The organism is Leisingera caerulea DSM 24564 (genome assembly GCF_000473325.1).
GTDB lineage: Bacteria > Pseudomonadota > Alphaproteobacteria > Rhodobacterales > Rhodobacteraceae > Leisingera > Leisingera caerulea.
The window spans coordinates 112247-168842 of the sequence record NZ_AXBI01000001.1 but is presented as its reverse complement, the minus strand read 5'-3'; the positions used below and the strand labels follow the sequence as shown (position 1 = coordinate 168842).

Here is a 56596-nt window from a genome sequence, read left to right as displayed (position 1 = left end):
GGCCGCTCTCCCAGGGCGAACGAGGTCCGATAAGATCGGCCTCAGCAAAAACCAGCCGTGAAGGAGAACGACCATGTTGCATTATGTTGGTCTGGACGTGTCCGTCAAATCCGTGTCGATCTGTGTTGTCGATGAAGATGGCGAGGTGCTGGCGCGCGGCGAAACCAGTTCGGATCCGGACGAGATTGCATCGTTTATTTTCGAACATTCCGCCAAGCCCGAGCGGGTGGTGCATGAGAGTGGCATCCTGGCCATCTGGCTCACCCGCGAGCTGGAGAAACGCGGCCTTCCGATCATCTGCATTGATGCCCGCCTGGCGCACAAGGCGCTGTCTGGGCGGATCAACAAGTCCGATACCGGTGATGCCGAAGGGCTGGCGCATCTGGCCCGCACCGGCTGGTTCAGCCGGGTTCACATCAGAAGCGAGGCGTCGGAGCGGGTTCGCGTGCTCATTGGCGCACGGGAGCGCCTGATCAGGATGCGCAAGGACCTTGAAGCGCATGTTCGAGGCGTGCTGAAGGTTTTCGGGGTCTGCATGGGTTCAGTAGGCCGTGCAAACCTGCGGCAGGGCTTCCGCGACCAACTCGCCGGGGCAGGCCAGACCGACCCGGCGCTCGGCGTGATGGCTGACATGTTCATTCCGATCCACAGAACCCTGTGCGCGGCCGCGGAAGCGATGGATGAAGATCTCAGGCTCATCGCACGCGAAAGCGGCCTTGCCCGCCGCCTCATGACCGTCCCGGGGGTTGGGCCTGTCGTCGCGCTGTCCTTTATCGCTACCCTCGACAATGCGGAGCGTTTCCGGAGATCGAGGGACGTCGGCGCCTTTCTCGGCCTCACGCCGCGGCGGCACCAATCCGGAGACATGGACTGGTCCGGCCGGATATCAAAATGCGGAGATCGTGATCTGCGAAGACTGCTCTACTCCGCGGCCACCACCTTAATCACCCAGGTCAGAAAGCCATCACAGCTGCGCGCTTGGGCCAAGAGGCTGCAAGATCGGAAGGGCTTCAAGAAAGCCGCAGTGGCGGCATCCCGAAAGCTCGCTGTCGTCATGATGTGCATCTGGCGCGACCAGACAGTCTTTGAACCGGGAAAGGAACTTATCACCTGACAACCAACTGAGATCCCGCCCACAAGAGACAGGGCGGGTTCAGCGTCCTTCGGGACGGCGGCGGATCAAGCCAGTCAAAAGCGGCTGAAGGAGCGTGACGCTCACTTCGCGAATGACATTCTGGCTGGTCAGCTCCCGGACGCCATCAGGAAGCGGAAACACCGACTTCGTAGAGAACCAGGACCCCGAACGGCAATAGAACCCGCACTTGACGATCCCGCAAACAGAGAACCGCTATTGGCTGGACAAAACAAAATAATTTCTGATTTGAGGTCTATATGCAACTTATAATGGGCGGCATTAACGGGGACTATCTGACGAACATCACACTGAACGCGGCTGCTGAGACACAAGAGGTTCTGGCAGCGGTCGCATACGCGACAGATATGAACCTTCTGTTCGACTGGTGTTGGAACAACGGCATTCCACTCAAGTATTTTGGTCGCCTCGACGAAGGCGTCCCGGTCAAACCTTCCATCCTGTCCGCGTTCCTCGCCCGCAAGTCGGCCCGTTTCCAATGCCGCCTCGTTCAGCATCACCATGCGAAGGTAATCTGGTGGCGCGAGTACGGCCTCTACATCGGCTCCGCGAACCTCACTGCGAGCGCTTGGTATAAGAACGTCGAGGCCGGCTGCTTCTTTCCCGAAGCCGAGATCACGGATCAAATGGCCGAAGATATCCTGGAACTTTTCGACGTGCTCGATCGGAACTCGACGCCGCTGACAGACGAGTTGCTCGAAGTCATGCAGAAGCGCGCAACGCAGATTGCGCGTTCGGAGCCACCGTCCGAAGAGTTCTGGGACAGCCCGAGTTTCAACCAGTGGTCTGGGCTCGTGCAGACCGGGAAGAAAAAAGCCGCTGACCGCCGCCGGGAGGCATTCCTTGAGGAATGGCACTCTACGCTGCAACAGCTCCGCGATATCGGAAACTTGGTGAGCAAGCCTGAGAACAGGCCCTCTTGGATTGACGGCGATGCCCCTGCAGGCGCTCAGGGCGACCAGTTCCTCCACGCGCACTACTATCAGCGTACCTTCGACGGACGCAGAGCTCTCTACACCGACCATTTCGAGCAAAACCAGAGGAACCCTGATGCTGCGCTCGCTGACGCCATCAAGTGGTGGCGCAACTTGCCCAAGGCCCCGTCCGAAGAAGACGTTATGTTGAATTCCACCGCGCCCATGCTGCGGGAGGCGCTCACTGCCGAGGCCATCGAGGATATGGAATATGAGGCCTTCCGCGAACTCTGCATGGGTATACATTCCATCAAAGACTATGCGCGACGCGTCGCCAATAAGGCTGTCGGTCTTCGTGAGGACGGGACGAGGTACACGATAGCAGAAAAGGTCGACGCGCTCTCGAAGCGGATTTGGAGCGACAAGTCCGCTGGTGGCAACGACGTGAAGCAGCTCTTAAAGTTCATCCTCTATAGTGGCCCGGAGGCACAGTTGCCGGAGCGCCTCTGGACCGCCTTTCATGATCCGAAATGGAAAATCGAAGGCCTTGGGGTAAGCGCATTGGGCGAACTCGTCGGGTGGGCACTGCCTGATCGCTTCCCCCCCCGGAACGGGCGGACTTCGAAATCTCTAAAGTCTCTGGGATATGACGTAACAGTCCACGTTGGGTGACGTATCCTGCCATTAGCAACGAGTTCTCGATTTGCGCTGACGCTGCGAAACCCCTCAGGAACCTCAGGAACCTCAGGAACCTCAGGAAAGAGGGTGGCAAGCGGCTGTTCATTGCGAGTGCAAAAACATCGAGAAACTCTGGGAGAATTTCAAGCCAGTCTGTGAACTTGGTGAGTGCAACGGCAAAGTCCCTCGGCTCTCTTTGACAAGTCTTGTGAACTACCCTGAGCCGCCCCATCAAATTTGGTCCACGGTCATGCATAGAAGACGGGTGACAAATAATTGCGAGCAGGCGAGACACGCCACCATACCGAATTCCCGAAACGCCAGCGCAATGACCGAAACTCAGCGTTTTTCGACGTCCCGCCAGGTCAACGGGATCGCAGCGGCGACAAATTTAACTTTCAAGGGGGCCCCAGTGCTCTGACTGACGCCCCCCATTTGATTGCTGGCGCGACTTGGCACTGTCCTTTAGGACGCCGAGTTGGCCATGGATTGGGAGCTGACCACCCGCTCGTTCAGAACAGTTACCGCAGCGCCCGCGACCAAGGCCCAGAAGGGCGCGCTGATGCTCAGGAACGACACGTTCGACATCGCGACGATCAGGGCGACGAAGGCACCGATCTGGTGGCCTGCATTCCGGTCGAAGGCGGACTGGAATGCGCTCAGCAGGACGGTGATCATCGCCAGACCCGCTACCGCGCCGATCAGGGGTCCAGGCAGCGCCATGATCAGCGGCACCGCAACCCCGGCGAAGATCCCGAAAGCGGCGAAGAGCACGCCGTTAAGCACCGTAGCCGCATAGCGCCCTTCGGGTTTCTCGCCCGCCTGATCGGAGGAGCAGATCGCCGTCATGGGCCCCGCGATATTGGCGTTATGCCCGCCGATGAAACCGGCCAGCATGCCGCCGATGCCCGAGATCACGGTCATAGCGTTGATCGGCGGACGGTAGCCCTCGGCGTAGAGAACCCCTATCGCCTGGGCGTTCTCGGCCCCAATCACGAGCACGGCCAGCGGCACGGCGATGGCCAAGAACGCGTCGACCGTGAAGACGGGTGCGGTGAATTCCGGCTCGACAAAGCTGATTGCCGCCTCGCCCCCCTGGAAGCCTCCGGTCAGGGTCACGGCCATGAGGCCGACGACCAGCGCCGTCAACACCGGCGGGACGGCCCGCAGGAACCGCAACGACAGGAAAAAGGCGATGGTCGCCGCACCGACCACGATGGGCAGTTTCTCGATTGAGGTGACAGCGCCGATTCCGAAGCGGATGAGCGCCCCCGCGATCATCGCCATCACGATGGGCATCGGAAGCCATCGCATCACTTTGCCGATAAGACCGGTGACCCCCAGCACGAAGACCATTGCGCCCGCCAATAAGAAGGCACCGACCGCCTGTTCGAACGGAAAGGTGCCCAACGCGCCGGCTACGAGTGCAGCGCCAGGAATGGAGTAGGCCCCCGTCACCGGCAGCTTGTAGTAAAGCGCCATGATTAGGCTGATCAGCCCGCCAAGGCCGTAGATCGCCAGAAGCCAGGCCACGGTTTGACCCTCGGTCAGTCCGCCATTATTGGCGGCGCCGATCACGATCAGAGCAGGCCCCGAGCAACCGAAGATGGCCGCGACCAGTCCCGCGCTCGCTGTTTTGATGCCAAGCGCCATGCGCAGGCCCGACAGGCCCGCGCCGAAGCCCGGGCCCTTCTCGATCCAGTTTGTCTTTTCCGTCCGTTCCATTTCGGTTCCTCCCTTGATGTTGGTTGCGTGGCCGTCTCAGCGGCCGGTGAACGCTGGCTTGCGCTTTGCGTGAAAGGCCTCGACGCCCTCGCGGAAATCCTCCGATTGACGCAGGCGGCTGTAGTTCAGCCCTTCCATCTCGATCGCGGTGCTGAGAAGAGCGTCATCGGTGTCATTCAACAGCTTCTTCGCGGTGCGTTGCGCCATGGGTGAAAATTCACGGAGTTCGTTCACAAGTTCGGACACCGCCTGTTCGAGATCACCATCGGGCACGCATTCGGTGGCGATGCCCCAGTCCAGCGCCTGCTGGCCCTTGATTCGCTTTGAGCGCATGACGATGTCTTTCGTGCGCGTCACGCCGACGATTTTCTGCAACCGTGCGGAGCCACCCGATCCGGGTATCTGTCCCAGCTTCTGTTCGGGCAGCGCATAGAGGCAGGTCTCGGACACGATGCGGAAATCGCAGGCCAGCGACAGCTCGAAGCCGACCCCGAAGGTGTAGCCGCGATTTGCGGCGATCACCGGCTTGGAGCAGCGCGCGGGTGCCGCCACGTTCCAGGCGAGGTGCGAGACATGCTCGGGGCTGGCCTCGAGGAAGCCCTTGATATTGCCGCCCGAGGAGAAATGCTCGCCCTCGGCGCATACGACGATGATGCGCACGCGGTCATCTTCATCAAGTGCCTCGAAGACGAGGCGGAGCTGATCGCGGGCACCCATCGAGATCACGTTGTAGGGCGGCCGCGCGAGGATGATGTCGGCGCGCTCGTTCTCGGCATCGAGCCGAACGTGGAAGCCGTCGAGTTCGGAGAGGCGCGGATCGGTGAAGGTCATGGTTTCGGTCATCGGAGTATCTTTCATCTGGGTTTCTTTCTCTGGACTTACGCAGTGGTGGTCTCGGCCGGTTCGACCTCGTATTCGCCCGCGACAAGCAGGCGTCGGAGGAGTTTTCCGACCGGGGATTTCGGGATTTCGCGCACGAAGACGTAGCGGCGCGGGCGGCGGAAATTGGACAGCTCCGAGCCGCGGCAATGGGCGTCGAGGTCGGCCTCGGTGACATCGCCGCCGCGCTTGACGAAGGCGGTCACGACCTTGCCCCAGCGAGCGTCGGGCAGGCCGACCACGGCGACCTCGGCCACGGCGGGATGCAGCGACAGGCAGCTTTCGACCTCGACAGGCGAGACGTTCTCGCCGCCGGTGATGATCATGTCATCGGCCCGGCCGGTGACGAACAGATCGCCGTCTTCGTCGAAGTGCCCGCAATCGCCGGTGAAGTACCAGCCGTCGTGAATGGCCTTTCTGTCCGCTTCAGGGCGGTTCCAGTAGCCCTCGAAGGCTTCATCACCCTGCATGGAGGCGACGATTTCGCCTTCTTCGCCGGGTGCGCAGGTCTGGCTGACATCCCTGCTGCCCAGCGGCACCACTCGCAGGCGCTGGTTGATCGCGGCGCGGCCCGCCGATCCGGGTTTGGCCGCCGCGTCCTGGCAGATGGAGAACGTGTAGATCTCGGAAGAGCCGTAATGGTTCACGAAATGCTCGGGCTGGAAGGCCTCCGCCAGTTTCTGCAACAGACCGTCGGTCATGGACGCCCCGGCAAAGCCCAGCTTTCGCACGCTGGCGACCCGGTCCGGCGTGAATCCTGTGTGGTGGACGATGTCGTGATAGAGCGTCGGCACGAGATAGAGGTTGCTTACGGCATGCTGCTCGATCGCGGCAAGCGCGCCGGGCACGTCGAACCGCGGCAGGCAGACGAAGGCACCGCCGATCACGCTGGCCGACAGGAGCGACCGGATCCCCATGGTGTGATAGAGCGGCATGACGCCCAGCGTGCGTTCGCCATGGCCGTACATGTTCTGCGCCACATGGGCGATGGCCGCGGCCCGTTCTGCCCGGTGGCGGCGCGGCACGCCCTTGGGCTTCGAGGTCGTGCCGGATGTGTAAAGCATGACCGACAGATCGTCGGCGCCGGCCTGCGGCACCGCATCGGCGGCACGGCCTGCCAGCATCGCGGCAAGGCCCTGATCGCCGCCGAGCGGCAGCACGTTGAGGCCCGGCGCAAGTGCCGATCCGGCCACCGCCTCGGACGCGGCATCGTCATGCACCAGAACGCGGGCCGCACTGTCGCGCAGCGCATAGTCCAGCTCGTCGGCGGTGACGCGCCAGTTCACGGGCGTGATGACGATCCCGGCGATCTGGCACGCCCAATGCAGCGAGGCATTTTCCCACCGGTTCTGCATCGCCGTGACCAGCGTGTCGCCCTTGCCAAGCCCGATCTGGCCGAGTGCATCGACAAGCGCGCTGATTCGGCCGTACCAGTCGGCATAGGTGATCGTCCGGTCTCCTTCGGCGATTGCCATCGCGCCGGGGTCGCGTTCCACGGACGCGATAAAGCTGGTTCCGAGGTCAAGCATCGATTGGTCCTCCCTTGATGCGGTTACGGGCGGCCAACGCCGCCTGCACGATGGGCGCATAGCCGGTGCAGCGGCACAGGTGGCCCGAGAGCGCTTCGCGGATCGTGTCTTCCTCCGCGTCCGGTTGGCGCGAAAACAGCGCGTCGAGCGTCATCAGGATGCCCGCCGTGCAGAAGCCGCATTGCAGCGCGAAATGTTCGCGGAAGGCCTCTTGCAGCGGAGTCAGCGCATCGCTCTTCCCCAGCCCCTCGACCGTACGGATCGCGCAGCCCTCGGCCTGCTGGGCCAGCATCAGGCACGCGCGGGCGGGCTCGCCGTCCACCTGCACCGTGCAGGCCCCGCAGACACCGTGCTCGCATCCCACATGGGTGCCCGTCGCGCCGATCTCGTGGCGCAGGGCATCCGTCAGAAGCGTACGCGGGGACACCCGGACAGATACGGGCCGGCCGTTCAGGGTGAAGCGCACCGGGTGCGTGTCGTCTTTGGTCAGTCGCGGCATGACAGGGCCTCCTTCAGCGTTGCGCGCCCGAGCTGGCGCACCAGGTCGCGGCGGTAGCGGGCGGTGGCGTGCAGGTCGCTGCGGGCCTGCAGATGCCAGGCGAATTCGTTCAGCTGATCGTCGAACCCCTTCGCATCTGCCGGCAGATCGAGCGTGCGCGGCGTGTCGGCGACGCCGCCCACAGCAAGCGTGGCGGAGCCATCCGGCCGGGCGATCGCGGCACAGGCGACGATGGCGAAATCGCCATGTCGGCGCGCCACCTCGCGAAAGGCATATCCGGTGCCCGCCTTGCGGACCGGGAAAGCCACCGAGGCGATCATCTCGCCAGGGGCGAGGTCGGTGGACATCATGCCCTTGAAGAAATCACACGCCGCGACCTCCCGCGTCTTGCGGCGGCGGCGCAGGGTCACGGTGCCGCCGAGCGCGATCAGGCACAGCGGCAGTTCCGCGCTGGGATCGGCATGGGCGATGGAGCCGCAGACCGTGCCGCGATTGCGCAGCTGCGTATGCGCAACCCAGGGCAGTGCCGCGTGCAGCAGGGGCAGGCGATCCGCCAGATCCGGCCAACGCTCCAACGCGGTTTGGCGCACGGCGGCCCCGATGATGACCCGGTCGCCCTTAGCCTCGATCCGCGACAGCTCCGGGATGCGGGTGATGTCGACAAGCGTTGCGGGCCGCGCGAGGCGCATGTTCAGCATGGGGACCAGGGACTGGCCGCCGGCTATGACGCGGGCCTCGGTGCCGCCCTGGTGCAGCGCCTCCAGCGCCTCACCCAACTCGGTGGCAGCGACAAAATCGAACGTGGCGGGCTTCATGACCGGCCTCCCTTTATGATGCGATTGAGAAGACCTCTCAGGCGGACTATGGGGCCGCTCGACGAGCCGCCGCCGCAATGGCGGGCCAGGGCGCGGAAGAACTCGCCGATCACGACCTTAGCCGCGCCGTCCAGAAGCCGCCCGCCGACCGAGGCGACCTTGCCGCCGATCTGGGCCTCGTAGCGGTAGGCAATCTCGGTGCCGTCGTCGGTGTCGGTCAGGGTGATGCGGCCATGTCCGCCACCGGTACCAAGCGCGCCGACGGCCTGGCCTGACAGGGTCACAGCGTTGGGCGGATTGAGGTCCGACAATTCGATATCGGCCTTGTAGCGGCCCCGGACTGGTCCGACGCCCAGCGTCACATCCGCCTTGAAGCGTGTCTCGCCAACCTTCTGTACGCCGTGCGAGCCGGGGATGATCGCGTCGAGCGTCGCGGGGTCGAGCAGCATCCGCCAGACATCCTCGCGGCTGGCCTGCACCACGGCGCGGCCTTCGCCGGTAAGCTTGCGCCCACCTGCCGTGTCCTCGGTTTTCGTCTCGGACACGGGCTCTTTCGGTGCGGGCTCGTCGCCGAAAATCAGGGGGGCGAGCTTGGCCGCAGTCACCGGCAGTACGATCTCGGGTGCATCGCCCTCGGGTGCGAGCGCATCGGCCACGGCGTTGACGATGCACACGGGCGTGGACATGCAATTGCCTTCTCCCACGCCCTTGGCCCCGAGCGGTGTGAAGGGCGACGGGGTCTCGTGATGCAGGATCACCGGTTCGGGGACCTCCATCACTGTGGGCAAGAGGTAATCGGCCAGCGTGCCTGATTGGAATGAGCCGTCCGCACCGTAGGAATATTCCTCGAGGATCGCCGCGCCGACCGCCTGGGCAAAGCCTCCCCGCACCTGGCCGTCGACCATGGCGGGATGCAGGATTCGCCCGCAATCATGCATGGTCACGTAGCGGTCGATCCGCGGCTCAGCGGTCTCGGGGTCGATCTCGATCCCGCAGAAATCGAAGATGAATCCGTGACAGAGGGAGGAATTCACCCCGTCCTCCGCCGTCGGCGCCTCCAGCTCGGGCGGGGTCCAGTAGACGGTCTCGCGCATGGTCTGGTCCACGTCATCGGGCAGCGTGCCCGGCGACCAATGCGCTGTGGCGGCCACCCGTGCGAAGGACAGGCTGTTGTCGGAATTGCCTGCAGAACGGATACGGCCCGCCTCGAAGAGCACATCGCTTGCGGATATGTTCAGCTGCGTGGCCGCGACCTTTGCCAGCTTGTCGCGCAAACGCGCCGCCGCGATTTCGGTCGCACCGGCGACGGCGGGGGCAAAGCGCGAGGCGTAATTGCCCGAGGCGATGGACCAGGCATCGCGCATCGTGTCCACATCGGCCAGAACGCGCACCGCTTCCAGCGGCAGGCCGAACTTGTCGGCCACGACCTGCGCCAGCACTGTCCTGTGGCCCTGACCCTGCGGAACCGAGGCGACCTTAACCGTGACCGAGCCCAGAGGGTCGATTGAGATGGTTGCCGTGGCCTGCGCGCCGTTTTTCGGCCCAGCCTTAGCGCGCTCTTCGGGCGTCAGAACGGTGGTAATGTAGCCCATGTTGGACACGGAAGGTTCCACCACGCAGGCAAAGCCGATGCCGTAGCGGCGGCCCTCGGCGCGGGCCTTGTCGCGGCGGGCGTAAAGCTCGGCGAGGCCGCCTTCCGCGACCGCGCGGTCCAGCGCCGTGGCGTAGTCGCCCGAGTCATAAAGTGCGCCGCTGGCGGTACGGTAGGGAAAGGCCTTGGCGGGGATGAGATTGCGGCGAATGACCTCGAGCCGGTCCAGTCCGAGATGCCGGGCGATGGTATCCATCAAACGCTCCAGCGCGAAATAGATCTGCGGGCCGCCGAAGCCGCGATTGAGGCCCGTCGGGGTTTTATTGGTCAGCACAACGCGGTTGCGGATCGCCATGTTCGGGATGTCGTAGGCACCGGTCATGTTGCCGTGCATCCGGTAGAGCGTGGCAGGCTCCGGCGCGCGCAGATGAGCGCCGCAATCCTCGATCTGGTCCCATTCGAGCGCGGTGATCCGTCCGTCCGCCGTCACCGCCGCCTCGATCCGCGTCTGACGATTGGTGGCCGAGACGCTGGCCGACAGATGCTCCAGGCGGTCCTCGATCCACTTGACCGGCGCGCCGGCGATGCGCGCGGCGATGCCCGCGAGGATCATGTAGGGAAAGACGCCCTGCTTGATCCCGAAGGAGCCGCCTGACTCAGGCGGCGTGCGCAGCCGCAGCCGGTTGCCCGGCACGTTCAGCGACCGGGCCACTACCGCGTGGATCGAAAAGGGGCCTTGGAAATTCGCGGTAACGTCATAGGCATCCTCGCCGGGCTCGTAGCTGGCGATGACGCCATAGGTCTCGATGGGCGTGCAGGCGCTGCGCGGATAGGTGACGTCGATGCCGATCCGGTGCGGGGCCGCGTCGAACGCCGCCTCGGGCTCGCCGTAGCGGAAGCTGCGTTCGTTGATGAGGTTGCTGCCGAGGCTGGGATGCAGCACTGGCGCGTCCGCAGCCAGCGCCGCCACGGGCTCCACGACGGCTTCAAGCAGAGCGTAGTCGACCACAACGAGATCGGCGGCATCCTCGGCCAGGTAGCGGTCGGTCGCGACGATCATGGCCACCGGCTCGCCCACATAACGGACGCGGTCCACTGCCATGGGCCAGCATTCGACATCAGCCTTTACGCCGACGGTCATGGACCGGGTACGCGCCGCGACATCTTCTCCGGTGATCACCGCAACTACGCCCGTCGCCCGCGCGGCCTCGGCAGTATCGACAGACCGGATCGCCGCATGGCCGTGGGGCGAGCGGACAAAGGCCAGCGCCAGGGTGCCTGCGGCAACCGGCAAGTCGTCGATATAGCGCCCGCGCCCCGACAGCAGCGCCGGGTCCTCGACCCGCAGGGCGGACTGGCCCAGCAGCTTCTCTGTAACGGTATCTTTCATGTCTCCTCCCGGCTTGGCATGGGCAAGCCCTTAGGAGAGGACGTTAGGCGCGGGTCTGCCGGCCTCGCGATCCCGCCAGGTCTCGGACCTTACCGAGGAGTCTCAAAAAGCGGGGTCAGGCGGTATCGCGCAGGGCCGAGACATCGCGGAATACGCTGGGCGAGGAGCCGGCATGGTCGTGGAAGAACCGCGAAAAATGCGCGGGGACAGAGAAACCCAGGTCGTCGGAGATGGCCGAGAAACTACGCGATTCATTGGCCACGGCCTGCACCGCACGCTCCACCCGCTGGGTGTTCAGGTAGACCCGGGGCGAGATCCCGGTATCGGCCTCGAAGAGCCGGAAGAAATGCGCACGCGACAGGCCGCATTCGCGGGCGAGCCAATCCATCGAGGCGATGCCTGCGGGATCCTCGCGCAGCAGGGCCAAGGCCCGTGCGATCCGCCGGTCGGGCGCGCGGGTCGCTTTGGCCCTTACCCGGAGGGAGGGCTGTACATCGCGCCAGGGTGCCAGCCGCTCGATAATGGAGACCATCAGCCTCCCGATCAGCCGCTCATGCGTCGCGGCGTCGCCGGGTGCCCGCACCATCGCCTCTGCCGTCTCACCGACCTGTCTCCGGATCTGCGGCGTGATGGCACCGCCAGGATGCGGGAAAAAGTCCGGCCCGGCGCTCGCTTCCCAATTGCCGCGAAACGCGCCAAGCCAAGTTGGTTCTATGTACATTGCGAGAATGATGGTTGGCGGTTGATCCGCGCGGTGCACGTAGCTGTGGTGCTCCCAGGCATTGATTAGAACCGCGTTTTCATCGGTCAACGCCACGCGGCGCCCGCCCACGTCGAACTCGGTATCGGCGCCTTCGACCTTCAGAAGGACGTGGCATTGCGCATGGGCGTGCTTAACCAGAGGCCGGTCCATATCAAGCAGAGCGACCCTCCCGAACGTCCCGATAGCAATCCTCAGCGCAGACGACATCCGGAATCCTTACCACTTTTCATAATCGGGTCAATCTCACTCGGCTGCAGGCATCGTGACGGATCCGCGTTTCAGGACATCGTCGGCGGCACTTGATAAGTCTGTGACGTCAAGCGTTTCCCGCGGATGCCGAATACCGAGCTTGATCATCGCGAACCGCTCTCCGATCGGCCCGAAACAAATGTTTCGTTGGTGTGGGAAACGCTCCGTATAAGCGCAGATGTGCTTCGCCATGCTGAAGCCCCTTCGGCAACAAAGAAGCTATTTCCGTTCAATCACACGGTATGCGGTGTCTCCGCCCCACCGGGTATCAGCTTGACGGGTTGAAGTTCCAAGGCAGGAGATCGCCGATCTTGCCCGGCAGGATGGTCGGCCGCGATGGCCTCCAACGTCCCCGTCAGGTAGGCGGAGGGCTCGACGCCGTTGATCTTTGCGGTCGCGATCCGCGAGGCGATGCGGGCCCAGATTCGCCCCCCATCGTCGTGCCCCGCAAACGAAGCGTTCTTTCGGGTGAGCTCGATCGGGCGGATGAGGTTTTCCACGGCGTTGGAGGCGATCTCGACGCGGCCGTCGGTGAGGAAAGTCTGCAAGCCGGCCCACTGGCGGTGGATATAGGTCAGCTTCTCACCCAGGTGCGATTTTGCAGAGACCCGCAGTCGCTGTGCCTGTAGCCAGTCACCGAACTCGGCTACGAGGGGTGCGGGTCTGGCAGGTGGAAAGGCGCTGGCCGGAGTCCATGCCTCGGATCAACTCGGACACGAGGTGCTCCAGGCGCCGGTTGGCGTCCTTCAGCGCGCTGTTCGCCTGCAGCAGCGCCAGAACGGCGGCGGGCTGGCTCGTACGGATCGCGGACAGTTCGATGGACGGAGCGCTCGACATGACCCGATGATACTGCGTCGATGAAGAGTTTTGCCGGAACTGTTCGGCCAGAGTTTTTCTTGAATGCGCCAGAAAGCCTAAATTGGACCAAGAGAGCGGATGCAAGGTGAAACCGGCGGCTTGTATCCAGCAGGCCCACTCTTGGTCCAATTTAGGATTGATGGCCTTGTTGACGGGAAAGACCAAGAACCCATTTTCATTAACGTGGATGTGCTGCAAAATGCTACGAAAGCCCATTCGGCCCACGAGCTGCCAAATGAGCAGGGAAGTGTAATGGTGACTTGGTCCGCAACTTGCGCCTTCGCTTCTCACCCGTTTTCGCGATCGCAGCGAAAGTCCGGTCTGACGGACAGCGCGGAAGCATCGGTGGAGGTGTTTGGATGGCAGCTTTGGGCCGAAAGCGCCAAGTTCGCCAAACAGGCTCTCTGGTTCCGACTGACCAGCAGGCTGCTCAATTGCCGGCAACTGACGTTACCGGCAACTTGCTCGACGCCTTCATCTCCTTCAGCGACAGGTTGGAGCGGATGCTGGTCACCCCGGGCAGCCGTCGTAGCGTGCTGTCGACGAAGGCGCTGTAGTCGTCGAGATCCTTCGCCACCACGATCAGCAGGAAATCGTCCGCTCCAGTGGTGTTGTGGCAGGCAAGGATGTTCGGCGTCGTTTGCACGATACGCTGAAACTCGGCGGTGGCCACTTGGTCGTGCTCGGAGCAGCGCAGCTGGACGAAGGCCATGACGCCGAGGCCCAGCTTCCGGCGATTCAGATTGGCTTGGTAGCCTTCGATGATGCCGCTTTCCTCGAGACGTTTCAGCCTCCGCCAGCAGGGGGTTTCGCTCATCCCAATGCGTTCGGCGAGCTTGGCATTGGTCATTCGGCCGTCGTCTTGCAGCAGTGTCAGAAGCTCGGCGTTGACGCCGTCAATCTCGGGCATGGGGCGGATTCTTCCTCGTTCCCGGTCACGCATAGGGGATACTACCCCAAATATCGCCCCAGTGAAGGAGAATGGCAAAGGTATTTCACGTGCCGGGCGGTAATCTGTCCTCTAAATCACCCCAATCTGAAAGTCCCTGCCATGAAAGCCGTCCTTTTCGAAAACTTCCAGGAACCCCCCAAGCTCACGACCGTAGACGATCCAACGCCAGAGCCGCATGGCGTGGTGCTCAAGGTGGCCGCGACCGGAGTCTGCCGCAGCGACTGGCACGGCTGGATGGGGCATGACAGCAACATCGACCTGCCGCATGTGCCAGGGCACGAGCTGGCCGGAGTGGTCGAGGCCGTCGGCAAGGAAGTCAAGAACTGGAAGGTCGGCGACAAGGTCACCGTGCCCTTCATCTGCGGCTGTGGCAGCTGTTCGGAATGTCACTCTGGTAACCAGCAGGTCTGTCTGGACCAGGAACAGCCGGGCTTTACCCACTGGGGCTCCTTTGCGGAATACGTGCCGATCCACCAGGCGGACCTGAACCTCGTCGCGCTGCCTGAGACGATGGACTTCGCGACCGCCGCCAGCCTTGGCTGCCGCTTTGCCACCTCGTTCCGGGCGGTCATCGACCAGGGCAAGGTCAGCGCAGGCCAGTGGGTCGCGGTGCATGGCTGCGGTGGCGTGGGCCTTTCGGCGGTGATGATCGCGGCAGCAGCGGGGGCAAACGTGATCGGCGTGGACCTCGACCCGGCCAAGCTGACAATGGCAAAGGAGCTTGGCGCCGTGGCGGTCATCGACGGCAAGGACGCCGACGTGTCCGCCGCCATCCGGGAGACCACAAAGGGCGGCGCGCATGTCTCGCTCGACGCGCTGGGGCACCCCGTGACCATGACGAACTCGATCATGTGCCTGCGGCCGCGCGGCAAGCACGTGCAGGTGGGGCTGATGCTGGGTGAGCACGCAGCCCCCGCGGTCCCGATGCCGAAGATCGTGGGGCAGGAAATCGAACTTCTCGGTTCGCACGGGATGCAGGCGCATCGCTACGGCGCGATGCTGGACATGGTGGCGAGCGGGCGGCTCGATCCGGCGCGGCTGGTGGGGCAGCAGATCAGCCTTGCGGAGGCCCCGCAGGCCCTGATGGAGATGGACAGGTTCCAGTCGGTCGGCGCCACCGTCATCACCCGGTTCTGAGCCATGGAGACCATCGCATTCATCGGCGGCGGCAACATGGCCTCCGCCATCCTCGGCGGGCTGATCGCCCAAGGCATGGGCTCACTGCCGCCTTGCGGTGGTGCAGCGACGAGAGACCGGCGCCAGCTTGTCCTAGGCCAACCGTGATCGGCTCAAGCCCAGCCCAATCACGACATTCATGCAGAGCGCAGCGAAGGCGCTGCTGCGTGCGCGAAATATCTGGTCAACCTTCCCGAGGGCGGACCTTCAGATCCGCTCGGCCGACCAGGACTATGCTGCGCCCCGCTTCAAGGTAAGCGAAGCGCAGATAGCTCCATTTGCAAAGTCGGCGCAACCGGCCATGCCAGAAGCGCCCAACCGACCCAAAGCTGCTCTCTGTTTGCGGGATCGTCAAGTGCGGGTTCTATTGCCGTTCGGGGTCCTGGTTCTCTACGAAGTCGGTGTTTCCGCTTCCTGATGGCGTCCGGGAGCTGACCAGCCAGAATGTCATTCGCGAAGTGAGCGTCACGCTCCTTCAGCCGCTTTTGACTGGCTTGATCCGCCGCCGTCCCGAAGGACGCTGAACCCGCCCTGTCTCTTGTGGGCGGGATCTCAGTTGGTTGTCAGGTGATAAGTTCCTTTCCCGGTTCAAAGACTGTCTGGTCGCGCCAGATGCACATCATGACGACAGCGAGCTTTCGGGATGCCGCCACTGCGGCTTTCTTGAAGCCCTTCCGATCTTGCAGCCTCTTGGCCCAAGCGCGCAGCTGTGATGGCTTTCTGACCTGGGTGATTAAGGTGGTGGCCGCGGAGTAGAGCAGTCTTCGCAGATCACGATCTCCGCATTTTGATATCCGGCCGGACCAGTCCATGTCTCCGGATTGGTGCCGCCGCGGCGTGAGGCCGAGAAAGGCGCCGACGTCCCTCGATCTCCGGAAACGCTCCGCATTGTCGAGGGTAGCGATAAAGGACAGCGCGACGACAGGCCCAACCCCCGGGACGGTCATGAGGCGGCGGGCAAGGCCGCTTTCGCGTGCGATGAGCCTGAGATCTTCATCCATCGCTTCCGCGGCCGCGCACAGGGTTCTGTGGATCGGAATGAACATGTCAGCCATCACGCCGAGCGCCGGGTCGGTCTGGCCTGCCCCGGCGAGTTGGTCGCGGAAGCCCTGCCGCAGGTTTGCACGGCCTACTGAACCCATGCAGACCCCGAAAACCTTCAGCACGCCTCGAACATGCGCTTCAAGGTCCTTGCGCATCCTGATCAGGCGCTCCCGTGCGCCAATGAGCACGCGAACCCGCTCCGACGCCTCGCTTCTGATGTGAACCCGGCTGAACCAGCCGGTGCGGGCCAGATGCGCCAGCCCTTCGGCATCACCGGTATCGGACTTGTTGATCCGCCCAGACAGCGCCTTGTGCGCCAGGCGGGCATCAATGCAGATGATCGGAAGGCCGCGTTTCTCCAGCTCGCGGGTGAGCCAGATGGCCAGGATGCCACTCTCATGCACCACCCGCTCGGGCTTGGCGGAATGTTCGAAAATAAACGATGCAATCTCGTCCGGATCCGAACTGGTTTCGCCGCGCGCCAGCACCTCGCCATCTTCATCGACAACACAGATCGACACGGATTTGACGGACACGTCCAGACCAACATAATGCAACATGGTCGTTCTCCTTCACGGCTGGTTTTTGCTGAGGCCGATCTTATCGGACCTCGTTCGCCCTGGGAGAGCGGCCGCCGCAAACACACCATGTCGTTCTCTTGGCCTAGCTGTCATTGCCCACTGTGGGCTCGATCCGCCCCGCCGCTGCGTCGCGAACGCAGGTCCGCTCAGGATTGGCGAACGGCAAGAGCCGCCCGCCAAGGTGGTTCAAATGTCGATCTGCTCGGCGATGCTCAGCGCATCTTCAAGTTCGACGCCAAGATATCTGACTGTGCTGTCAACCTTGGTATGTCCGAGCAGAAGCTGAACCGCTCTGAGATTTCCGGTTTTGCGATATATCTCCGCTGCTTTGGTCCGGCGCAGCGAATGGGTGCCGTATCCATTGGGCTCCAGCCCGATCGCCGCCACCCAATCCCGCACAAGCCGGCCATATTGGCGCGTTGAGATATGCGGGCGGTCGTGAAACCGGCTGGGAAACATGAAGCGGCAGCCGATCAATTCCGGCGACTTGATCCATGCGGCAATGGTACCCCGCGTGTTTTCAGAGAGTTCGAACTGAACGGGCCGCTTGGTTTTGCTCTGGATCACGGACACTTTTTCGCGAACGCGATCATCCCTCACCAGGTCGGTTACAGCCAGTTTCACCAGATCGCATCCGCGAAGCTTGCTATTAATTGACACGTTGAACAGCGCAAGATCGCGCAGGTTGCCCGCCAGTTCGAGCCGCGCTCGGATCGCCCAGACCTGTTTCGGCAACAGTGGTCGTTTCTGACCGATGATCCGGCCCTTGTTCCAGGCTCTTCGTTTCGGGGTGACAGCGGGAAGTTGGACTCTTTGCATAGTGCTCCCTCCAATCCTCCCGCCAAGCCCAGAAATCAGCACCGCGCTGACACCTGGATTTTACAGGCAGATTGAATGGCCGTTGTCAGGTCGCCTGTTCTTTGGGACACGCTGCGGATGCATTGGGCTGGTCTGAGCCCACTCTGACGGATGCTGCAGGTCGGGCAAATGGCCACTTCCAGCTTCTTTGACAAGAGTTCCAAGGTCTCGGTAGCGCCAAATGACTGGCATTCGTATGTCTATCTACGCGCTTGACCTTCAATTGAATTGTGTAACTCTAGTTCATTATTGGCAGGAGGTTATGGTGTCTTTATCTGAGCAAAAATTCAGCTTCTTAGTGGAAGAATATCGCGCGTGTCATGCACGTATTAATCGGATTGAAAGCGATAGGACCAAGACGCAACAGTTTGCGATTGCTGCGTTGTCAGCGCTGTATGTTTGGGTGTTCTTCAGAGCTGAGATCGAGAGTCCGTCAACCATGGGCTTGTCCGTAGTGCCTCTGATAATATTGGCTATTTTCTATCAACAGAGCCGGAGCTTAATGTGGCTACGTCGCTGCAGGGGTTATTTAAAAGTGATAGAAGCCGAGATTTACTCGGGTGAAAACGGAGAAGCAATCCAGGCGCTTGGATTGGAGAGATTTGGCGATACTAGGCGCATTGAAGAAGTGAAAAAAGTAAAAGCCCTCAAGGTGTTCAGGTCTATTCTTCAAAACCCGCGAATTCCGTTTTTTACCACTGTAGGAGACATTACGCTTTGGGGAATCCTGTTTCTGATTAGCTTGGTGGTGGTTTTCATCAGTTAGTCAAGATCCAAGGTATCGAAACCTCTCAGAGCGGACATTGAGTTGTCCACCGTGAAAGTCGGCTTCGTCCGCGACTTGATCGTTGGCCTACCGTTTCCGCTGCGGGTGGCATGAATGTGAACTTCGTTCCGGTTCCCGGACACCGGGGTAAAGTACCCCTGTCCAGGAGAGGAGCATGGAATGGGACAATCGAGACGAACGTTCACAGATGAATTCAAAGCCGCAGCTGTTGGTCGGCTTTATAAGCCTGGTGCCACACAAACCGGCGTGGCCAGGGAGTTGGGTGTGACGAGTTCCCAGTTGAAGACCTGGCGCTTGGAGATCGAAGCGGCAGGATCGATGGCGGCACTGCGCAGGCAACAGGCAGATGCGGCGGAACTGGATCGTCTGCGGAAGGAAAACAAACGCTTGAAGCTGGAAAATGAGATCCTCGAGAAAGCTTCCGCTTTTTTTGCCTCAAGGGCAGCGAAGACATGAACGCGAAACGTGCTTTCGTCGCTGCCCACAAGACTGTTTACCCGATCGCTCAGCTCTGTCGCCTTGTTGGCATTGCGCGCAGCTGGCTTTACAGCTTTGTTCAGTCGCAACCGGCCCGAGATCAGCGGCAAAAGCGGCGTGCCGACCGGGACGCCGAGTTGCTGCCAAAGATCAAAGTGGCGTTTTCTCAAAGCAAAAAACGGTATGGGTCAAAGCGGGTCCACCAGGATCTGAAAGCCGATGGCGAGGAAGTCTCGGAGCGGCGCGTGGCCAGAATAATGCGGGAAAACAATGTCTCACCGTGCCTGCACAAGCGCCGGAAGCCGCGCACGACTGACAGCAATCACTCTTTGAAATCGTCGCCAAATTTGTTGGAGCAAAAGTTCGGTTGTACCGTTCCAAACCGAGTTTGGCTCGCTGACATTACTTACGTCGATACGGACGAAGGATGGCTCTACGTTGCCGCCCTCAAGGACATGGCCACGCGCGAGATTGTCGGTTGGGCAATGGACGATCATCTGCGATCCGAACTGTGCTGTGATGCCCTGAACATGGCCCTGGGGCGCCGTGGACCGGTTCCAGGGCTCATTCATCATTCGGACCGCGGCGTGCAATACGCAGGCGGAGAATACCGCAAATCGCTCGGGGCGGCAGGCATCAAGCAATCCATGAGCCGAACCGGCGAATGCCTGGACAACGCTCCAATGGAAAGTTTCTTCGCATCACTGAAAAAGGAACTGGTTCATCGGGAGCGCTTCAAAACGCGCGCCCAGGCAAAGGCGGCGATCTTCGAATACATTGAGGTCTTCTACAATCGCCAGCGACGTCATTCCGCCATCGGCTACCAAACCCCCGCGCAAGCATACGAAACCATGACTTGGAAAAGCGCGGCATAGGGTCAATAATTAAACTGTCCGGAAATCGGGACGAACTCCAATGACTGCTATTCCCGCCGCGCGGCAGCGTAGAGATTTATGCTGTTGCGGCAATTTTCACACTGCATGCGCGCGCAGCACGAAATCACGATGACCGCCTTGGGCTCTCCTGGAACTTTCGCCGCTCGAAACACGAACGCCCGTTGCCGGAGATCGCGGCCATTCGCATTACCCTCGGCGAACTGGAAACGAGCGGGACAAAACCGCCACTCACTCCTATGGGCTGAACGACTGCAATGTTTCTGAACTGCCATTTTGGCCGCTAGCACTCATAACGCGCAATTGTGCTATCCTGGCTCCAAGGATTTGTGACTGATGACAAAAAAATTGGTTAGCGACTGTGGAGGGGCAGCGATGGATATTCAACGTCAGGATTCGACCGAAGAAACACTGGACCCGCGCGACTGGGAGGAGCTGCAAGGGCTAGCACATCAGGTCATTGACGATGCTATTGCGCATATTCGGGAGGTGCGGGACCGTCCGGTCTGGAAAGATATGCCCACTCACGTAAGGGAAGCGTTTGCGGCACCGCTGCCAAACCAACCGCACCCGATTTCCGAAGTTTATCGGGACCTTCAGGAGTTGCTGATGCCCTATCCGATGGGCAACATTCATCCGCGGTTTTGGATGTGGTACATGGGGGCGGGCAGTTTCAGCGGCGCGTTGGCTGAGTTCATTGCGGCCATTGATGGTTCCAATCTTGGCGGCGGTAACAACGCCGCAGCCTTGATGGACCGCCAGGTCGTGGACTGGCTGAAACAGATGATGGGCTTTCCTCAAAACGCAGGGGGGACTTTGGTCAGCGGTGGCTCCATGGCCAATATCATCGGGCTGACTGCCGCGCGCAACGCATTGGCGAGCGTCGACGTTCGGGCCGAAGGGGTGGCTGCTATCCCGCAACAGCTGCGTTTTTATGGCTCCGATCAAGTACACAGCTGCCATCAAAAGGCGGTTGAGCTCTTGGGACTGGGCAACAAGGCCTTACGGCGGGTGCCCACAGGGTCGGATTACCGGATGGATGTAAGTGTTCTGAAGCAGATGATCGCCGAGGACCGGGAGGCGGGCCACCGTCCTGCCTGCGTTATTGCGACCGCTGGCACGGTGAATACCGGTGCCATTGATGACCTGTCGGCGATCAGCGCCCTTTGCAAAGCTGAGGAACTTTGGTTCCACGTGGACGGCTGTATCGGCGCGCTGGCCGCAATCGCGCCGGAGAACCGGCAATTGGTCAAAGGGCTGGAAGTGGCCGATTCAATGGCTCTCGATCCGCACAAATGGCTGCACGTGCCCTTTGAAGCCGGTTGTGCGCTGGTCCGGGACGCAACCACGCATCGGAATACGTTTGCCGTGCATCCAGAGTATCTTGAGGAAAAACCGCGCGGTATCGCGGCGACCGAGTATCTGCATGATTACAATCTCCAAACCTCCCGTGCGTTTCGGGCGTTGAAAATATGGCTGACGCTTAAGGAGCATGGCGTAGAGAAGTTTGGCCGGCTAATAGATCAAAACATTGCGCAGGCCCGCTATCTCAGTGGCTTGATCGAGCGCGCGCCAGATCTGCAACTGATGGCGCCAACGGAAATCAACATCGTCTGTTTCCGGTACTCTCCCGGAAGAATGCAAGAGGCCGAGCTGCGTGAATTGAACACGGAGATCATGCTGCGGATGCAGGAAACCGGCATCGCCGCGGTTTCCGACACCTATGTTGCCGGACATCACTGTCTTCGTGCGGCAATTTGCAACCATCGCACAAGGCGCGAGGACCTCGACCTGCTTATTGAGGAAGTATCACGGATCGGTTCCATTTTGACGAACTGCGATAGAAACGATGCTGCACGGCAAAAGTGAACGCAACCAGCCGATTGATCAGGCTGGACATGCTGTAGGTCTGACGAACACCGCTGCCGTTCGGACCAAACGCAGCATTCGGTAGTATGGGCTGCGGCTTCGAGTATTATGTCGAAGTCAACTGGATATTACGCGACTTGGGGGCGAAAAGGAAAGCGGGCGCCCGAAGGCACCCGCTGACACTGAAGGAAACAGAGCGCCACAGAGCCTGCCAGCAGGACGCTCATTTACTTTATGCAGGAAGTTCGTTGGTGAAAGGTTTATGTTCCGGTGGAACGCTCAGGAGGTCTCAAAGCATGTTCGCTCACTTCCAAAACAAGGGATGACCCTTACGAAGCGCTCAACGAGTGCCGGTGCGCCCACCTCAATGGCCGACGGAGCGCATGCTGCGGAAGAACAGCATCAGGGCCAACATCAAGAAGAACAGCCCCGACACATCGCCAATCATGTAGGCAACATACTCCGATGGAGTGCTGCCCAATACGTTGTTGACCAGGACGGACTTAATGACAGAGATCAAAATGCCTGCGGTCATCAAACAGATCCAGCAGGATTGTTTGCCCGCCTTCGGGCGAATGTCCAAACCGATCAGTGCCAGCAGGTGGAAAACGGCCGGAGCAACACAAATAACAATGACGATAGAAATAATCCGGCTTGGAAGAACGATGTTCGTCCCGCCCAAAACCCAGAAGACATAAATTACACCCGGCAGTATCGCCAGCGCCGAACGCCAGCCCAACAACCAGGCCGTCAGAACATAGACACCGAACGGCAGATACAAGAGGCTGGCAAAATGATCGAACTCTGCAAAGAACAGATTTTGAATCGGCATCCAAACCAAAGAGGTCAACCAGAACGCCGCTATGTATAGCCCAGATACCGTGAGGGTCTCTCGGACCCATATCAGCCACCGGGCACTCATGTGAAAAGTCAGTTCTTAGCAGAAGGATGTTTCACGACATACTTGCCCCGGTCGGAGGTGTCGCTTGGCGAAAGGTAGCCTTTTTGCACCAGAGACTTCAGCGCACGGAAGAAGGTCGGCCGCGAGATCCCGGCGACTAGCGAATGTTTCTGTAATCCGATTGTGCGAAAACCATCCTGGCTGTCTGATATATCGCTGGCGGCATAATAAATATCCCGCTCCACGGCTGACAGATCCTCCAATCCCAGAGCTCGCTCCATCCCCAACAGCATTTTTCGCAGCTCTGCGAGTTTGGAAATTTCACTCATGTTTGGCACCGGTTAAAGTTCAACTGCTTGGAATTCTTGCTTCGTTTTTGAAAGCTTGCAACAGAAATCAAGGAAGTCTCATGTTGACACTTGAGGGGAGTTCCTTAATCTCTGCTGCAGTCCGGTAGCGATGTTGTGTGAGTGGTGGCTACCGAAAGTTCATAGTTTTAAGTTTGCGGCACCTTCGGGTGCCGTTTTATTGACTACCAACTTTAGCCAAATATGCCCACCCCGACAATCCGCCCATGAGAATTGGGTCGTGTGCTTGGTTGAGCTAATGGGTTGAACTGCCTTCCCACCAAACCGCCGCTATTGTTGCGGGCATAGATGGGGAGAAGAGCGTCTGATGGACATCGAGGTTTTGGGCATTGATCGTTGCTGTTCGGCGAAGGTGCTCTGGCACACCCCGGCCGATGTCTACTTCGGGCGCGGCCAGACCATCCTGAAACGACGAGAAAGGATCAAACGAAAGACTATCGAAACCCGGCGCTTGCTTCACCGGAGATCCGCCGCATAATCAAACCAACCAGATGCCAGACCCTCTCTTCGCTCAGGCTGCCAACTGGCCCATTGGCGCTGACGTCAGACACCTTAGGCTTCAGGATCTATGGGGGCAATACCCTCCGCCGGATCTCGCAAAACGCGGATCAACCTCTGAATGGTCGTATCGGCATATGGCTCACCAAACCGCTGCAGATATCCTAGGGTGTCCTCCAGCAGGTTCACCTTTTGCAGCAACAGGAACGCGTGATACTGCTCCGGTTGCCGGGTGATACTGTCAAAAAATTCAACATGCGCTTCGCTGTCATAGAGCGGAGGAAGGACGATATCGCCCTCCTCTTCATAGCCTGATATGCCGCAGGCATCTGCGCGGCAGGCGAGATCTTCCAGAGCTTGCTTGTACCGCTCAATGGGCACGTGCAGTCTGGAGGAGAATGCATGTGTATCGGGCATCATCTACCCCGCAGATTTCACCTATATTGACGCCGCCTGCTCAGTGTTGCGCCAATAGGTTTTCAACGCTTCCAATCAATTCGTCGTTATACGCGCTGTAGCGGAATTCATCATAGAGAGCTTGCGCAACGTCCCGGTCATATTCTGCATTCACACCGAGAAGAATATGCTCGGCGAGGAACAAGCCCGCATTACCCCAACCGGATAAGGCGGCATTCAACAGGTAAACGGTTCCAACATAATGATTTTTTGCGGTTCCTTCGCCTCGAAGCAACTTGATCCCATAATTGGTCATCGCGATGGGGTACCCCTCTTCTGCAGCGCGTTTGTACAGGCTCGTGACCAGTTCAGGGTTGTTCTGAAAGTAGTGGCAGTGCCGTTTTCCGTAAAGCCATCCCAGAGCGGTATTCGCCGTTGCATTTCCCAGAGCCGCAGCCGCTTCAAGTTTGCCATGCGCAACTTCATTGCCCTCGCAAGCACTGTTCGCGAGTTCATTGGAAAACTGTCGTTGCTCTTGGAACCTGAATATCTCAATCCCAGAATGTACCAGGTTAGCGCTGTCAGATCTGACAACGGCCCAATAGATATCGCTTTTGGTCGGATCAGCCCAGGCGGCAAAAGGCGCGCTGAGAAATGTCAGAAGCAAAATCAAATTCTTGAACATTTTCGAATTCCTATCTGATGTGTGCGTTGTCCACGCCGTTCAAGCTGACCTGCTGGTGTGTTGCACGCATAGCATGCTTCAAAACTAGCGGTTTCACTTGGGAACTTGGAAATTCACTGCTGTGGCGCCTTCCAGAGTGCCCCGGCCTAATCCGCGGCCTCCGAACATTTTGACAACCTTCGAACTCCGTCCCCATCCTCCAGAATGTAAAACCCTTGATGGTCTCCATTCACCGAAAAGGTTTTCTCCTCTCCGGTCTGAGGATCCGTGTAGGCAATCGCCAGAATGAAGCTCAAAGGGCCGCTCGAGGGGCCAAAAAAGGCTTTAGGGTGGAAGACGCCGGTTGCCTCATGCTGATCCACAAGCACCCGTGTTTCGTTCTCGGCGGACGCGCCGGAGAGCTCGATGCCTTCCATCATCGCGCAAGCCAATGCATAGCGGCCATCAAGCCGGGATTGATCGAAGTCATCGGCGAAATGAGGGAGCAAATGTGTCAGCCTCTCGCAAAGATCATCAGCGTCCTGAGAAGACGGCAATCCGCAGCGGTTCTCCTCCTCCGCCTGCGCGGTTTGCAAAAAGCCCAGAACAACAAGGCAGGTCACTAAAGTGGTCTTCAATTTTAGCATCCTTGAGAAATGTGACGGGTGGGGTAAATGCTGGGGCCGTTGCCCCTTAATATGTACTTAGGGATACTAACCTTACATAGATGCGTCCGGCAATGATCGCCACACGGCGAGATGCTGGTACTCTGTTTTGGCGATCTTATCCGGTCTTGACCTGTCTGGGTAGCCGGGCCCAGAGAGTTTACTGTTCCTAAACAGGGAGATTTGCGTGGCTTGTAGAATCCCGATCGATGGGCCAGTGACAAAAGAGGAATTGGAAAGTGACATCCGGCTGCTCGCCAGGCTAGCGGAAGAATTGCCCTCGAAGTCCTTCATTGCACGTTTGTCTGAAAGCGATATTCAAGACAACATACCGCTATATATCGGTGAGATCGAAGCTGCCGTCCAATCCACGGCAACCGGGTATGCGTCCGAGATTGCGAAGCAAGTGATCACTGCCGTGCGGAATGCGGCAGAAGCCGGTGATATCAGGCAAGGTGTCGGCAATGCCTTTTCAGCGCTGCATGAAGCCTGTTCAGAACTGCGTCGCCTGAGCGCTGCTTCTGGGGAAATCGACTGAGCCTTTCGCATTCAGCCGGGTGCAAATAAGTTGGCAATGCCGTTGAAAGCGATACGGCTATGTCCGCAGTGATCGCATTGCTCGACATGGCCGCCGAGCGCGGCGGTCCGGCACAGTTCGATTGCCGTCATGACGCGCTGCTGGGCGGTCGACAGAGATGAGTGCCGGGCACGGTAGGCTTCGCCGTAGCGACGGAAAATGTCCGCCACTTCCGGCCCCGAACGGGGCATCGCCGGGACCTCAGAAGTATTCAGGCTTGGCGGGCGGCAGCGGGGAGGGCGCCGGACGCGGCAAAAGCTCGAACGGACTCGAGGTGGCACAGACCTTGTTGGTGGCGATGCGCAGGTAATGAGCGGTGGTCGCAAGGCTGCGGTGACCAAGCAACAGCTGGATGGTGCGCACGTCGGCTCCGGCCTCCAGGAGATGGACAGCGAAGGCGTGCCGCAAGCTGTGCGGCGTCACGGGTTTGGACAAACGCGAGCGCTCGTGCGCTTTTGTACAGGCCTGTCCCACCGCGTCCCTGGTGATCGGTCGGCCGGCGCGATCGCCGGGGAAAAGCCATTCCTTCGGCTTCCGCATCTTCCAGTAATTGCGAAGGATCTCCAAAAGCTTGGGCGACAGCATCACATAGCGGTCCTTCCGGCCTTTGCCCTGCTCGACACGGACGACCATTCTCTGGCTGTCAATGTCAGCCGCCTTCAGGTGCACGGCTTCCGAGATGCGCAAGCCGGCGGCATAGCAGGTGGTCAGGATGGCGTGATGTTTAACGTTGAAAACGCAGTTGAGGAAATGCTGCACTTCGCCGGGGCTGAGGATGATCGGCAGCTTCTGCGGCTTTTTGGGAAGCGGAAGGGCCTCTTCTGGCACCCAGTCCCTCTTGAGCGTCACCTTGTAGAGGAAGCGCAGCGCCGCAATGGCGATGTGGATCGAGCCTGGTGTCAGCTTCTTCTCGTTGGTCAGATAAATCTGATAGGTTCTGACGTCCTCACGGCCGAGCAAGTCTGGTGGCTTGCCAAAGTGACGTGCAAACAACGATACCTGCTGCAAATACGAGAGCTGGGTGTTAAGAGCAAGATTGCGCACCTGCATGTCCGCGCGCATGCGCTGGCGAAGTTGGGTCATGATGAGCTCCTCTGTCCGAAGGAATGGGCTTGCAAAAGCCGTTCCATTTTCTCGCAGATGTGGCTCCCACTGAATACATGACATCTCTGCCGCTCCGCCATGGCGGAGCGGGTTAGTCCTAGTCAAGTAATGATCACCTCTCCATTATTTGACAAAGGGTTTTACGTATATGGGCGCGATGAGCTTAACTTCATGGCCCAGTTCTGTAATTTGACGCCCCCAATTGTGCGCCGTAGCACAAGCCTCCATGGCAACAACACATCGAGGATGTTGGGCGAGAAAATTGAGGAACTGCGCCCGGTTCAATTTCTTGCGAAAAGCAACTGAGCCATCTGCGCGAGCGCCGTGGAGCTGGAACACGTTCTTTGCCAGATCGACGCCTATAGTGCTAACTTCAGTCATGGATGCTCCTCCTACGAAGTGACATTCTGCAGAACATCACCTTGGCACACTGCGATGCCGTTAGGCGGGGGCATCCACGCCATCACTAACTTTCAATTTGGATCACTCAAGTGGGGCTGATCACCCGTTTAGGAACAGTAAACTCTCCGGACCCGGCTACCCAGACAGGTCAAGACCGGATAAGATCGCCAAAACAGAGTACCACCATCTCGCCGTGTGGCGAGCGTTGCCGGACGCAACTATGTAAGGTTAGTATCCCAAAGTACATATTAAGCGGGCGTCGTCCCCAGCATTTACCCTACCCGTCATGTTTCTCAAGGATGCTAAAATTGAAGACCACTCTACTGACTTGCCTTGCAGTTCTTGGCTTTTTGAAAACCGCGCACGCGGAGGAGGAGAACCGCTGCGGATTGTCTTTTTCTCAAGACGCTGATGATTTTTGCGAGGGGCTGACACATTTGCTCCCTCAATTCGCCGATGACTTCGATCTATCCAGGCTTGATGGACGCTATGCATTGGCTTGCGCGACGATGGAAGGCATCGAGCTCTCCGGCGCGTCCGCCGAGAACGAAACACGGGTGCTTGTGGATCAGCATGAGGCAACCGGCATCTTCCACCCTAAAGCCTTTTTTGGTCCCTCGAGCGGCCCTTTGAACTTCATTCTGGCGATTGCATACACGGATCCTCAGACCGGCGAGGAGAAAACCTTTTCGGTGAATGGAGACCATCAAGGGTTTTACATACTGGAGGATCGGGACGGAGTTCGAAGGTTGTCAAAATGTTTGGAGGCCGCGGAATAGGTCGGGGCACTCTGGAAGGCGCCACAGCAGTGAATTTCCAAACTCCTAAGTGACCCGCTAATTTTGCAGCACGCTATTCTTGCAGCATACCAGCAGGTACAGCTTGGACAACGCAAACATCAGATAGGAACTTGAAAATGTTAAAAAATTTGATTTTGTTTCTGACATTTCTCAGCGCGCCATTTGCCGCCTGCGCTGATCCGACTAAGAGCGATATCTATTGGGCCGTCGTCAGATCTGACAGCGCTAACCTGGTACATTCCGGGATTGAGATCTTTGAGTTCCAAGAGCAGCGGCAGTTTTCCAATGAACTCGCGAACAGTGCTTGCGAGGGCAATGAAGTTGCGCATGGCAAACTTGAGGCGGCTGCGGCTCTGGGAAATGCAACGGCGAATACCGCTCTCGGATGGCTGTACGGAAAACGGCACTGCCACTACTATCAGAACAACCCTGAACTGGTCACGAGCCTGTACAAGCGCGGTGCAGAACAGGGGTACCCCATCGCGATGACCAATTATGGGATCAAGTTGCTTCGAGGCGAAGGAACCGCAAAAAATCCTTATGTTGGCACCGTTTACCTATTGAATGCCGCATTGTCCGGTTGGGGGAATGCGGCCTTGTTCCTCGCCGAGCATATTCTTCTCGGTGTGAATGCAGAATATGACCGGGACGTTGCGCAAGCTCTCTATGATGAATTCCGCTACAGCGCGTATAACGACGAACTGATTGGAAGCGTTGAAAACCTATTGGCGAAACACTGAGCAGGCGGCGTCATTATCGGTGAAATCTGCGGGATAGATGATGCCCGGTTCACAAGCATTCTCTTCCAGACTGCACGTGCCCATTGAGCGGTACAAGCAAGCTCTGGAAGATCTCGCCTGCCGCGCAGATGCCTGCGGCATATCCGGCTATGAAGAGGAGGGCGGGCTTTGTCATTTGTGGACAGCTCCTGTTTTGCAAGGGTTTTCTTTGTGATTTTGATCTTTATGCGTAGCGGTCATTTGTCCGGCCTATTTGCGCGGCACGTTCGACCGCTGGTGACCTGCCCCCCGTTGGTCCCTCGCTCATGAGGAGAGTCTGCGGGTTTGGTTTTGGTAATCGTCGGTCTCGGGCTTGGCAAGCGCGGCAGGCGCGGAGCCCTCAAATAGCTCAAGCGCCTGCCGCGCTTGCTTTGGTGTTCTGTTCCCCAGCGAAGAGTGCGGCCTGACGTTGTTGTAATCGTAGCGCCACAGCGCCAGCTTGCGGCGGGCATCGTCCAGGGTATCGAACAGTTCTTCATTGAGAAGCTCGTCCCGCAGGCTGCCGTTGAATGACTCGATGAATGCATTCTGCTGCGGTTTTCCGGGGTCGATGTAATGCCAATCCACGCCGTTCCTGTAGGCCCATTTCAGGATTGCCCGGCTGGTGAATTCCGTGCCGTTGTCGCTGACAATGCAAGCAGGCTTTCCGTAGATCCGGACGAGCGCGTCCAGCTCCCGGGCAACGCGCTCACCTGAAATGCTGGTGTCCGCGGCCAGGCACAGGTTTTCCCGGCAGCAGTCATCGTTCACGGCCAGAATGCGGAATTTCCGCGACGCGCCGAAGCTATCCGCCAGGAAGTCCAGGGACCAGCGCTGGTTGGGCTGCGTGGTTTCGGGCATCGGCGTTCGCGAGCCCCGGGCGCGTTTGCGGCCCCGCCGCCGCTTCACCGCGAGGCCTTCTTCGCGGTAGAGGCGGTACAGTTTTTTGTGGTTCATGATCATGCCTTTGCGCTCAAGCAGCACGCCGATCCTCCGGTAGCCGAACCGGCGGCGTTTGCCAGCGATCTCTTTCATCTCCTGGCGGATCTCGGGATGGTCGGGCGGGCGTTCGCGCCGGACCGTCTTGGGGTCGACACCGACAAGCCGGCAGGCCCTGCGCTGCGAGAGGTCATGATCCCGCATTGCATTGAGCGCTGCCTCTCGCCGCTCTTTCGGTGTCGTCAGCTTTTTCCCAGCAGGTCTTTCAAAACCACGTTGTCGAGCATCGTGTCTGCCAGCAGCCGCTTCAGCTTGGCATTCTCATCTTCCAGCGCCTTCAGCCGCGCGGCCTCCGATACCTCCATGCCGCCATACTTGGACTTCAGCTTGTAAAAAGTCGCCGGGCTCAGGCCGTGCCGGCGGCACACCTCCGCTGTCGGCATCCCGGCTTCCTGCTCTTTGATCATCCCGATGATTTGCGCCTCGGTGAAACGGCTCTTCCGCATTCGTCTGCTCCTACATAGGTTGGGCAGACTCTACTTCATGGTGAGGGATTTTGCGGGGGGCAGGTCACTGGCCCTGATGAAGTCCGCAAGCTGGGTCCCTATCAAGTTGCCGGGCTATGACGCCCTGACAAAGCCGCGGGGTGTTCCGGCTGCGGCACCAAATGTCATCATCACAGCAATTGCCCTTGCAACTCGTATGGAGCGTTTCTCAAGCGCCCCGAAATCTTAGGCCGGCTTGTAAACCTCCTTCTTCGACATGACGGCCCAGACAATCCGGGCGGTCTTATTCGCCAGCGCCACGCTGACCAACCGGGCGGGCTTTTTCTCCAGCAAGCGCCGGACCCACTCAGCGATTTGTGTTTGCGTATGGGCAACACGTCTGAGAACCGCGGTAGCACCCACGACAAGCAGTTTACGCAGATATCCATCGCCCATCTTCGTGATCCGACCTAGCCGGTCTCTGCCGCCTGAGGAGTTCTGTCTTGGGACCAGCCCGAGCCAGACCGCGAAATGGCGGGAAGACCGGAATTGCGAAGCATCAGTGTGAATCGGCGTGCAAAATTGGCTCTGAAGCAGATTTGGTGCAGCCCAACCTGCTAAGCGCTATATATTGGCAGGTTTTGGAGGAGGTTGCCGATGGCGTCACAGTTTTCACGGCGGGATTTCCTGCCAGCAGGTCTCAAGGCCGACCAGGTTGAGCTTGTTGGGAACACGGTCCGGATCCACTCGCGTTCCGCCAAAGCCACGGCGGCGTGCCCGCGCTGCGGCACGGCTTCACGCCATGTTCACAGCAGGTACCGCCGACGGCCTGCCGATCTTCCTGCGCATGGCCGGAAGGTGGAACTGGTCCTGCTGGTTCGCCGCTTTCGCTGCCGTGCTCTGCATTGCCCAGCCAAGATATTTGCCGAGCGGTTTCCGGCGGACGTGACCCGGCCACATGCGCGGCGCACCTCCCGTCTGCAAGGACTGGTCCGGCACCTCGGCCTGGCACTCGGCGGGCGTCCGGCACAGGCGCTCGCCGCACGGCTCCTGCTGCCGGTCAGCAAGGATACTTTCCTCCGCAGCATCCGGGACACGGCTGAGGCCTCAAACAGTGATCTCCGCGTTATAGGTATCGACGATTGGGCTTGGCGAAAGGGGCAGCGATACGGCACTTTGATCTGCGATCTGGAGCGGCGCCGGGTCATTGATCTCCTTCCGGACCGGGAACCGGCCACGGTCGAGGCCTGGCTGCGGGCCCGTCCAGGGATTGAGGTCGTCGCCCGCGACCGCAACGGAGGCTATGGAGGTGCCGTCTCTCGGGCCTTGCCAAAAGCGGTTCAGGTTGCCGACCGCTGGCACCTGTTAGAAAACGTGAGCACAGCTTTCCTGGCCGCTGTGCAGCGTAACATGCCTGCCATCCGCAAAGCGATCGGAGCAAAGACACTGGACCCAAAGCTGCTGACAGCCGCTGAAAAGCTGCAATACGAAGGCTATCTGCGCCGCCAGCAAACCAACCGGATGGTTCGCCAGATGGCTGATGATGGCGTACCGATCCGGCGGATCGTTCGCCAGACAGGGCTCAGCCGCCAGCTCGTCCGCCAGATTTTGCGCGGGGAACGCGAGGATGTTTTCCGCATCCGTGAGAGCAGTCTGACTCCTTGGCTGCCGCGGCTGGAGCGGGAATGGGCGGGCGGCTGCCGGAACGGCGCCGAAATCTGGCGCCGGCTGCGGGCCGATGGTTTCCAGGGCAGCCTCCGCGTCGTCGGGGAATGGGCCACGCGCCAGCGCCGTGCCGGGCGGGCCGCGCCATCGGGAGCAGAAAAATCGCCGCCCGCGCGCAAGATTGCCCGCCTCCTGACCCTGGGCCGGGATCATCTGTGCAAGGCGGATGCCATCCAGGTCGCAAGGATCGAAGCTTCGCTGCCTGCTCTCGCCACAGCCCGAAGGCTGACCGACCGGTTTACGGACATGGTACGCAATGCTCGCGAAGGCGCGCTGGAAGGATGGCTGAATGAAGCGGAAGACGGGCTGCTCGGTGCCTTTGCCCGCGGGCTGCGGCGAGATCAGGCAGCGGTCGCCGCGGCGCTTCGGGAACCATGGTCGAACGGGCAGACTGAAGGGCAGATTAACCGCCTCAAAACGCTCAAACGCCAGATGTATGGAAGGGCGAACATCGACCTGCTCAAAGCGCGGCTCGTTCAAGCGCTCTGATCTGAGGGAGGCCGAAGTTGCACCAAAACTGAGTCAGAGCCAGTTTTGAACGCTCATTGACACCCTGTCGCGCATGGCAGAATTTCTTCATTCAACCGGATAAGTGCGATGTTTGATTTGATCCCGGATATGGCGGCAAAACGGGCGGAAATGTCGCCCGGCGCCTTGGCCTTTCACGATACAGCGACCGGCAGCGGCTGGAGCTTTGCCCAGATCAATGATGCGGCGAATGCCGTCGCGGCGGGTTTCCGGGCGCGGAACTTGGCCGAAGGCGACCGCGTTGCCATTATTTGCCAGAACCGGGTCGAGTTCTTCATTGCGCTGTTTGCCTGCCAGAAGACCGGGGTCATCTTGTGCCCGCTGAACTGGCGGCAGCCGGCAGCGGAATTGGTGGAAACCCTGGATCAGGCCGGTATCTCACTGCTGCTGACGGACGCGGAGTTTCAGGACACTGCCCGCGAGGCCGCGGCGGGCGCTGGCGCGCCGGTCCTGACAATCGAGGACGATCTTGGCGGCTGGATCAGGGAAGGCGGCCCGGCATTGCAGGCGCCCGTGCCGTCTGACCGGCCGTGGTACCTGCTGTTCACCTCCGGCACCACCGGCTTGCCCAAGGCGGTCATCCAAACGGCCCGCATGGCCTGGGCCAATACCGTGAACATCGGGCAGGCCATCGATATTGCATTAACGGACCGGGCGGTGTGCTTTCTGCCGTTGTTTCACACCGCAGGTATCAACCTGTACACCTTGCCGGTTTTCCTGACCGGCGGCAGCTCAGCCATCCTGCCGAAATTCGAGGCCGAAGCGGTCCAGGGCCTGCTGGCATCCGGGCGGATCAACCAGTTCTTCGCGGTGCCGGCGGTGTACCAGGCCCTGTCGCTGATGCCGGGCATCGAAGACCTGGATTGGTCTTCGATCCGCTGCGGCTGCGGCGGGGCGCCGCTGCCGGAACCGCTGATCCGCTTCTTCGGCTCAATGGGGGCTAATGTGCTGAACGGCATGGGGATGACCGAAACCGGTCCGACCGTTTTCCTGATGGATCCGGCCAATGCGGCAGAGAAAATCGGATCCGTCGGAAGATCACAGAGCCTTGTGGACGTTCGTCTGGCCGGGGTGGCGGATGGGACCGAAGGGGCGGGCGAACTGCAGGTTCGCGGACCAGGGGTCACGCCTGGATATTTCGGCAACCCGGAAGCGACGGAGAAGGCTCTTACCGGGGATGGCTGGCTGGCCACCGGCGATGTCGCGCGGCGCGACGCGGATGGTTATTATTACATCGTCGACCGCATCAAGGACATGTTCATCTCGGGCGGCGAAAACGTTCATCCCGCCGAAGTCGAGCGGGTGCTGAATGCCCACCCTGCCATTCTTGAATCCGCGGTTGTCGGCGTGCCGGATGAGATGTGGGGGGAAGCAGGCGCGGCTTTCGTGATGCTGCGCCCGGGCCAGACCGTTGAGCCTGAAACCCTGCGCCCGTGGTGCCGGGAACGGATTGCCGGGTACAAGGTCCCTGCACATGTGAGGATCGTTGAAGATTTCCCGCGCACGGCTGCAGGCAAAGTCTGCAAACCCAAGCTGCGGGAGGAATTCAGCGATGATTGAGCTTCAGGAACACTGGACCCCAGCGCAAGCGGAGTTTGATACCTTCGCAAAAGTGTCGGGCGATGACAATGCGATCCATGTGGATCCCGCGTTCTGCGCCGGAACAGGTTTTGGACGCACGGTGAGCCACGGGATGCTGATCTATTCCAAGCTTTGGGGGATGCTCAAGCGGCATGACGCTGAAATCACTCAGGTCAGCCAAAGCCTGATGTTTCCGAACCCGGCTTTTGAAGGCGAGGAACTCAGCTTGCGGATCGCGCAAAAGTCGCCGGGCCGCGTGATGATGCGGGTCACGCGGGTGGCGGATGGCGCGGAGTGTTTGGTTGGAGAGGCAGAGATCACATGCTGACGATAGGCCAATCGGCGCGGATCACACGCAGCTACAGCCGGAAAGACCTTGAGGCTTATGCGGCGTTGAGCGGTGCCAGTGTCGGCACTGTGCCGGAGCCGCTGATCGCGGCGCTGTTCTCATATCTTCTTGGGGTGGAACTGCCGGGATCGGACACCAACTATCTCAAACAGGATCTCGCCTTCAAGGCGCCCGCTCCGCTGGACACCGAGCTGGAAGCCAAGGTTGAAATCACCCGGCTGCGGCCGGAGAAACACCTCGTGGATCTGTGGGCCAGCTGCACAGCGCCGGATGGCACGGTAATTTGCGAAGGGCGCAGCCTGGTCAAAGCCAAGGACGTCGCAGGTGCCTTTCACAGCTGACCTGCCCGGAAGGTTTCCGGCTTGCGCGATTCACATCGTTTCGGCGGAAGCTGCCCACCGGTCGGGCAGTCTGTGCCGATCGAAATTGCTAAGCGGAAAAATCTGTCTCTACCCGCCCAAGACATGCTCCCCGGCGAGCCGGCCGAAGACCGATCCGCTGATCAGGCCGGTTCCGCCGGGATAGTTGAAATAGAAGATGCCGCCAACCGGGATTGCCAAGTTGTTTGGGTGTGATTGAGAAAGGCGAGACCTCGGCCCGTCAGGCGCTTATTTCGGCAGCATAGCTGTTCCAGAGGTCGAAAGCATCGGCCCTGGCGTGGCGGTACGAGACGGCGGAAAGTTGATAGCGGCGGGGACAAAAGACGGTGTTGATCTGGTCGTGGGCTGCTAGAAACCTTTGAGCCTGCTTGGGCGATTTGAACCGCCCCATCAGTTTCTCGCGTTTTCGGGTTGGCCTGTGGGATCCTTCAATCCGGTTATTCAAGCCTTTGTGCGCGCGATGATCCGAGCCCGGCGCAAGATCGCAGACCGGTCTGAAATAGCTGCGCAATTTATCTGTGATCACGACGCGGGGTTCGCCATACCGAGCGATCAACCTTGTCAAAAACCGCCTTGCCGCCTTGGCATTCCGCTGTGGCTGGACGAGAATGTCGAGGACATCCCCCTTCGCATCCACCGCCCGCCAGAGCCAGAATTTCCGGCCGTTGATCGGGATGACCACTTCGTCCAGATGCCATTTGTCGGCCGTGCCGGGCCGGTCGCGCCGAATGCAATCGGCGAAGAAGCGGCCAAAGCGGTTGACCCATTGGCGAATGGTTTCGCGGCTGACGACTACACCGCGTTCGGCCAGAAGATCCTCGACATCCGCCGCGCTGAGGGCAAATCGATGATAGACCTAGACCGCATATGCGACGATCTCGCGAGGAAAACGGAACCCCTTCAGGCGCGGCAGTGAGGATGGTTTTTTCATGCCGGTCGCTTAACCCGATCAGAACGCCCAAACGACTTGGCAATCCCCCTTTCAGGCTTCCGCCTCAATCAGCAGCAACTCGGCGGTGATGCAGATGCGGTTTGCATGAGGGCGCAGAACGCCAGTCATGGGAGTTCCGTCGAACCCGACCGAAGCGGCATTCAGGGTGGTGCTGTCGCCAGCGACACAACTGGTACGCAGCAGTACTTCGGTTGCGTAGCTGTCGAGTGTGCCGCTGGTGAAACGCGTGTGGACTAGACTGCCAATCCCTTCGATCCTTAACGGCGCCAAGCCCCGTGCGATCTGCGGCAGCAGGCTATGCGGATCCTCGTTTGGCCGCAGGGTGCAGAGCAGGGCAGGGGCGCCTGCGCCGATCTCGTCGGCTGCTTCTGCGGCTACAGGCGCAAAGAGGTCAAAGCCGGTTTCCGGATCCGGCGCCACATCCAGCGCGGCACCCGACAGGCCCCAGCCGGTTGCGGTCACATCCTCGCGAAGCACCGATTCCGGCGCCAGGAGATGCCCCATGCGCAGATCCCCGCCCGGCGTGCACCACAGCCCGTGGCAATGCAGAAAGGGGGCGCCTGCCTTGCTGCCAAGATGCAGTCCGGCCTCCGAGGCGGCGGCATCCATCAACACATGGGGTTTGCTATACCAAGCGGCACGGCCGTCGCCGGGGGCAGGCGCTGGGATGACATAGGTAAGCCGGGCAAACCGCGCAGGTGGCAGCCTAAGATAGCCCGCGGTAAACCCGGCCGCTGCAAATCCCTGTACCACCGCCTGGTCGAAAGGCAGCCCGGCCGCCAGCCGCAGTGTGACCGGCTGCGCCCGGCAGGGCAGGGCGGCATAGCGGTCTGCCGCACGGGGGCCTGGGTGTGCCAGCTCTTGCAGCGTGTTCATTGTGCCGGCGCCGGTTCGGGCAGGCTGCCGCGGGCAATCAGCTGTTCGCGGATCATCTTCTTTGTGATCTTGCCGTAGGCGCTTTTGGGCATTTCCTCCCAGAACACCGCATGGCGGGGCATCTTGTAGCGGGCGAGCCTGCCGTCAAGCCATTCCAGCAGCCCCTCGCCGGTGATGCTTGCGTCCGTGCGGGCGACGCAAACTGCGACACCGATTTCGCCCCAGACCGGATCCGGGATTCCCAGAACCGCTGCTTCGGACACTGCCGGGTGCTGCAGGATCTTTTCCTCGATCTCGCGCGGGTAGATGTTGGAGCCGCCGGAGATATACATGTCGGAGGCTCGGCCGGTCAGGTAGACGAAGCCCCGGGCGTCCATATGGCCGAGGTCGCCGGTCAGGAACCAACCGTTGCGGAAGCTTTTGGCGTTGGCTTCGGGGTTGTTGAAATAGCCGGCAAAGACGGCGGGGCCGATCACCGCGATCTCGCCGGTTTCGCCGGGCGCCACCTCGCGTCCCTCGCTGTCCTGGATCTGTACCTGCATGCCGGTGCGGGCAAAGCCGCAGCTGCCGATCCGCATGGCCGCATCATCGGCCGAATGATGGCCCGGGGGCAACACTGTGATGTTGCCGGTCACTTCGCCCAGGCCGAAATACTGCACCAGCTTGGGGCCCAGCACCTGCAGCGCCCGGACCTGGTCGGCGCGGTACATTGGGGCGCCGGCATAGATCATGTAGCGCAGGCTGGAATGGTCGTGCTGATGCACCGACGGGTGTTCCACCAGCAGCTTGACGATGGTCGGCACGGTGAACAGGTTGCTGACGTTCCATTTTGCCACCAGTCCCCAGATCTCGTCCGGGTCGAACTTCGCCCCGGCGGGCAGGACCGTTTTGGCGCCATGAGCGACCTGCGCCAGCTGGTGGATGCCGGCGCCGTGGCTGAGCGGCGCCACCACGATTGAGGCGTCTTCGGGGCCCGTACCTGGCATCAGGTCGCAGAGGTGGTTGGTCACGACAAAGGCGAGCTGGCCATGCGTCAGCACCGCTGCCTTGGGCCGCCCGGTGGTGCCGGAGGTGAAAAAGAACCAGCAGGGATCGTCCCGGTCCACCGCCACCGCGGTCTGCGCCTGGCCGCGGTATTCCGCCACCAACGTCTCGTAGCTGTCTCCAAGACCTTCACCGATGCCGATGGTAAAGCGCAGCCGTTTGCAGGCCGCTGCATGACCGGGGAACTCGGCACCGCACAGCATGCCCTTGGCACCGGAACTTTCGGCCAGATAGGCTAGTTCATCCGGCGATTGGCGGAAGTTGGCTGGCACCCAGATCGCGCCGATACGCCAGCAGGCGAACATCGCCTCGAACATTTGGTTGTTGTTGGCCGACTGCACCAGCAGGCGGTCGCCCTTGCCGAGCTCGAAGCGGTCCGACAGGGCGGCGGCAAAGGCAGCGGAGCGAGCCTCCATTTCGGCCCAGCTCCAGGTCCGGTCGCCCCAGACAAAGCCGGTTTCATCGGAGTGGCGGCGGGCGCTTTCGGTCAGCAGATGGGACAGGTTCATCACCCGGGAGGAAACCGGGGTGATGGCTTGGGGCAGGCTGGTGCTCATTTTACCCGCTCCAGGATCGATACATAATTGGCGACCGCGGCGCCGCCCATGTTGAACACGCCGGCGATTTCGGCGCCGGGGATCTGCATGTCTTCGGCCTCCTCCATCAGCTGCATTGCTGCCATCACATGCATCGACACGCCAGTGGCGCCGATCGGGTGGCCCTTGGATTTAAGCCCGCCGGAAGCATTAACCGGCAGCTTGCCGTCCTTGGCGGTGATGCCGTCGCGGATCACCCGGCCGCCCTGGCCGCGTTCGGCCAGGCCCATTGCCTCGTATTCGAGCATCTCGGCGATGGTGAAGCAGTCGTGGGTCTCCACCAGCGACAGGTCATCAAGGGTCAGTCCGGAGTGGTCAAAGGCGGCAGCCCAGGCGCGGCGGGCGCCAGCGAATTCCAGCACGTCGCGGCGCGACAGCGCCATGATCTCATTGGCGTGGGTGCGGGCGCGGAAGGCGATGGCGCGCTGCATGGCGGCCGCGGTTTCCGGGTCTGCCAGCACCAGTACCGCCGCTCCGTCGGAGACCAGCGAGCAGTCGGTGCGCCGCAGCGGGCCTGCGACCAGCGGATTCTTGTCGGATACAGTGTTGCAGAAGGCGGTGCCGAAATCCTTGCGCATATGAGCCAGTGGGTTGGCCATGCCATTGGCGTGGTTCTTGGCGGCGATCATCGCAAGTTCTTCGCTCTTGTCGCCATAGCGCTGGAAATAGCCGGCCGCGATCTGGCCGAACAGCCCGGCAAAGCCACCGTCTGTTTCCGCCTCTTCATTTCGGTAGCAAGCGCCCAGAAGGATGTCGCCGACCTTGGGCGTGGGGGTGGCGGTCATCTTTTCCGCACCCACCACCAGCGCGATCCGGCCCCGGCCCGCGGCGATGAAATCCAGCGCCCCGTGCAGCGCCGCCGAACCGGTGGCGCAGGCGTTTTCAAAACGGGTGGCGGGGGTGTGGGCAAAACGCTCGTCGCCCATTGCCACCAGCGCGGCCTGGAAATCCTGCTGCGAGAAGCCATTGTTGAACACGCCGGCAAAGATGCCGTCGACGTCCTGCGGCGCGATGCCTGCGTGCTCCAGCGCCTCGGTGACAGCAGCGGCCATCAGCTCTTCCGTGCCGGGTAGCGTAGATTTGCCGAACGGCGTATGCCCCCATCCGATGATCTGTGCTTCGCTCATAGTGTCCTCCTCAGGTGGGGGTGCGCGCGGCATAGAGCTGCGCGAGTTTCGTTTCGATGCTTTGGGCCGCCTCCTGCAGCCGCGCCGCCAGCTCGGCCCGCCGCGGCGGCTGCATCCGGCTTTCGATGGCGGCCAGCGACAGGGCGCCGGCCAGGCTGCCGTCGGGGCGGTGCAGTGCCACGCCGATTCCCCACGAATCGGGAAAGACCAGCCCAGGATTGAGCGCATAGCCGGTGCTGCGCGTCTCCGCGATGCAGCTTCGGATTCGGCCGGGCGGCAGCTGCGGGTACTCCGAGGCCAGCAGCGCGGCATTGGCTTCAAGCGCGGTCTCCGCCTCTGCAGCAGGCAGGGCGGAGAGCATGGCCAGCGAGCCTGCGCCGACGCCTAGCGGGTGCAGCCGCCCGGTCATCAGCGCAAAGGTGCGGATCGGGTAGGTGCCCTCCTCGCGGTGCAGGCAGAGAGCGGAGAAGCCGCGCCTGACTGACAGGAAGGCCGCATCGCCTGTCTCCGCCGCGAGCCGCGCCAGGGGCTCGTAGGAGAGTTCCAGCAGCCCGTGCCGGTGGGCGGCAAAAGTCCCGAGAATATAAGCTTCTTCGCCAAGGAAGTAGCGCCGCGTCTGCTCGTTCTGCTCGACCATCCCGTTGCGGATGAGCGCCAGCAGCAGCCGCCGCACGGTGGGCTTGTTGAGGCCGCTTTCGGCGACCAGTTCGCTGAGGCTTGCGCCCTCGGAGGGCCGCCGCCCGACCATGCCGAGCAAGGCCAGTGCCCGGTCCACGGTCTGGCTGCCGGCCAGTGCGGCTGCGCTGCTATCGCCCTTAGAGTGTTCCATTATGTGGACCCGATCGGCCCTCTCCTTGTCCCCGGGTTCGTAAGTTGCCGCCCATCATTTGGGTATTTAGGAATATTGCAAGTTCTTCTTGATCGTGGCAATAAAATCGTGACAGTGAACGTGTTCCATAATGTGGATCTTCAGTCGATACAGTATATGGATCTATGACCGGACAGAGGAGCCCAGTGCGGCTGGGTTGGACCGGTCCGAAATCTGGGAGAGCAAGATGACAATTTCGAAACTGGGCAAAACTGTGCTGGCAACCGCCCTGGCGGGGGCGGTGATGGCGGCGGCAGCCTCGGCCGAAACCCTGCGCCTGTCGCACAACACCGGCGACACCACCACCTGGCACAAGGGAGCGGAGAAATTCGCCGATCTGATCGCAGATGCGACCGGCGGTGATATCAGCGTGCGGATCTTCCCCAATGCCCAGCTGGCAGGCGGCGACCAGATGCGACAGGCCGAGATGACCGGCCGAGGGGCGCTGGATCTGGTGGTGACCTCGGCGATCAACGTCACCCCGCTCGTGCCGGAGATGGCGGTATTCTCGCTGCCCTATCTTTATTCGGACTATGACCAGGTGGATGCCACCACCCAGGGTGCACCGGGGGAAAAGCTGGCAGCCATCCTCAAGGAAAAGGGCATCATCGTGCTGGCCTGGGGCGAGAATGGTTTCCGCGAGGTGACCAACAACAGCCGCCCGGTAAAGACCCCCGAGGACATGAAGGGCCTGAACATGCGGGTCGCGGGGCCGATGTATATCGACGTGATGAACGCACTGGGCGCCAACCCGCAGCAGATGCAGTGGAGCGAAACCCTGACCGCGCTGCAGCAGGGTGTGGTGGACGGCCAGGAAAACCCGATCGGCGCGGTGATCATCCCGCAGCAGGTCTACGAGGTGCAGAAATACCTGACAACCTGGCACTATTCATACGACCCAATCTTCATCGGCATCAGCCAGAAGAAATGGGACAGCTATGATGCGGAGATGCAGGCCAAGCTGAAGGCGGCGGCGGATGAGGCAATGGCCTACCAGCGCCAGATCTCGCGCGATGCGACGGCTTCGGGCATCGATTTCCTCCGCGAAAAGGGCATGGAGGTCTATGAGCCCACGGCCGAGGAACTGGCCGCCTTCAAGGCTGCAACCCAGCCCGCCTATGACGAATGGGCGGCGAAAGTCGGTCCGGAGCTGGTCCAGGCCTTTGAAGACGCCATCAGCGGCGCCGAATAATTCAGCCCAAGGCTGCGGGGCGTCCCATACGGACGGCCCGCAGTGATCTTCAAACCAAAGGAGGAGGGGATGTCCTTCATCCTGCGCGAGGCCGAGAAGATCATCTGCGCGGTGATCTTTCTTGCCATGACCCTGCTCGGCTTTGCTAATGTGGTGGTGCGCTACGGCACCAGCTATTCGCTTGCCGCAACCGAGGAACTGCTGACCAGCGGCTTTCTGCTGCTGACCGTGTTCGGTGCCGCCATTGCGGCACGGCGCGGCGAGCATCTGGCGGTCGGGCTGGTTTACGACCTGCTGCCGACGGTGCTGCGCCGCGCGGTGTTCGTGCTGTCGGTGCTGGCCGCGGCGCTGCTGCTGGCGCTGTCGGCGTGGTTTTCGTGGCAGGCGGTGGCGAACCTGATCAGCAACGGGCTGCGCTCCTACGGTCTCGGCGTTCCAGCCTGGTACTACCAGGCCGCGGTGCCCATTGGCTTTGCGCTGGTGCTGGTGCGCTACCTGCAGCATGCCTGGGAGGTCTGGGTGACGGGCGATGAGCGTGAGGTGATCCCCGATGTCTGACCTGATCCCCGGCCTGCCGGCCGGCACCGAAATGGTGATCCTGTTCTTCCTGCTGCTGGCGCTGCGGGTGCCGGTGGCGATGTCGCTGGGGCTGTCAGCGCTTTACGCCATGTGGCAGATCGGTTTCGGGCTGGAACTGGCAGGCGATTTGATCGCCACCGGTATCACCAAGTTCTCGCTGCTGGCGATCCCCTTCTTCATCTTGGCGGGTACGCTGATGGGCTCGCTGGGCATTGCCGAGCGGATGATCCGCTTCTTCCGGGTGCTGATCGGCTCGATGCCGGGCGGCATGGGCATCGTCGGCACTGCCGTCTGCCTATTCTGGGGCGCGGTGAGCGGATCCGGCCCGGCTTCGGTCGCAGCGATCGGGCCGATGATCATCAAGGGCATGGAGGAAGACGGCTATCCCCGCGCCTATGCCGCCGGGCTGGTTTGCACCGGCGCCGCGCTGTCGATCGTCATCCCGCCGTCGATCGGGCTGGTGATCTACGGGGTGATTGCCGAGACCTCGATCTCGCACCTGTTCCTGGCGGCGATCCTGCCCGGGCTTTTCATGGGACTAATGATGCTGCTGACGCTGCCGCTGGCCAAGCGTCGCGGCGGCGCGGGCGGCGATGCGCCCTCGCTGCAGGCGCTTAGCCCGGCGCCGCATGAGGACCGGCCCTATGCGCTGCGGCTGTGGCTATCGTTCAAGGATAGTTTCTGGGGGCTGATGACCCCTGTGGTGATCCTGGGCGGCATCTACTCCGGTGTCTTCACCCCGACCGAAGCGGCGCTGGTAGCCACGGTCTATGCGCTGCTGGTCGGCGGGCTGGTCTACCGGACGCTGACCATTGCCGGGCTCTACAATTCGCTGTGCGATGCTGCCGCATCCTCTGCCACGGTGATGCTGGTAGTGGCCTATGCCAGCCTCTTTGGCTGGGTGGTCACGGTGGAGGATCTGGTTGGCAGTTATTCCGGGGTGCTCTTGGGGCTGAGCGGTAATGAATGGGTGATCCTGCTGGTGATCATGCTGATCCTGCTGGTTGCGGGCATGTTCATGGATGCGGTCACGGTAATGTTCATCTGCCTGCCGATCCTGATGCCGGTGGCCCGCGAACTGGGCTGGGATCCGGTCTGGTTCGGGGTGCTGGTGATGGTCAATCTGGCCATCGGGCTGATCACCCCGCCGGTCGGCATCAACCTGTATGTCGCTGCCAATGTCACCCGGCTGCCCATTGAACGGGTCGCGCGGGGGGCGATGCCCTTCCTGCTGGCCTGCCTCTTGGGGCTGGCGGTGATCGGGCTGTTCCCGCAACTGTCCATCGGCCTGTCCGGCCCTGCCAACTGAGGAATTTGCCATGACCAGAAAAACCGTGATTGTCACCGGTGCCGCCCGCGGTATCGGGCTGGCCGCCACCAAACAGTTTCTTGCCGAGGGGCGGCAGGTCGCGATGATCGACCGCGACGGCGAGGCGCTGATGGCGGAAGCGGCGCAGCTGGACAATGTGCTGCCGGTTGTCTGCGATGTGTCGCAGCCGGATCAGGTGACGGCGATGATGGCGGAATGCGCGGATCACTTTGGCCGCATCGACGCGCTGGTGAACAATGCGGGCGTGGCCGATTTCGGACCTATCGAGGAGACCGGCTTCGACCGATGGCGACGGGTGATGGAGACCAACCTTGACGGCGTGTTCCTGTGCAGCCAGGCGGCGATCCCGCATCTCAAGGAAACCGCGGGGGCGATCGTCAATATCGCCTCGATCTCGGGGCTGCGAGCCTCAACCCTGCGGGTGGCCTATGGCACCTCGAAGGCAGCGGTGATCCACCTGACGCAGCAGCAGGCGGCAGAGCTGGGGGAACACGGTGTACGCGCAAACTGCGTGGCGCCCGGACCGGTGCGGACCAAGCTCGCAATGGCCGTGCACAGCCAAGAAATCATCGATGCCTATCACGACGCTATCCCCCTGAACCGCTACGGGTCGGAGGATGAAATCGCATCGGTGATCGTCTTCCTGTGTTCGGACAAGGCCAGCTACGTGACCGGGCAGACGATCGCTTCGGACGGCGGTTTCCAGTCCACTGGCGTGGGGCTGCCTGCATTGAGGAAGTAGCGTCGCGGGAGGGGCTATAAAGTTAATGCGGCTGCCCGCAAAAAAGTGCGAAGTGGCGGCATGACCGACGCCTGCCTCTGTCGCGGCAACCGTTGCCCGCCCGAAGTGATTGCTTGCGCTGTCTGGCTGTACTTCCGGTTTCTGCGCAGCCTTCGGATGGTAGAGGATCTTCTTGCTAAGCTGGGTATCATCGTATCGCATCAGAAAATGTGGGCCCAGGCTGAAAAGTTAGGAAGAAAACGCGCAACAACAATTGCGGCCGGTCAGCTGGCAGCTCGGCAGAAATTGGCATCTGGACGATGTTGTCATGTCAATCGGGGGGGGCGAGCATTGGCTTTGGCGGGTCGTCGATCAGGAGGGGTAGGTGCTGAATGCTCTGGTCCAAGCCTGGCTGATATATGTGAATCGGCGTGCAAAATTGGCTCTGAAGCAGATTTGGTGCAGCCCAACCTGCTAAGCGCTATATATTGGCAGGTTTTGGAGGAGGTTGCCGATGGCGTCACAGTTTTCACGGCGGGATTTCCTGCCAGCAGGTCTCAAGGCCGACCAGGTTGAGCTTGTTGGGAACACGGTCCGGATCCACTCGCGTTCCGCCAAAGCCACGGCGGCGTGCCCGCGCTGCGGCACGGCTTCACGCCATGTTCACAGCAGGTACCGCCGACGGCCTGCCGATCTTCCTGCGCATGGCCGGAAGGTGGAACTGGTCCTGCTGGTTCGCCGCTTTCGCTGCCGTGCTCTGCATTGCCCAGCCAAGATATTTGCCGAGCGGTTTCCGGCGGACGTGACCCGGCCACATGCGCGGCGCACCTCCCGTCTGCAAGGACTGGTCCGGCACCTCGGCCTGGCACTCGGCGGGCGTCCGGCACAGGCGCTCGCCGCACGGCTCCTGCTGCCGGTCAGCAAGGATACTTTCCTCCGCAGCATCCGGGACACGGCTGAGGCCTCAAACAGTGATCTCCGCGTTATAGGTATCGACGATTGGGCTTGGCGAAAGGGGCAGCGATACGGCACTTTGATCTGCGATCTGGAGCGGCGCCGGGTCATTGATCTCCTTCCGGACCGGGAACCGGCCACGGTCGAGGCCTGGCTGCGGGCCCGTCCAGGGATTGAGGTCGTCGCCCGCGACCGCAACGGAGGCTATGGAGGTGCCGTCTCTCGGGCCTTGCCAAAAGCGGTTCAGGTTGCCGACCGCTGGCACCTGTTAGAAAACGTGAGCACAGCTTTCCTGGCCGCTGTGCAGCGTAACATGCCTGCCATCCGCAAAGCGATCGGAGCAAAGACACTGGACCCAAAGCTGCTGACAGCCGCTGAAAAGCTGCAATACGAAGGCTATCTGCGCCGCCAGCAAACCAACCGGATGGTTCGCCAGATGGCTGATGATGGCGTACCGATCCGGCGGATCGTTCGCCAGACAGGGCTCAGCCGCCAGCTCGTCCGCCAGATTTTGCGCGGGGAACGCGAGGATGTTTTCCGCATCCGTGAGAGCAGTCTGACTCCTTGGCTGCCGCGGCTGGAGCGGGAATGGGCGGGCGGCTGCCGGAACGGCGCCGAAATCTGGCGCCGGCTGCGGGCCGATGGTTTCCAGGGCAGCCTCCGCGTCGTCGGGGAATGGGCCACGCGCCAGCGCCGTGCCGGGCGGGCCGCGCCATCGGGAGCAGAAAAATCGCCGCCCGCGCGCAAGATTGCCCGCCTCCTGACCCTGGGCCGGGATCATCTGTGCAAGGCGGATGCCATCCAGGTCGCAAGGATCGAAGCTTCGCTGCCTGCTCTCGCCACAGCCCGAAGGCTGACCGACCGGTTTACGGACATGGTACGCAATGCTCGCGAAGGCGCGCTGGAAGGATGGCTGAATGAAGCGGAAGACGGGCTGCTCGGTGCCTTTGCCCGCGGGCTGCGGCGAGATCAGGCAGCGGTCGCCGCGGCGCTTCGGGAACCATGGTCGAACGGGCAGACTGAAGGGCAGATTAACCGCCTCAAAACGCTCAAACGCCAGATGTATGGAAGGGCGAACATCGACCTGCTCAAAGCGCGGCTCGTTCAAGCGCTCTGATCTGAGGGAGGCCGAAGTTGCACCAAAACTGAGTCAGAGCCAATTTTGCACGCCGATTCACAGCCTTTTGTGTCATGAAGAGATCAATCTCGAAGAATGCTGTATGAAAAAATTCCTGCTGGATCTGTCTAAGAATTCAGGAGCCGCGGTGAAACTCGCTAAATCTGCCTCATCAAAAATGGGGCTGGACAGAACGCCAAGGTGGGACGGCAGTTTTTTAATAAGATTGATCGGCCGGTTTGGCGAGCCCCGCGTCGTGATCACGGGTAAATTGCGCAGCTATTTCAGTCGGGTCTACGATCTTGCACCGGGAGCGGATCATCGCGCGTGCAAGGGCTTGAATGACCGGATTGAAGGATCCCACAGGCCAGCCCGAAAACGCGAGAAACTGGTGGGGCGGTTCAAATCGCCCAGGCAAGCTCAGAGGTTTCTGGCTGCCCACGACCAGATCAACACCGTCTTTCGTCCCCTTCGCTATCAACTTTCCGTCGTCTCGTACCGCTATGCCAGGGCCGATGCTTTCGACCTCTGGAAAGGCTATACTACCGAAATGAGCGCCTGACAGGCCGAGGTATTGACCTTCTCAATCACCACCAAACAACTTGGCAATCCCATGCCGAGGGCTTCGTCTCCGGCTTCATCGGTCTGCATCTGGTGAAGTGTTATGATCCGGGCGGCCGGACCTAGGGGCGCACTCCACGTTTTGGGGAAATTTGAGATGCCATTGACACTCGACTGCGCGAACCTCCAGTGTTTCCTCGTCGATCCCAAGATGGATCTTGCGCCAGACGCGCCGTTTGGGTCCACCATGCTTGCGGGCGTGCCACTCGCCTTCGCCCTCGACCTTGATACCCGTGCTGTCCGCTGCCCGGCAGTGCATCACGCAGTGATGTCACGAGAGGGGATCAGCAGGTGCAGCGGCCCCTTGGAGCCGCGATACGGAATGTGCACGGCCAGGGTCTTCTGGCGCCGGGACAGGGTGCTGAAGTCGGGCACCGTCCAGTCGAGGCCAACTAGCCGCAGCAGGCTCTCGACGAACCCGGTCGTCTGCCGGAGCGCCATGCCGAACAATACCTCATGGAAAGGCAGGTCTGGATGGCGGCATCGCTGTAGGTCTGCTGCCGGCCACGTCTGCCAGTCGGTGCGGCCTCCCAGCTCATATCGGGGTCGAACCAGATCGTCAGCGAGCCCCGGCGCTTGAGCGCTTCATTGTAGGTTGGCCAGTTCCTGGTCTTGTAGGACGGGGGTGTAGGTCTGCTCATACATCTCAGCTACCACGCTGGATTCATGAGATGAATCCCACACGGGATTTGCGCAACAGGGCCATCCACGGCAGATAACTTGGCAATGCCTTTCAGACAGCTGACGCCAAGCCCTCATTCTGGGAGCTCTCCTCCGGGCTCCAAGAGAGTAAGCCGGATTGGGCCCGCACCCTGCATTCTGGTGAGTACATGCATGCCACTGTCTTTCTAAGTCAATATGAAGAACACTTTGCGGACTTGGGTCAGGTTTTCCCACGTCCCACGAAATCCTGCGGCAACAACAAAGCTGTCACCTACTGAAAACATCTCAGAGACGCCATCGGCATCTGTCAGCCGCACTGTGCCTTCAAGAATGTGGCAAAGCTCATCGAAGTCGTAATTGCAGCGTTCCAGATGAGGCCCGGCTTCCCAGATGCCCGATACCGCGCCTTTCGCTTCATTGGTAAAGTGACGCCAACTGCGAAAGGAATATGGGGTGTCTACGAGTGCAAGATCGTCAATGACCGCATCGGTTGCATCGGTCAGCGTATCCCGGAAGGCTATGATTTTCTGAGGGCTTGTGTGCATGACAGAGTGTCCATTCAAAAGTAATATTTGAGTGCTCAGGATCCAAATCCGATTCCAATCCGGTCCATTGCTCTGAGCAGGAGGGAGCGCTTGCCGATCCGGTCCTCTTTCGCGAGATCTGCCTGCGCCCAGCGGATTGCCAATTTCCGAAAGGGTTCCGGCGGAAACGGCACGGGCCGACTGCGCGTCATGCGCAGGGTAGTGCGTTCGGTTCGCACGCCGTACAGCAGGTCAAGCATCGAAAGCGCGGCAAATCGAGTGGCGGTCACGCCCTGACCTGTAAAGCCCGCCGCATAGGCCACACGTCCCCCCATCGCGGTGCCCACAAAATGTGTTAGGCGTGCAGAGGTGTCGATAATCCCGCCCCAGGCATGGCTGAACTTTACATCGGCAAGCTGCGGGAATGTTAAGAGTAGGTTTTGTTCCAAGCGCGCATAGGTTTCGTTCCGGTTTAGCAACCTGTCATCCCGGTTGCTGCCGGAATAATAGACCGCATCATAGCCGCCCCAGAGAAGCCGGTTGTCTGCGGTTTTGCGGGAGTAGTGGAACTGGTTGCCACTGTCGGCAACGCCATAGCGTTCTTGCCAACCGATGGCGGCAAGCTGTTCATCTGACAGAGGTTCCGTCATGATGGTGTAATCAAAAATGGGAACGATCCTGTAGCGCAGCCGACGCAACAAAGGCAGATCGGCATTGGTTGCCAATATCACCTTGTGTGCAAGAACATGGCCATGTTCTGTCGAGAGCCGGACAAGGTCAGCGGATCGCCTGACCTGACCTACCCGGGAGTCTTCAAAAATCTGAATGTTCCGCTCAAGGCAACACTTTGCCAGTCCCGAGATAAGTTTGGCCGGGTTTACGTAGGCATAGTTCGGCTCGAACAGACCGGCGGAATAACGGGAGGTTCCAAGCCATTCACCCAATTCGGTGTTGCCAAGTAAGGTGCATTCAATGCCGTACTTTTTGTACCCATCAGCCATGCCAGAGAGGCCCTCGACCTCCCACGGCGTGCGGGCGATGTTGAGTTTACCAGTACGCTCGAATTCGGCGTCGATCCGGTAGGCGGCGATATCTTCCTCCATCTGGTCGAGGTTCTCCTGGCCAAGTCGGATCAACTTGTCCGCTTCGCGCGGCCAGCGCATGGCAGCATTCATGACACCGTGCGAAATTGACGGGGCAGCGAAGCCGCCGGTACGCCCGCTCGCGGCCTGTGCCAGCTTGCGTGCTTCAAGCACGACGATGCGGGCGTCAGGATGCCGCTCCCTTGCCTTGAGGGCGGCCCAGAGGCCTGTGAAACCCGCGCCGACAATCCCGATATCACAATGCAATTCGCCATTCTGCGGCGTGTTTGTGTTTGGCGCGGCGATGGTACCCAGCCAGTAGGGTGCAAAGGTTGTTTGATCAAACCGGGCTGAAAGTTCCGTCATTTCGATGGCCCGGGCGCTTGATACCATCCCCAGTCTTCCGTGTGATCAAAGCGGGTAACCTGCTTGGTTTCGAGGTAGGCCTCATACCCTGCGCGGCCAAGTTCCCGACCAATACCGGAGGATTTGTACCCGCCCCACGGTGCCTGGGTGAACGTTGGCTGAGAGCAATTGATCCATACGACCCCCGCGCGCAGCTTTGCGGCAACACGGTCACACCTGTCGAGGTCATCCGACATCACTGCAGCGGCCAGCCCAAAGGGACTGTCGTTGGCCATTTCGATTGCTTCGGCTTCGGTCTCAAAGGAGTTAAGACAGACCACTGGCCCGAAAATTTCTTCTGTCCAGATTTCGGCATCGCGCGGCACGTCAGAAAAGATGCTTGGCGCAATGAAAAACCCGCTGTCGAACCCCGTTGGTCGACCGCCACCGGTCACAAGGCTTGCACCGGAATTTTTTGCGCGTTCCAGGATGCCCATGATCTTGTCGTATTGAACCTTTGCGACGATAGGGCCGAGCTTGACACCTTCCTGATCGCCGACACCGATGCTGATCCGTTCGGTTTCTTTTTTCAGACGGGCAATCAGTTTCTGGTAGATTCTGTGATGCACCAACACTCTTGAGGTGGCTGAGCATACCTCACCCTTGTTCCAAAAAATACCGAACATGATCCATTCGACAGCCTTGTCGATCTGGCAGTCGTCGAAGACGATAAAGGGTGATTTCCCCCCAAGTTCGAGCGAGACTGTGCGTATCCCCGCAGAGGCCGCCTGCATGACCTTGCCCCCGGTTGCCACTGAACCGGTGAAGGCGATCTTGTCGACAAGCCTGTGGGCAGTCAGTGCCGCCCCCGCGGTGGGGCCTAGACCTGTGACCAGATTGAACACCCCTTTGGGGAGACCGGCAGTGTCGACGATCCTGGCCAGTTCATAGCATGTCATCGAACACAGTTCCGACGGTTTCAGTACAATTGTGCATCCGGCAGCTAGTGCCGGGGCTAGTTTCCAGACAGCCATCAGCATCGGGAAGTTCCAGGGTGTGATCGCTGCAACAACGCCGACTGGCTCTTGCCAAATTCTGCTATCAAAGCGTATGTCGCCAACATCAATAGCCTGACTGTCTGCCTTGGCGTCCCCCTCGATCATCTTGGCATAAAATTCGAAACAGTAAGCGGCATCCTCAATGTCCCACTGCGCTTCCGGCAAGGGTTTGCCGTTGTCACGGGTTTCCAGCCGCGAAAGTAATTCAAGATTGTCAGTGATCCCTTTTGCAATCCGGCGTAGAATGGACGCCCGCTCCAGGGCGGGCAGGTTGGACCAGATACCGCTGTCAAAGGCGCGCCGAGCGGCCAGGACGGCGCGGTCAACATCCGATGCCCCGCCCGAAGCGACTTCGGAAAACACGTTCTCTGTGGCCGGATCGATCGTTTCGAATGTGGCGCCATTGTCTGCAGGGCCAAAAGAGCCGTCTATGTAAAGCTGTGTTCTCATGTAGCGGTATCCATCGCGTCTGGTGCATTCTTGCGAAGGTAGTCTGAAGGGTTCCTGAAACAGCCACCCTTTCGTGTGGTGCAGCTGTTTTTCATGTGGCCTAATGTGCTAAGCGCCCTGACCAGTACCAGAATGTTGCACAACGGAATTGGCCCGATGCCGCGAAACCTGAAACCAGCGCAAAGCATGCCGGACCGTTCGCAGGGTATTTCCGAAGCGCCACCGCTCCCGCGAACCAGAAAGGCGATTTTGCGCCCGGATCTGATAGAGCAATTTGAAAGAGCTTCAGAGCATCGTCTGATTACCCTGTGTGATATCGCGGGCTCGGGCAAGACCACTGCCGTGCTCGAATGGGCAAAGACCCGCGTGGCTCGTGGTGATCATGTCGCGTGGCTGGGCCTGAGCGCCAGAGACAATGACCTGAACAGTTTTCTGCAACATCTGTGCGAGGTCTTTGACCGATTTGATGTCTCGGTTCCCGATGACATCCGCAACTTGCTGAAGTCCGCACCGATTTCTCCGTTCAGAACGGTGATTGGAAAGCTCTTTGAAGCCATTGCAGGTGCCCAGCAGCGTGTCATTTTGGTGTTGGATGATTTGCATCTCATCAGAAACACGCAGGTAATTTCTGCGCTGGAGTGGCTTGTCGAGAACGCACCGATGTCGGTGCAATTCGTGTTTGCCACCCGGGAGAAAATACCACTCAAGATTTCCCGCTTTCGCGCACTCGATCAAGTCTTTGAATTTGCGCGGGGGGCGCTTCGTTTCAATACTGCGGAGATCAAGATGTTCCTTGAGCATCAACTCAACGAAACAGATTTGAGTGAGGATCAGGTCGAACAGATAACGAAGCTGACAAACGGATGGCCGGTTGCGCTGCAGTTCATTGTTCTTTCCTATCGGCAATCGTACAAACTTGACCTTCACAAGCTGACCAAAAACACACCAAGCGGATTATTTTCCTTCCTGAAGGAAGATGTGCTTGAAAAAATGTCACAGGAAAATGCGGACTTTCTTGTGCGCATCGCTTGCCTGCCGAAGATTACACAAAACGCGGTTGCCTCACTTTTTGAAACCGCGGACGCGGACGCAATGCTTGCAAAGCTGGCGGATCAAGGCTTTCTGGAGGTTGAGAACCCCTTTGAGTACCGCTTCTTTCACCCCCTTTTCCACGACTTCCTTGAGAACGAACTGGGCGCGGTAGAAACGAAGGAGCGGCAGAAACTGCGCCACCGCGCCTCAGCGTACTACATGAGCGTGGAAGATTATGAAAACGCCATGGACCAGCTCATCAAGGCTCAGAACTTTGGCGAGGCAGCGAAAATTCTGGAAACCGAAGGCATGAGCCTTATTCGGGCAAGCCGTATTCAGGAGCTGAAAGCCTGGCTGGAGAAAGTCCCGAAAGAAGTTCTGGATGTAAGCCCCCGGCTTGAAATGTTCTGGATATGGATATTGTTTCACCTTCCACATACTAGAGTCGCATTGCGCAGGCTGGTTGCCTTCATGCGCAAAGTGAGAAGCGGCGCACTGACGGCAAAACAACTTGGTCTCAGTGCGGATGATCTGGACACCGAACTCAGAGTCCTTAGCGCGGGCGTGTTGAGTGCCAATGGCAAGTCCACTTTGGCGCGGCAGTCGGTCTTATCTTCAATGCGCGCGTTAAGCCACCGTAGGGGGTTTAACAAAGGAACCCTTTGCAACATTCTCGCTTACAGCGAATTGATTCTTGGTGACGTCACTGCCGCACGGGAGGCCAGCCGACTTGGGTTTGAGAGTCACAACAGAGGTGCCTCAGTTTTTGGCATTGCCTATTCGGAACTCTTGACCGGCATTGCCGAGATTGAAATGTGCCAACCATACAAGGCTGCCAATTCTCTCCGGCGTAGCAAAGACCATGTTGTTCGGGAAATTGGTCCGGGTTCCTATGCAGAAGGGTTGTTGTCTATTGCGGTCGCAGAAACGAAGTATGGCTGGAACCAACTTGAAGAAGCGGAAAAGTCGCTTGCGCCCGTGATGTCTATCGTTCGGGAAAGTGGGTCGCTGCTGTTTTTGTTGCGGGCGGTATTGCTTCAGGCAAAACTACATGCGGCGTCTCAGAACCCCAGATTGGCGCTGCGGGTGCTTGAGGAACTCGAGCTAGAAGACGTACCCTCGTTCCCGCTGTCGATGCGCCATTGCATAGCTGACGAACGTGTCCGGATATTGCTGGCACAAGGCGATCTGGTTTCCGCGCGCATTGCTCTGAAATCCGCCGGTATCGATCCGGACAAGCCACATCACGATGCAGTGGAAAACCTGACAATTGGCGCAACATCAGCACTGCTGGCCAAGTCGCGTCTATTGATCGCCGAAGGCCGGTTTGACGCGGCTGTTTCCACACTCGAACCCTTGCGTGATGACGCCATATCAAGAGAGCGTCGGATGACGCTGATCACTGTCGATGGGTTGATTGCAATCGCACTGTACAAAAGTGGCGCACGCCTCAAGACCGCAGATATCCTGATGGAGACTATGAGGACCGTTGCCTCAGAGGCCGTAACCAGACCACTCATTGACTTGGGAGCGGATATCATCGCTCCGTTGGAGGATGCCAGAGACAAATTTCGTCTGACAGACAGGCGCACCGACCTATTGGCATATTGTTCGAGCATCATCCGAACTATTAAAGCTGGGCTGATGCACGACAATTCAGGTGGAAATGGCACCAGCACAGTATTGATGCCAGCGGAGCCGGAGTTGCTTGAGCCGTTAACCGAACGGGAAGAACAGGTGGCGCAGTTGCTTGCGGACGGCAAAACCAATCCTCAAATCTCAAAAGAACTCTCCTTGTCGGTTGATACAGTGAAGTGGCATCTCAAGAACATCTTCCAGAAACTGGGGGTCAGCAATCGCACTCAAGCGGTCATTGCCCTGACGGGACAGCGCTCCTTTATCGAGGACGAATTTTGACCCAATAACGGGTGGTGCCTGTTGCCCTACCCTAAGGGGTGGGGCGGGTGGTGCGAATCCTTCTTAAGGTCTTAGCCAGATCATGGGAGGACAATATTGATGAGCACTTCATCAACAGCCTTTTTCTGCGATGAAGCGTTTTTCTGGCATGATACCGGGCCGGCGGCAGTCTATTTTCCGGCGGGTGGTTTTGTAGAGCCAGGTGAGCATGTCGAATCGTCTCAGTCCAAGCGGAGACTGCGGAATCTGGTAGAGCGGACAGGGATGCTTGACAGCCTTCTGACACCGCCGTTCAAGGCGGCGACAGACGAACAAATTCTTCGGTTTCACTCAACCGAACATCTGGACCGGGTAAAGTCGGTAAGCGAGACCGGTGGTGATACAGGTGAGTTTGCACCAATCGGCCCCGGCGGATTTGAAATTGCGGCTCTATCAGCCGGGGCTGCGATCGCAGCAGTGGACGTGGTGATGACAGGTGCCGCCCAAAACGCGTATGCCATGACGCGACCTCCGGGCCATCACGCAGAACCCGACCTCTCCCGCGGGTTCTGCGTGTTTGGCAACATTCCTATCGCCGTCGAACATGCCATTGCCGTTCACGGTGCCAAGCGTGTGGCCGTCGTTGACTGGGATGTGCATCACGGCAACGGCCAGCAGGTTGGATTTTATGACCGTGACGATGTGCTTACGATGTCCATTCACCAGAATCTCCTGTTCCCAACCGACTTGGGACAGGCAGAAGAGCGCGGGACCGGCGGGGGCACAGGTTACAATTTCAACATCCCACTGCCAGCGGGATGCGGCCACGAAACCTATCTGGCGGCGATCAACGATCTGGTCCTGCCTGCGCTGGACAGGTTTCATCCCGACCTTATCATGGTCGCCTGCGGATACGATGCGTCGTTTACCGATCCTCTCGGGCGGATGCTGTGTCACAGCGATACCTTTCGCGAAATGACAGCCAAAATCATGCAAGCTGCTGAAAAGCACTGTGAGGGTAAGCTCATCCTGACCCATGAAGGCGGATATTCTGCTGGCTACGTGCCATTTTGCGGTCTTGCCGTACTGGAACAACTCAGTGGCTCTCGGACTGAGTGCGAGGACCCGTTCCTAATGTTCGGCCCCGGCTACCCCGATCAAAAGATGAAACCCGAACACCAGGTCCTGCTGGGCGACTATGCCAAACGGCTTGATGGGATCAAATGACACCGGATCACTCCGGATTGGAAGAAATGAAGGACAAGCGATGAACTATCTTGCGGCGGATGTGGGAGGCACGTTTACCGACCTCGTGCTCTATGACGGAGACACAGGGCGGCAATACGTGGACAAGGTGCCGTCTGGCCGCCGTGGTGCGGCGGAACCGATTGCAAATGGCATCAAACAGATCGTGGCGCAGGCTGGTTTGGAAACCAGCGATGTTGATTTGTTCGTGCATGGTTTTACCGTTTCGACCAATGCCCTGCTGATGGGGACTGGTGCCAAGGCGGCGCTGGTCACGACAAAGGGTTTCCGAGATGTGCTGGAAGTGCGGAACCAGCTGCGGCCAAAGCTTTATTCCGTCACAACCAACCGGCGTGATCCGGTAATCCCTCGGAGCCGGGTGTTTGAACTGGACGAACGCGTGGACAGTTTCGGCAACGTGCTGACTGCGCTTAAGGATGCCGATATTGACCAGCTGGTCGAGGACTTGAAAAGGGCGAAGCCCGCCGCCATCGCGATCAGCCTCACCTTTGCTCATCTTAACAATGATCACGAGAAGCGAATCGCGGAGCGCCTGCGGCAGGAAATGCCGGACACACCGGTCTACGTATCCCACGTCGTCAACCCGCAGATTGAGGAATGGCCCCGCGCCAATACTACCTCTATCGCGGCCTATGTCGGGCCCATTGTGGACGGCTACATCACCCAGCTTGAAGACACGCTGGCAGATGTCGGCCTGACCGCGCCACTGCAGATCATGCGCAGCGACGGCGGCGTAGGCACCCCTCACGCCAGCCGCGAAAACCCCGCGCATACTTTGCTGTCCGGCCCAGCGGGCGGTGTTGTGGCAGCGGCGCAACTGATCGGCGCACTTGACATCAAGAATGCCATCACTTTCGACATGGGCGGCACCTCGGCGGATTTCTCGGCCATTGTTGATGGCGAGGCGCGTGTGATCGACGAGCGTTCGGTCAGCGGGCACCCACTGCGTCTGCCTGCTCTGGATGTCGAGACAATCTCGGCCGGTGGCGGATCAATCGGCTGGATCGACATGGGCGGCGCATTGCGCGTTGGTCCCGACAGTGCCGGCTCTGTTCCCGGACCGGCGTGTTACCCTGATGGGGGCGATGAGCCTACCGTGACGGACGCCGCCGTGGTGCTTGGAATGCTTGACCCCGACACCTATCTCGGCGGGCGCATCAAGCTGAGCATGGAAGCCGCGCGAAAAGCCATCAACGACAAAATCGCCAAGACGATGGGGATTTCCGTGGAAGAGGCGGCTTTGGGCATCGTCCGAATCGCAACGGCCAGCATGGCGCAGGCCATTCGCGCCCTTTGTGTGGAACGCGGCGTCGATCCGCGCCGGTTCTGGCTGATCGCCTTTGGCGGCGCTGGCCCTCTGTTTTCCGGCTTTCTGGCGCGCGATCTGGAGATGCAGGGCACCATTGCCCCGTCTCATCCCGGCGTATTTGCTGCCGAAGGCCTGCTGATGAGCGACATCCGCCATGCAACTCAGGCGCCGATCCGCATGCTGGCGGCCGGGCA

Annotated in this window: 49 protein-coding genes and 8 pseudogenes (1 of these 57 only partly in view); 26 read left to right on the top strand and 31 right to left on the bottom strand. The window is 60.1% G+C overall.

The window, feature by feature from the left end; translation table 11 throughout:
* The first annotated feature begins 73 nt into the window (after positions 1–73).
* Together CAER_RS0100910 and CAER_RS0100905 are read left to right on the top strand one after the other, a co-directional pair.
* Complete coding sequence (locus CAER_RS0100910; protein ID WP_027233633.1) at positions 74–1114, top strand: IS110 family RNA-guided transposase; 1041 nt, start codon at positions 74–76, stop codon at positions 1112–1114.
* Between the two features lie 278 nt (positions 1115–1392).
* Positions 1393–2739, top strand: a complete 1347-nt coding sequence (locus CAER_RS0100905) for a phospholipase D family protein (RefSeq protein ID WP_036796635.1) — start codon at positions 1393–1395, stop codon at positions 2737–2739.
* A gap of 471 nt (positions 2740–3210) precedes the next feature.
* Here CAER_RS0100905 and CAER_RS27095 read toward each other — a convergent pair whose 3' ends face one another.
* The 10 genes and pseudogenes from CAER_RS27095 to CAER_RS0100850 form a co-directional block, all read right to left on the bottom strand.
* Positions 3211–4470, bottom strand: coding sequence for a benzoate/H(+) symporter BenE family transporter (locus CAER_RS27095; RefSeq protein WP_036796634.1), 1260 nt, complete (start codon positions 4468–4470; stop codon positions 3211–3213).
* A gap of 36 nt (positions 4471–4506) precedes the next feature.
* The gene (locus CAER_RS0100895) at positions 4507–5313 is read right to left on the bottom strand and encodes an enoyl-CoA hydratase/isomerase family protein (protein ID WP_027233645.1); all 807 of its coding nucleotides are present in this window, start codon (positions 5311–5313) and stop codon (positions 4507–4509) included.
* Between the two features lie 35 nt (positions 5314–5348).
* Positions 5349–6878 carry an AMP-binding protein gene (locus tag CAER_RS0100890; RefSeq protein ID WP_027233644.1) on the bottom strand — a complete coding sequence of 510 codons (1530 nt, stop codon included), beginning with the start codon at positions 6876–6878 and terminating at the stop codon, positions 5349–5351.
* Positions 6871–7377 carry a (2Fe-2S)-binding protein gene (locus CAER_RS0100885; protein ID WP_027233643.1) on the bottom strand — a complete coding sequence of 169 codons (507 nt, stop codon included), beginning with the start codon at positions 7375–7377 and terminating at the stop codon, positions 6871–6873. Before CAER_RS0100885 ends, CAER_RS0100890 begins: the two co-directional genes overlap by 8 nt.
* The gene (locus tag CAER_RS0100880) at positions 7365–8192 is read right to left on the bottom strand and encodes an FAD binding domain-containing protein (protein WP_027233642.1); all 828 of its coding nucleotides are present in this window, start codon (positions 8190–8192) and stop codon (positions 7365–7367) included. The genes CAER_RS0100885 and CAER_RS0100880 overlap by 13 nt, the downstream gene beginning before the upstream one ends.
* On the bottom strand, positions 8189–11173 hold the full coding sequence (locus CAER_RS0100875; protein ID WP_027233641.1) for a xanthine dehydrogenase family protein molybdopterin-binding subunit: 2985 nt from the start codon (positions 11171–11173) through the stop codon (positions 8189–8191). The genes CAER_RS0100880 and CAER_RS0100875 overlap by 4 nt, the downstream gene beginning before the upstream one ends.
* Positions 11174–11288: 115 nt before the next feature.
* Positions 11289–12086, bottom strand: coding sequence for a helix-turn-helix domain-containing protein (locus CAER_RS0100870; RefSeq protein WP_245597305.1), 798 nt, complete (start codon positions 12084–12086; stop codon positions 11289–11291).
* 93 nt (positions 12087–12179) lie between these two features.
* A complete protein-coding gene (locus CAER_RS0100865) occupies positions 12180–12377 on the bottom strand; it encodes a hypothetical protein (protein WP_027233639.1) in 198 nt (65 codons plus the stop codon).
* Between the two features lie 76 nt (positions 12378–12453).
* Positions 12454–12890 (bottom strand): annotated as a pseudogene (locus CAER_RS29465) (IS66 family transposase); the annotation flags it as partial.
* Between the two features lie 583 nt (positions 12891–13473).
* The gene (locus CAER_RS0100850) at positions 13474–13953 is read right to left on the bottom strand and encodes an Lrp/AsnC family transcriptional regulator (protein WP_027233636.1); all 480 of its coding nucleotides are present in this window, start codon (positions 13951–13953) and stop codon (positions 13474–13476) included.
* A gap of 141 nt (positions 13954–14094) precedes the next feature.
* On the opposite strand from CAER_RS0100850, the gene CAER_RS0100845 reads away from it, so the two are divergent.
* The gene (locus CAER_RS0100845) at positions 14095–15132 is read left to right on the top strand and encodes a zinc-dependent alcohol dehydrogenase family protein (protein ID WP_027233635.1); all 1038 of its coding nucleotides are present in this window, start codon (positions 14095–14097) and stop codon (positions 15130–15132) included.
* 3 nt (positions 15133–15135) lie between these two features.
* The gene (locus tag CAER_RS30735) at positions 15136–15279 is read left to right on the top strand and encodes an NAD(P)-binding domain-containing protein (RefSeq protein ID WP_209320171.1); all 144 of its coding nucleotides are present in this window, start codon (positions 15136–15138) and stop codon (positions 15277–15279) included.
* A gap of 455 nt (positions 15280–15734) precedes the next feature.
* Here CAER_RS30735 and CAER_RS0100830 read toward each other — a convergent pair whose 3' ends face one another.
* Positions 15735–16775: an IS110 family RNA-guided transposase gene (locus CAER_RS0100830; protein WP_027233633.1), complete on the bottom strand. Its 1041-nt coding sequence runs from the start codon at positions 16773–16775 to the stop codon at positions 15735–15737.
* Positions 16776–16982: 207 nt separating this feature from the next.
* Complete coding sequence (locus CAER_RS0100825) at positions 16983–17615, bottom strand: tyrosine-type recombinase/integrase (RefSeq protein ID WP_027233632.1); 633 nt, start codon at positions 17613–17615, stop codon at positions 16983–16985.
* A 220-nt stretch (positions 17616–17835) separates the two neighbouring features.
* Here CAER_RS0100825 and CAER_RS0100820 point away from each other — a divergent pair, with 220 nt between their 5' ends.
* The 4 genes from CAER_RS0100820 to CAER_RS0100805 all read left to right on the top strand — a co-directional run bounded on the left by CAER_RS0100820 (position 17836) and on the right by CAER_RS0100805 (position 21680).
* Positions 17836–18420, top strand: a complete 585-nt coding sequence (locus CAER_RS0100820) for a hypothetical protein (protein ID WP_154667605.1) — start codon at positions 17836–17838, stop codon at positions 18418–18420.
* A 180-nt stretch (positions 18421–18600) separates the two neighbouring features.
* Positions 18601–18897: a transposase gene (locus tag CAER_RS0100815; protein WP_024096632.1), complete on the top strand. Its 297-nt coding sequence runs from the start codon at positions 18601–18603 to the stop codon at positions 18895–18897.
* Positions 18894–19793: an IS3 family transposase gene (locus CAER_RS0100810; protein ID WP_027233630.1), complete on the top strand. Its 900-nt coding sequence runs from the start codon at positions 18894–18896 to the stop codon at positions 19791–19793. Before CAER_RS0100815 ends, CAER_RS0100810 begins: the two co-directional genes overlap by 4 nt.
* A gap of 393 nt (positions 19794–20186) precedes the next feature.
* The gene (locus tag CAER_RS0100805; protein ID WP_027233629.1) at positions 20187–21680 is read left to right on the top strand and encodes a pyridoxal phosphate-dependent decarboxylase family protein; all 1494 of its coding nucleotides are present in this window, start codon (positions 20187–20189) and stop codon (positions 21678–21680) included.
* A gap of 364 nt (positions 21681–22044) precedes the next feature.
* Here CAER_RS0100805 and CAER_RS0100800 read toward each other — a convergent pair whose 3' ends face one another.
* Positions 22045–22512 carry a hypothetical protein gene (locus CAER_RS0100800; protein ID WP_245597304.1) on the bottom strand — a complete coding sequence of 156 codons (468 nt, stop codon included), beginning with the start codon at positions 22510–22512 and terminating at the stop codon, positions 22045–22047.
* A 98-nt stretch (positions 22513–22610) separates the two neighbouring features.
* Positions 22611–22910 (bottom strand): hypothetical protein, encoded by a 300-nt coding sequence (locus CAER_RS0100795; protein WP_027233627.1) that lies wholly within the window; start codon positions 22908–22910, stop codon positions 22611–22613.
* 346 nt (positions 22911–23256) lie between these two features.
* Here CAER_RS0100795 and CAER_RS29455 point away from each other — a divergent pair, with 346 nt between their 5' ends.
* Entirely contained in the window at positions 23257–23427 is a 171-nt protein-coding gene (locus CAER_RS29455) for a hypothetical protein (protein WP_209320177.1), read from the top strand.
* 74 nt (positions 23428–23501) lie between these two features.
* On the opposite strand, the gene CAER_RS0100785 is transcribed toward CAER_RS29455, so the two are convergent.
* The 3 genes from CAER_RS0100785 to CAER_RS0100775 form a co-directional block, all read right to left on the bottom strand.
* Positions 23502–23864, bottom strand: coding sequence for a hypothetical protein (locus tag CAER_RS0100785; protein WP_154667604.1), 363 nt, complete (start codon positions 23862–23864; stop codon positions 23502–23504).
* Positions 23865–23904: 40 nt separating this feature from the next.
* Positions 23905–24528, bottom strand: a complete 624-nt coding sequence (locus tag CAER_RS0100780) for an SEL1-like repeat protein (protein WP_027233625.1) — start codon at positions 24526–24528, stop codon at positions 23905–23907.
* A gap of 146 nt (positions 24529–24674) precedes the next feature.
* Positions 24675–25145, bottom strand: a complete 471-nt coding sequence (locus CAER_RS0100775; protein WP_154667603.1) for a hypothetical protein — start codon at positions 25143–25145, stop codon at positions 24675–24677.
* 244 nt (positions 25146–25389) lie between these two features.
* Between CAER_RS0100775 and CAER_RS0100770 the strand changes: the two genes are divergently transcribed.
* The gene (locus CAER_RS0100770) at positions 25390–25710 is read left to right on the top strand and encodes a hypothetical protein (RefSeq protein WP_154667602.1); all 321 of its coding nucleotides are present in this window, start codon (positions 25390–25392) and stop codon (positions 25708–25710) included.
* Between the two features lie 17 nt (positions 25711–25727).
* On the opposite strand, the pseudogene CAER_RS0100765 reads toward CAER_RS0100770, so the two are convergent.
* From CAER_RS0100765 to CAER_RS28665, 3 genes and pseudogenes are all read right to left on the bottom strand, one after another.
* A pseudogene (locus CAER_RS0100765) lies at positions 25728–25940 on the bottom strand (transposase zinc-binding domain-containing protein); the annotation flags it as partial.
* A 10-nt stretch (positions 25941–25950) separates the two neighbouring features.
* The gene (locus tag CAER_RS0100760; protein ID WP_027233621.1) at positions 25951–26832 is read right to left on the bottom strand and encodes a tyrosine-type recombinase/integrase; all 882 of its coding nucleotides are present in this window, start codon (positions 26830–26832) and stop codon (positions 25951–25953) included.
* A gap of 147 nt (positions 26833–26979) precedes the next feature.
* Positions 26980–27234: pseudogene (locus CAER_RS28665) on the bottom strand (IS110 family transposase); the annotation flags it as partial.
* Between the two features lie 329 nt (positions 27235–27563).
* Between CAER_RS28665 and CAER_RS0100750 the strand changes: the two are divergent.
* The gene (locus CAER_RS0100750) at positions 27564–28034 is read left to right on the top strand and encodes a hypothetical protein (RefSeq protein ID WP_154667601.1); all 471 of its coding nucleotides are present in this window, start codon (positions 27564–27566) and stop codon (positions 28032–28034) included.
* A 137-nt stretch (positions 28035–28171) separates the two neighbouring features.
* Positions 28172–28795, top strand: a complete 624-nt coding sequence (locus CAER_RS0100745) for an SEL1-like repeat protein (protein WP_027233618.1) — start codon at positions 28172–28174, stop codon at positions 28793–28795.
* A gap of 303 nt (positions 28796–29098) precedes the next feature.
* Here the strand turns inward: CAER_RS0100745 and CAER_RS0100735 are convergent.
* Together CAER_RS0100735 and CAER_RS27080 are read right to left on the bottom strand one after the other, a co-directional pair.
* Positions 29099–30258 (bottom strand): IS3 family transposase gene (locus CAER_RS0100735; protein ID WP_154667600.1). Its coding sequence is split into 2 segments (ribosomal slippage): positions 29099–30000 and positions 30000–30258, totalling 1161 coding nucleotides; the frame shifts between segments, so codons are not numbered across the junction.
* Between the two features lie 225 nt (positions 30259–30483).
* Positions 30484–30795, bottom strand: a pseudogene (locus tag CAER_RS27080) (transposase); the annotation flags it as partial.
* A gap of 99 nt (positions 30796–30894) precedes the next feature.
* Between CAER_RS27080 and CAER_RS0100720 the strand changes: the two are divergent.
* From CAER_RS0100720 to CAER_RS0100705, 4 genes are all read left to right on the top strand, one after another.
* Complete coding sequence (locus CAER_RS0100720; protein WP_027233537.1) at positions 30895–32451, top strand: ISL3 family transposase; 1557 nt, start codon at positions 30895–30897, stop codon at positions 32449–32451.
* 108 nt (positions 32452–32559) lie between these two features.
* Positions 32560–34050 carry a class I adenylate-forming enzyme family protein gene (locus CAER_RS0100715; protein WP_027233614.1) on the top strand — a complete coding sequence of 497 codons (1491 nt, stop codon included), beginning with the start codon at positions 32560–32562 and terminating at the stop codon, positions 34048–34050.
* A complete protein-coding gene (locus CAER_RS0100710; RefSeq protein WP_027233613.1) occupies positions 34043–34399 on the top strand; it encodes a MaoC family dehydratase in 357 nt (118 codons plus the stop codon). The genes CAER_RS0100715 and CAER_RS0100710 overlap by 8 nt, the downstream gene beginning before the upstream one ends.
* On the top strand, positions 34393–34761 hold the full coding sequence (locus CAER_RS0100705) for a hotdog family protein (RefSeq protein ID WP_027233612.1): 369 nt from the start codon (positions 34393–34395) through the stop codon (positions 34759–34761). The genes CAER_RS0100710 and CAER_RS0100705 overlap by 7 nt, the downstream gene beginning before the upstream one ends.
* 259 nt (positions 34762–35020) lie before the next feature.
* On the opposite strand, the pseudogene CAER_RS27075 reads toward CAER_RS0100705, so the two are convergent.
* The 5 genes and pseudogenes from CAER_RS27075 to CAER_RS0100670 all read right to left on the bottom strand — a co-directional run bounded on the left by CAER_RS27075 (position 35021) and on the right by CAER_RS0100670 (position 40224).
* Positions 35021–35731, bottom strand: a pseudogene (locus CAER_RS27075) (IS6 family transposase).
* A 51-nt stretch (positions 35732–35782) separates the two neighbouring features.
* A complete protein-coding gene (locus CAER_RS0100685; protein ID WP_027233610.1) occupies positions 35783–36628 on the bottom strand; it encodes a PPC domain-containing DNA-binding protein in 846 nt (281 codons plus the stop codon).
* Positions 36625–38229, bottom strand: a complete 1605-nt coding sequence (locus CAER_RS0100680) for an acyl-CoA synthetase (RefSeq protein ID WP_027233609.1) — start codon at positions 38227–38229, stop codon at positions 36625–36627. Before CAER_RS0100680 ends, CAER_RS0100685 begins: the two co-directional genes overlap by 4 nt.
* Positions 38226–39395: an acetyl-CoA acetyltransferase gene (locus CAER_RS0100675; protein WP_027233608.1), complete on the bottom strand. Its 1170-nt coding sequence runs from the start codon at positions 39393–39395 to the stop codon at positions 38226–38228. The genes CAER_RS0100680 and CAER_RS0100675 overlap by 4 nt, the downstream gene beginning before the upstream one ends.
* Before the next feature lie 10 nt (positions 39396–39405).
* The gene (locus tag CAER_RS0100670) at positions 39406–40224 is read right to left on the bottom strand and encodes an IclR family transcriptional regulator (RefSeq protein ID WP_027233607.1); all 819 of its coding nucleotides are present in this window, start codon (positions 40222–40224) and stop codon (positions 39406–39408) included.
* Positions 40225–40450: 226 nt separating this feature from the next.
* Here CAER_RS0100670 and CAER_RS0100665 point away from each other — a divergent pair, with 226 nt between their 5' ends.
* The 7 genes and pseudogenes from CAER_RS0100665 to CAER_RS27070 all read left to right on the top strand — a co-directional run.
* Positions 40451–41455 (top strand): DctP family TRAP transporter solute-binding subunit, encoded by a 1005-nt coding sequence (locus tag CAER_RS0100665; protein WP_027233606.1) that lies wholly within the window; start codon positions 40451–40453, stop codon positions 41453–41455.
* 69 nt (positions 41456–41524) lie between these two features.
* On the top strand, positions 41525–42013 hold the full coding sequence (locus CAER_RS0100660; RefSeq protein ID WP_027233605.1) for a TRAP transporter small permease: 489 nt from the start codon (positions 41525–41527) through the stop codon (positions 42011–42013).
* Entirely contained in the window at positions 42006–43343 is a 1338-nt protein-coding gene (locus CAER_RS0100655; protein ID WP_027233604.1) for a TRAP transporter large permease, read from the top strand. The genes CAER_RS0100660 and CAER_RS0100655 overlap by 8 nt, the downstream gene beginning before the upstream one ends.
* Before the next feature lie 10 nt (positions 43344–43353).
* Positions 43354–44106 carry an SDR family NAD(P)-dependent oxidoreductase gene (locus tag CAER_RS0100650; protein WP_027233603.1) on the top strand — a complete coding sequence of 251 codons (753 nt, stop codon included), beginning with the start codon at positions 43354–43356 and terminating at the stop codon, positions 44104–44106.
* 60 nt (positions 44107–44166) lie between these two features.
* Positions 44167–44308 (top strand): annotated as a pseudogene (locus CAER_RS30730) (IS6 family transposase); the annotation flags it as partial.
* Positions 44309–44599: 291 nt separating this feature from the next.
* Positions 44600–46156, top strand: coding sequence for an ISL3 family transposase (locus tag CAER_RS0100645; RefSeq protein ID WP_027233537.1), 1557 nt, complete (start codon positions 44600–44602; stop codon positions 46154–46156).
* 214 nt (positions 46157–46370) lie between these two features.
* Positions 46371–46718 (top strand): annotated as a pseudogene (locus CAER_RS27070) (DDE-type integrase/transposase/recombinase); the annotation flags it as partial.
* Positions 46719–46886: 168 nt separating this feature from the next.
* Here CAER_RS27070 and CAER_RS27065 read toward each other — a convergent pair.
* The 4 genes and pseudogenes from CAER_RS27065 to CAER_RS0100620 all read right to left on the bottom strand — a co-directional run.
* A pseudogene (locus tag CAER_RS27065) lies at positions 46887–47418 on the bottom strand (IS5 family transposase); the annotation flags it as partial.
* A 207-nt stretch (positions 47419–47625) separates the two neighbouring features.
* Complete coding sequence (locus CAER_RS0100630) at positions 47626–47985, bottom strand: cupin domain-containing protein (protein ID WP_027233601.1); 360 nt, start codon at positions 47983–47985, stop codon at positions 47626–47628.
* 35 nt (positions 47986–48020) lie between these two features.
* Positions 48021–49439 (bottom strand): NAD(P)/FAD-dependent oxidoreductase, encoded by a 1419-nt coding sequence (locus CAER_RS27060; RefSeq protein WP_209320169.1) that lies wholly within the window; start codon positions 49437–49439, stop codon positions 48021–48023.
* On the bottom strand, positions 49409–50899 hold the full coding sequence (locus tag CAER_RS0100620) for an aldehyde dehydrogenase family protein (RefSeq protein ID WP_027233600.1): 1491 nt from the start codon (positions 50897–50899) through the stop codon (positions 49409–49411). The genes CAER_RS27060 and CAER_RS0100620 overlap by 31 nt, the downstream gene beginning before the upstream one ends.
* Positions 50900–51085: 186 nt before the next feature.
* Here CAER_RS0100620 and CAER_RS29980 point away from each other — a divergent pair, with 186 nt between their 5' ends.
* The 3 genes from CAER_RS29980 to CAER_RS0100605 all read left to right on the top strand — a co-directional run.
* Positions 51086–53848, top strand: coding sequence for a LuxR C-terminal-related transcriptional regulator (locus CAER_RS29980; protein WP_027233599.1), 2763 nt, complete (start codon positions 51086–51088; stop codon positions 53846–53848).
* Positions 53849–53947: 99 nt separating this feature from the next.
* Complete coding sequence (locus tag CAER_RS0100610; RefSeq protein ID WP_027233598.1) at positions 53948–55054, top strand: class II histone deacetylase; 1107 nt, start codon at positions 53948–53950, stop codon at positions 55052–55054.
* 40 nt (positions 55055–55094) lie between these two features.
* Positions 55095–56596, top strand: partial view of a hydantoinase/oxoprolinase family protein gene (locus CAER_RS0100605; protein WP_027233597.1) — the 5' portion only. Its footprint extends 559 nt past the window's final position; 1502 of the gene's 2061 nt are visible here — the first part of the coding sequence; it begins with the start codon at positions 55095–55097; its stop codon lies beyond the right edge, outside the window.

Excerpts from the sequence above, each read along its gene's own strand:
- CAER_RS0100910 (WP_027233633.1), top strand. The coding sequence starts at position 74 with ATGTTGCATTATGTTGGTCTGGACGTGTCCGTCAAATCCGTGTCGATC.
- CAER_RS0100905 (WP_036796635.1), top strand. The coding sequence starts at position 1,393 with ATGCAACTTATAATGGGCGGCATTAACGGGGACTATCTGACGAACATC.
- CAER_RS27095 (WP_036796634.1), bottom strand. The coding sequence starts at position 4,470 with ATGGAACGGACGGAAAAGACAAACTGGATCGAGAAGGGCCCGGGCTTC.
- CAER_RS0100895 (WP_027233645.1), bottom strand. The coding sequence starts at position 5,313 with ATGACCGAAACCATGACCTTCACCGATCCGCGCCTCTCCGAACTCGAC.
- CAER_RS0100890 (WP_027233644.1), bottom strand. The coding sequence starts at position 6,878 with ATGCTTGACCTCGGAACCAGCTTTATCGCGTCCGTGGAACGCGACCCC.
- CAER_RS0100885 (WP_027233643.1), bottom strand. The coding sequence starts at position 7,377 with ATGCCGCGACTGACCAAAGACGACACGCACCCGGTGCGCTTCACCCTG.
- CAER_RS0100880 (WP_027233642.1), bottom strand. The coding sequence starts at position 8,192 with ATGAAGCCCGCCACGTTCGATTTTGTCGCTGCCACCGAGTTGGGTGAG.
- CAER_RS0100875 (WP_027233641.1), bottom strand. The coding sequence starts at position 11,173 with ATGAAAGATACCGTTACAGAGAAGCTGCTGGGCCAGTCCGCCCTGCGG.
- CAER_RS0100870 (WP_245597305.1), bottom strand. The coding sequence starts at position 12,086 with ATGGACCGGCCTCTGGTTAAGCACGCCCATGCGCAATGCCACGTCCTT.
- CAER_RS0100865 (WP_027233639.1), bottom strand. The coding sequence starts at position 12,377 with ATGGCGAAGCACATCTGCGCTTATACGGAGCGTTTCCCACACCAACGA.
- CAER_RS0100850 (WP_027233636.1), bottom strand. The coding sequence starts at position 13,953 with ATGCCCGAGATTGACGGCGTCAACGCCGAGCTTCTGACACTGCTGCAA.
- CAER_RS0100845 (WP_027233635.1), top strand. The coding sequence starts at position 14,095 with ATGAAAGCCGTCCTTTTCGAAAACTTCCAGGAACCCCCCAAGCTCACG.
- CAER_RS30735 (WP_209320171.1), top strand. The coding sequence starts at position 15,136 with ATGGAGACCATCGCATTCATCGGCGGCGGCAACATGGCCTCCGCCATC.
- CAER_RS0100830 (WP_027233633.1), bottom strand. The coding sequence starts at position 16,775 with ATGTTGCATTATGTTGGTCTGGACGTGTCCGTCAAATCCGTGTCGATC.
- CAER_RS0100825 (WP_027233632.1), bottom strand. The coding sequence starts at position 17,615 with ATGCAAAGAGTCCAACTTCCCGCTGTCACCCCGAAACGAAGAGCCTGG.
- CAER_RS0100820 (WP_154667605.1), top strand. The coding sequence starts at position 17,836 with ATGACTGGCATTCGTATGTCTATCTACGCGCTTGACCTTCAATTGAAT.
- CAER_RS0100815 (WP_024096632.1), top strand. The coding sequence starts at position 18,601 with ATGGGACAATCGAGACGAACGTTCACAGATGAATTCAAAGCCGCAGCT.
- CAER_RS0100810 (WP_027233630.1), top strand. The coding sequence starts at position 18,894 with ATGAACGCGAAACGTGCTTTCGTCGCTGCCCACAAGACTGTTTACCCG.
- CAER_RS0100805 (WP_027233629.1), top strand. The coding sequence starts at position 20,187 with ATGGATATTCAACGTCAGGATTCGACCGAAGAAACACTGGACCCGCGC.
- CAER_RS0100800 (WP_245597304.1), bottom strand. The coding sequence starts at position 22,512 with ATGCCGATTCAAAATCTGTTCTTTGCAGAGTTCGATCATTTTGCCAGC.
- CAER_RS0100795 (WP_027233627.1), bottom strand. The coding sequence starts at position 22,910 with ATGAGTGAAATTTCCAAACTCGCAGAGCTGCGAAAAATGCTGTTGGGG.
- CAER_RS29455 (WP_209320177.1), top strand. The coding sequence starts at position 23,257 with ATGGACATCGAGGTTTTGGGCATTGATCGTTGCTGTTCGGCGAAGGTG.
- CAER_RS0100785 (WP_154667604.1), bottom strand. The coding sequence starts at position 23,864 with ATGCCCGATACACATGCATTCTCCTCCAGACTGCACGTGCCCATTGAG.
- CAER_RS0100780 (WP_027233625.1), bottom strand. The coding sequence starts at position 24,528 with ATGTTCAAGAATTTGATTTTGCTTCTGACATTTCTCAGCGCGCCTTTT.
- CAER_RS0100760 (WP_027233621.1), bottom strand. The coding sequence starts at position 26,832 with ATGACCCAACTTCGCCAGCGCATGCGCGCGGACATGCAGGTGCGCAAT.
- CAER_RS0100745 (WP_027233618.1), top strand. The coding sequence starts at position 28,172 with ATGTTAAAAAATTTGATTTTGTTTCTGACATTTCTCAGCGCGCCATTT.
- CAER_RS0100720 (WP_027233537.1), top strand. The coding sequence starts at position 30,895 with ATGGCGTCACAGTTTTCACGGCGGGATTTCCTGCCAGCAGGTCTCAAG.
- CAER_RS0100715 (WP_027233614.1), top strand. The coding sequence starts at position 32,560 with ATGTTTGATTTGATCCCGGATATGGCGGCAAAACGGGCGGAAATGTCG.
- CAER_RS0100710 (WP_027233613.1), top strand. The coding sequence starts at position 34,043 with ATGATTGAGCTTCAGGAACACTGGACCCCAGCGCAAGCGGAGTTTGAT.
- CAER_RS0100705 (WP_027233612.1), top strand. The coding sequence starts at position 34,393 with ATGCTGACGATAGGCCAATCGGCGCGGATCACACGCAGCTACAGCCGG.
- CAER_RS0100685 (WP_027233610.1), bottom strand. The coding sequence starts at position 36,628 with ATGAACACGCTGCAAGAGCTGGCACACCCAGGCCCCCGTGCGGCAGAC.
- CAER_RS0100680 (WP_027233609.1), bottom strand. The coding sequence starts at position 38,229 with ATGAGCACCAGCCTGCCCCAAGCCATCACCCCGGTTTCCTCCCGGGTG.
- CAER_RS0100675 (WP_027233608.1), bottom strand. The coding sequence starts at position 39,395 with ATGAGCGAAGCACAGATCATCGGATGGGGGCATACGCCGTTCGGCAAA.
- CAER_RS0100670 (WP_027233607.1), bottom strand. The coding sequence starts at position 40,224 with ATGGAACACTCTAAGGGCGATAGCAGCGCAGCCGCACTGGCCGGCAGC.
- CAER_RS0100665 (WP_027233606.1), top strand. The coding sequence starts at position 40,451 with ATGACAATTTCGAAACTGGGCAAAACTGTGCTGGCAACCGCCCTGGCG.
- CAER_RS0100660 (WP_027233605.1), top strand. The coding sequence starts at position 41,525 with ATGTCCTTCATCCTGCGCGAGGCCGAGAAGATCATCTGCGCGGTGATC.
- CAER_RS0100655 (WP_027233604.1), top strand. The coding sequence starts at position 42,006 with ATGTCTGACCTGATCCCCGGCCTGCCGGCCGGCACCGAAATGGTGATC.
- CAER_RS0100650 (WP_027233603.1), top strand. The coding sequence starts at position 43,354 with ATGACCAGAAAAACCGTGATTGTCACCGGTGCCGCCCGCGGTATCGGG.
- CAER_RS0100645 (WP_027233537.1), top strand. The coding sequence starts at position 44,600 with ATGGCGTCACAGTTTTCACGGCGGGATTTCCTGCCAGCAGGTCTCAAG.
- CAER_RS0100630 (WP_027233601.1), bottom strand. The coding sequence starts at position 47,985 with ATGCACACAAGCCCTCAGAAAATCATAGCCTTCCGGGATACGCTGACC.
- CAER_RS27060 (WP_209320169.1), bottom strand. The coding sequence starts at position 49,439 with ATGGTATCAAGCGCCCGGGCCATCGAAATGACGGAACTTTCAGCCCGG.
- CAER_RS0100620 (WP_027233600.1), bottom strand. The coding sequence starts at position 50,899 with ATGAGAACACAGCTTTACATAGACGGCTCTTTTGGCCCTGCAGACAAT.
- CAER_RS29980 (WP_027233599.1), top strand. The coding sequence starts at position 51,086 with ATGCCGGACCGTTCGCAGGGTATTTCCGAAGCGCCACCGCTCCCGCGA.
- CAER_RS0100610 (WP_027233598.1), top strand. The coding sequence starts at position 53,948 with ATGAGCACTTCATCAACAGCCTTTTTCTGCGATGAAGCGTTTTTCTGG.